The organism is Burkholderia anthina, assembly GCF_902498995.1.
GTDB lineage: Bacteria > Pseudomonadota > Gammaproteobacteria > Burkholderiales > Burkholderiaceae > Burkholderia > Burkholderia anthina.
Genome location: NZ_CABVLY010000026.1, coordinates 1 through 56,233 on the forward strand (window position 1 = coordinate 1; position 56,233 = coordinate 56,233).

Genomic DNA, 56,233 nt, shown 5'->3' on the forward strand with positions numbered 1-56,233 from the left:
CCATCACCTGCGCGATCACGTCGTAGCGCGTCGCGCGCGACGCGCGCAGCCGCAGCTCCGGCGGCGCGGCGCCCGCGGCGGCGGCCCGAAAGCGCGCGGGCAGCGCGTCGAGCGCGACGGGCGTGTCGTCCCAGAACAGCTTGCCGGCGTCGTCGATCGACAGCGTGACCGATTGCGGCGTGTCGCGCGCGACGCTGGCCGCGACCTTCGGCAGATCGAGCCGGATCGCGTGCGTCATCAGCGGCGCGGTGATGATGAAGATGACGAGCAGCACGAGCATCACGTCGATCAGCGGCGTCATGTTGATCTCCGCCATCGGCGCGGACGTCTTGTGGTGCTCCAGTCCGCCGAATGCCATGGTCGTTCCTCCGGGCCGCGCGTCAGGCGCCCTGCGCGCAGACGAACACGTGCAGGTCGCGCGCGAAGCCGTCGAGTTCCTCGGCGAGCTGCCGCACGAGCCGCCCGAGGATGTTGTACGCGAGCACCGCGGGAATCGCGACCACGAGCCCGAACGCGGTCATGATCAGCGCTTCGCCGACCGGCCCCGCGACGTTCTCGATCTGCGCCTGCCCGCTCGCGGCGATGCTGCCGAGCGCGTGATAGATGCCCCACACGGTGCCGAGCAGCCCGACGAACGGCGCGGTGCTGCCGATCGACGCGAGCAGCACCTGGCCGAACTCGAGCCGGCGCTGCGAGCGCAGCATCGCGTGACGCAGCGCGCGCAGCACGCGTTCGCTGCGCTCCACGCGCGCGGCCAGCGCGGCCGGATCGTGTTCGTCGGCCGCGTCGCGCGCGGCTTCGGCAAGCGGCACGAACACGCGTTCGCGATCGGCGCCGACGAGCGCGGCGATGCCCGCGTCGAGCGACGGCGCGCGCCAGAACGCGGCGAGCGCGCGCGGCCCCTGCCGCTTCGCGCGGACCAGGAGCCAGGCTTTCATGAGGAGGAAGCACCAGCTGGCGACGGACATCGCCAGCAGCACGTAGGCGACGGCGTGCGTGATCGCATCGCCGCTTTCGAGGTAGTGGACAACGCCGGTGGGAATGGCCATCGGAGTTTCCCCGTGAGGGTCAGCGCAGGCCGAGCACGTCCTGCATGTCGAACAGGCCGGCGCCACGCGCCGACAGGAAGCGGACCGCACGCAGCGCGCCCTGCGCGTACGACACGCGGCTCGACGACTTGTGCGTGATCTCGATCCGTTCGCCGATCCCGGCGAACAGCACGGTGTGGTCGCCGACGATGTCGCCGCCGCGCACCGCCGCAAAGCCGATCGTCGACGGATCGCGTTCGCCCGTCACGCCCTGGCGGCCGTACACCGCACATTCGTCGAGCGAGCGCCCGAGCGCGCCGGCGACGGCCTCGCCCATCATCAGCGCGGTGCCCGACGGCGCATCGACCTTGTGACGGTGATGCGCCTCGATGATCTCGATGTCGTAGCCGTGCGAGAAATGCTTCGCCGCGAATTCGAGCAGCTTCAACGTGACGTTCACGCCGACGCTCATGTTCGCCGCGAACACGATGCCGATCCTGCCTGCCGCGGCCTGCAGCTCCGCCTTCTGCTCGGCGGTGAAGCCGGTCGTGCCGATCACGAGCTTCACGTCGTGGCGCAGCGCGGCTTCGACGTGCGCGATCGTGCCTTCCGGACGCGTGAAGTCGATCAGGTAGTCGGCCTGCGCGAACACGGCGTCGAGGTCGTCGGTCAGCTTGATCCCGGTTTCCTTGCCGAGGAACGCGCCCGCGTCCTGGCCGAGGAACGGCGAATCGGCGCGGTCGAGCGCGCCGACGAGCTGCGCGTCGGAATCGTTGAGAACGGCTTCGATCAGCATCCGGCCCATACGGCCCGATGCACCGGCAATCGCAATCTTCATGGCTTTCTACACGACAGGTCTAAAGGCGGGCGGCGCACGCCGCCCCGTTTCCGCACGCCGGCCGCTTACTGCGCCGGCGCGGTGAGCGGCTGGTTCTGCAGCGTGTCCGAGCCCTGCGGGCCGACGGGCTGCGCCGTGTCGTTCGACACGTTCGGCTGCGGCGGACGATGGAACTGGAACTGCGGCTGGATCGCCGGCGCCACGCCCGGCGGCTGGCCGCCCGGCACCGGTGCGCCGCTCGAGACCTGCGCGGACGGCGTGAAGCGGCGCGCGGCCGCCCCCTGCCCCGATACCTGGTTGGTCGCGCGGTTCGCCGCGCGTGCGGCCTGCGCGTTCGCGTCCTGGTCGACCGCCGCGCCGGATGCCGGCTCGGCAACCGGGCTCGCGGCAGCAGCAGCGGTGGCCTGCGCCGCGCTCGCGGCAGCGGCTTCGGACGCCCGCTTCGCCGCGGCCGCGGCCTTCGCCTTCTTGCCGCCGCGATCGCCGTCGATATCGGCCAGCAGGTCGAGTTCGGAAGGCAGGTTCTCGGCACCCGACCAGCTCGCGAGCCGGTCGCCCGAGAACGTCAGCACGAGGTCGCGCTGCTGGACGACTGCCGTCGAGCCGCGCTTGAAGTAAAAGAGGTAATCCCAGCGGTCGGCATGGAACATGTCGGTCAGCAGCGGCGTGCCGAGCAGCGCGCGGACCTGCTCGCGCGACATCCCGGCCTGCAGCTGCGCGGCCTTTTCCTGCGACACGAAGTTGCCCTGCACGACAGTGATCCGATAGGGCGTGATGCTCTGCGCGATGCGCTGCGTCACGCTGTCGTACGACGAACAACCAGCCAGCGCGGCAACGGCGGCGGCAGCGATGATGGCACTCCGCATGCGACTCCTCTGAAAGTGCGAAAGAGATTCTGGGATCATTTCCGTCACCGTGCTGGCCCGCGTCGCGAGCCGCGCGTGTTTCTGGAACGGCGAAAAGCCGGTAACATTGAAGCCCTGCATTGTACTCTAGGGATGCCTAGCCATGACCAATCCGACGGATCTCAAGAATATCGGGCTAAAGGCCACCCTACCGCGCCTCAAGATTCTCGAGATCTTCCAGCAGAGCCCCGTGCGTCACCTGACGGCCGAAGACGTCTACCGGAACCTGCTCAACGAACAGCTCGACATCGGGCTCGCCACGGTTTACCGCGTGCTGACGCAGTTCGAGCAGGCGGGCCTGCTCACGCGCAGCAACTTCGAATCCGGCAAGGCCGTGTTCGAACTGAACGAAGGTTCGCACCACGATCACCTCGTGTGTCTCGATTGCGGCCGCGTCGAAGAGTTCTTCGACGCCGAAATCGAAAGCCGCCAGCAAGCGATCGCGAAGGAACGCGGCTTCCGCCTCCAGGAACACTCGCTCGCGATGTACGGTTCCTGCACGACCGAGAACTGCCCGCACCGCAAGCACTGATCCGCACCATTCGCGCATGCGCAACGGCCCGGCCGGCATCTCGCCGCCCGGGCCGTGTCGTTTTCGGGACAGGATCAATGTGACGCGGCCCGCGTGACAAACGGGCCCGGATGGAAACGTTCTCGAGCATGCGGCCGCGCACCGGCCACGGCGTGGCGCCCGATGCCGGCCGCGCCGCGCGTCAGGCCGCGCTCGCGCAGGCCGGTTCGAACTCCAGCGCCCACGCGTCGTCGAGCGGGATCTCGTCGCAGTTCGGCTGCGGCCCGCCGCGATCGACGATCACGAAATCGCTGACCGCGTCGAGCGCGAGCAGCGGGTGGTGCCACACGCCCTTCGCGTAATTCACGCCCTGCCAGCCTTCGGCGAGGAACGCACGCATCGCGTCGGGCCGGAATTCGCCGGCCGGCGCGACGACGATCGCGTAGCGCGACACGGCCGCCAGCGGGATGAACGCCTGGCTGCCGTGCGGATGACGCTCCATCAGCGTGATCGCGACCGGCAGCGCGCGCGGCTGCGCACGAAACATGCTGACGAGCGGCCGGCCGCCGTCCGCGCAGACGTCGATCGCCGCAAGATCGTGGAACCGCTCGGTCGTGCCGCCGTTGATCGGGAAATGCCGCGCGCCTTCGAGCGCGATCACGTCGCCGAACGGCGAGAACGCTTCGCGGGTCAGGCGCTCGACGCGCAGGATATGGGGTCCGCTCATGCCTTCGCCCTCCGTCAAGCCGGCTCGCCCCACAGACGCAGGCGCGACACGCCGCCGTCCGGGAAGATGTTGAAGCGCACGTGCGTGACGGGGCCGAGCGCCGCGAGCAGGTCGAACGTGTGCACGTGATCCATCTGCAGCTTCTGCTCGCCGAGCAGTTCGGCCCAGAACATCGCCTGCGTGACGAGCGAATCGTCGGTGCCGCCCGTGACCTGCGCGGCCTGCAGCGAACAGCGGTCGGGAAAGTTGCCCTTGAAGAACGCCGTATCGACCTCGACGCGCCGGATGATACCCGGGCGCGCCAGCGCGACGATCGCCCAGTCGTTGCCGGGCTCGCGGCGGCGCCGCGTTTCCCAGCCGTCGCCCATGTTCGCGCCCCGCCCCGGCATCAGCATCTGCGAGGCCGGCCCGAAGTGCTGGTTGTTCGCCGCCACCAGGTAGCCGCCGTTCTCGATCGCCGCGAGATCGACGAGCTCGCCGGCCGGCACATGGCGCCAGTCGCGCTGCGGCTGGCCGTACACGCGCAGCCGCGCGAGCCCGCCGTCCGGATACAGGTTCACGCGCAGATGCGTGACCGGCTGCGCGTCGTCGACGCTCACGTAGTGGTGCGAATTGCCCTGCAGCGTCGTCGCGGGGACGATCGTGCGCCATGCGGCGTCGTCAGGCGGCGTGTCGCCGTCCACCGCGCAGGCCTCGATCGACGCGGCCGGCGGGAAGTTGCCGGTGAAGTGGCTCGTGTCGAGATCGACGCCGTAGATCACGCCGGGCCGCGCGAGCCGGACCACGCAGAAGTCGTGGCCGGTGGTGCGCTTGCGGCGCGTCTCCCAGCCGTCCATCCACTTGCCGTGGTCGTCGTACTTGCCGGGAATGAACACGGCCGGCTCGGGATCGAGCATGCGCTCCTTCGGCGCGAAGAATTCGTCGCTGGCGAAGAGCGCCTGCGCGCCCAGGCGCGGATCGGCGAGGTTCATGTAGCGCCGCGTGAAGGCCGGCGCGTTCGGATCGAGGATGGGGGCTGCCATGTCGTCTCCAGAGATTTTGGAAAGCGCCGGCGCATGGTCGCGCCGGTCGCATGTCATTCACATCGCGCGGGACGGCCGGGGAAGCCGCGCCGCGCGCACTCGCGCTCAGAGCGCGTGGGCCTGGTCGCCCGCGACCGTTGCGGCGCGGCCCTGTTCGTCGGCCGGCACGTAGCGCAGTTCGCGGTTCAGCACGCGCTTCGCACGGGCCCGGTCGATGTCGTGCTCCCACACCGCGACGACGACCGTCGCGACGCAGTTGCCGATCAGGTTGGTCAGCGCGCGGGCGATGCCGACGAACCAGTCGACCGGCAGGATCAGCACGAGGCCGAGCACCGGGATCGCGGGGATCGCCGACAGCGTCGCCGCGAGGATCACGATCGCCGAACCCGGAATCCCGTGCGCGCCCTTGGACGTGACGAGCGACACGAGCAGCACGACGATCAGGTCATGCGTCGACAGCGGCGTGTTGGTGGCCTGCGCGATGAACAGCACGGCGAGCGTCAGGTAGATCGAGAAGCCGTCGAGGTTGAACGAGTAGCCGGTCGGAATCACGAGGCCGACCGTCGAATCCTTGATGCCCATGTATTCGAGCTTGCTCATCACCTGCGGCAGCACCGCGTCGGACGATGCCGTGCCCAGCACGATCGACAGTTCCTCGCGCAGATAGCGGATCAGCTTGAACACCGAGAAGCCCGCGAGCCGCATCACGATGCCGAGCACGACCGTGACGAACACGAAGCAGCTCAGGTAGAACACCGCGACGAGATAGCCGAGCTGCTTGAGCGACGCCACGCCGTACTTGCCGGTCGTGAACGCGATCGCGCCGAGCACGCCGAGCGGTGCGAGCTTGATGATGAAGCCGATGATGCGGAAGAACACGTGCGACAGTTCCTCGATCAGGCTGTTCACGCGTTGCGCCTTGTCGCCGAGCAGCGACAGCGCGGAGCCGAACAGCACCGCGAACACGAGGATCTGCAGGATGTCGCCCTTCGCGAACGCGTCGATCGCGGTCTCGGGGATGATCTTCATCAGGTAGCCGGCCGTGTCCTTCAGGCTTTCGGCGTTCTTCGCATACGACGCGAGCGACGCCGCATCGAGCGAGCGCAGGTCGATGTTCATCCCGACGCCCGGGCGCGTGAGCCACGCGAGCGCAAGCCCGATGCCGAGCGCGATCGTCGTCATCACCTCGAAGTAGACGACCGCCTTCAGGCCGACCCGGCCGACCTTCTTCAGGTCGCCCGCATTGGCCATCCCGCTGACCACGACGCAGAACACGATCGGGCCGATGACCATCTTGATGAGTTTCAGGAAGCCGTCGCCGAGCGGTCGCAACGACTCGGCGAAATGCGGGAAGAACGCGCCGAGCGCGACCCCCAGTATCAGTGCGACGACTACCCGGCCAAACAGCGAATTGAGGAATTTCGACACGGCGCTCTCCCGATCCAACGGTTGCAGTTTCGTCTGTTCATACTGGTAAGACCAGTGATGTTATGGTGGATAGTAGGAAGCCGATATAGTCGCGTCAAGGACGGATCAAATAGGGATTTCCCGCCCCTCGGCATGGGGCCGGCATGCACCGGATCGGGGCGGATCGTGGCTTTCCCGTAGGTCGCTCATGCACCGCCTGCGTGCGGATTACAATGCTGGTCAGACCGGCCATCGCTCACATCATGAAGAACGTTCCACACACCGTGACCGACGCCGCCATCTCGACGATCCGCGACCGGATCGAGGCAGGCGTGTATCCGGTCGGCAGCCTGCTGCCGGCCCAGCGGCAGCTCTCCGAGGAGCTGGAGATCAGCCGCGCGTCGCTGCGCGAGGCGCTGTCGACGCTCGAGGCGCTCGGGATGCTGCGCATCCGCGCGGGCAAGGGCGTCTATGTCGAAAGCGCGCAGGCGACGGCCGCCCACGCGTGGCGGTTCGCCGAGCAGTCGTCGCCGCCCGACACGTACCAGATGCGCTACGCGCTCGAAGGGTTTGCCGCGCGCATGGCGGCGCACGTCGTCACCGACGACGACATCGCATGGTTCGAGAACAATCTCGCCGACCTGCACGTCGCGCTGACCGAGAGCGCGCTCGACGAGGCGTCGCGACTCGACTTCGACTTCCACATGCGGATCATCCATCTCGCGGGCAACGCGGCGATCGAATCGGTACTGCGCAGCAGCGCGGACATCATGAAGGAAAGCCAGCGCATGCCGTTCTACCGGCGCGAGCTGCTGCTGTCGACGTGGCACGAACACCGCGCGATCGTCGATGCGCTGATTGCCCGCGATGCGGCCGCCGCGGGCACCGCGATCGAGACGCACATCGCCAACGCCGCGCAGCGCGCGGGCATCTTCTTCCCGACGCCGCGCGCCTGAGCGCTTGAACGCCTGAGCGCCTGAGCACCGCCCGCGCGGCCGGCGCCGCAACCGGTCGCCGGCCATCCCGGTCATCCTCCCGACGGATCGCGATACGCGAGCGCGCGCTCGATGAATGCGCGCGCCGCGACGCTGCGGTACGCGCCCTTGCGCGTGAGCAGTGCGGCCGTGCGCGCCGGCAGCGGCGGATCGATCTCCAGCGCGCACAGATCGCCGCTCTCGCGCGCGACCGCATCGGGCAGCACCGTCGCGAGCCGCCCGCAGCGCACGAGTTCCAGCACCGCGCTGACCGTGTTCGTCTCGATCGCGATCTTCGGCTGCGCCCCCTGCTCGATGAAATACCGGTCGATGCTTTCGCGCGTCGCGAACGCGCGGCTCAGCAGCACCAGCGGTTCGCCGACGAGTTCGGCCGGGCTCAGCGCGCGGCGACGGCGGGCCAGGCGATGCGTGCGGCCCGTCACGAGCGCGAGCGGCTCGTCCCACAACGGCAGCGCGTCGATGTCCGGCGCGCGCGGCGGCATGAACGCGAAGCCCGCGTCGAGCCGGTCGTCGGCCAGCAGCGCCTCGATGCGCTCCTGCGGCATCGCGTCGATCGTCAGCGCGACGTTCGGAAAATCCGCATGGAACGCGTCGATCAGCGAGCCGCTCAGGTAGGCCGCGAAGGTCGGCATCATCGCGAGCCGCAGCGAACCGCTGCCGAGATCGGCGACGTCGTGCAGCGCGCGCTGGCCGGTATCGAGCTCGTGCAGCGCCGCGCGCGCGTGGCGCGCATAGACTTCGCCGAACTCGGTGAGCCGCACCGTGCGGCCCGAGCGGTCGAACAGCTGCACGCCGAGCATGTCCTCGAGCTGGCGCACCTGCTGCGACAGCGTCGGCTGCGACACGTGCAGCGCGTCGGCCGCGCGCGTGAAGCTGCGCTGTTCGGCGACGGCCAGGAAATAGCGGATGTGGCGAAGGAGCATGCGCGACTCAGGTATTGGCTGCACCAATGAATACCATAACGATCCAGTCTTGGACGCTATGCTTCGATTCCCGCATCATACGCACTTCCGCTCCCGCGTATGGCGCCCGCCGCCGCACCGGAGCGGCACGCCCGGGCCCGCCCTGCCCCGCGCCGCACGACGATCCGCCGCCGCCCCACCCGGGCGCCGGCCACGCTCCGCCCGGCGCGCATCGGCTCATCGCCGATCCGTTGCGCCGGCCCCGATTTCCGCAATCCCCGCGCAGCCGACCGCGCCGCCGGTCGCCGCCGTTTTTTCGCAACCATGGAACCGCATCACGACAACCATCCCCCACTGACCCGCGCCATGACGCTGCTGTTCGCGTGCGCGTGCGGCATCGTCATCGGCAACATCTATTACGCGCAGCCGCTGCTCGCCGCGATCGCGCGCAGTTTCGGCCGCCCGCCCGCCGAGCTCGGCTACCTCGTCACGCTGACGCAGCTCGGCTACGCGGCAAGCCTGCTGCTGATCGTGCCGCTCGGCGACGCGGTCAACCGCCACACGCTGATCGTGCGGCTGCTCGTGCTCAACGTGATCGCGCTGGTGGCCGTCGCGTCCAGCACGAACTTCACGATGTTCGTCGTCGCGAACATCGCGCTCGGCTTCGTCACCTGCTCGACGCAGTTGCTCGTGCCGTTCGCCGCGTCGCTCGCCGACGCGCGCACGCGCGGCCGCGCGGTCGGCACCGTGATGAGCGGGCTGCTGCTCGGGATCCTGCTCGCGCGCGTCGCGGCCGGCGCGATCGCCGACGGGTTCGGCTGGCGCGCGGTGTACGCAATCGCCGCGGTGATGATCCTCGCGCTGACCGCCGTGCTCGCGGTGAAGCTGCCGAAGGATCGCCGCCACGCGCGGCTCGACTACGCGGCGCTGATGAAGTCGCTCGTCGCGCTGGTGCGCGCGCAGCCGTTGATCGCGCTGCGCTCGACGTACGGCGCGCTCGTGTTCGCGTGCTTCAGCCTGCTGTGGACAGGCCTCACGTTCCTGCTGAGCCAGCCGCCGTACGGCTACTCCGAAGGGCAGATCGGGCTGTTCGGCATCGTCGGTGCGGTGGGCGCGCTCGCGGCGACGTCGGCCGGCCGGCTCGTCGATCGCGGCCACGGCAACGCGGCGACCGGGTTGTTCGCGGCGGCCGTGCTCGCCTCGTTCGCGCTGATCGCGACCGGCGCGCACTCGCTCGTCGCATTGATCGCGGGCATCCTGCTGCTCGATGTCGGCGTGCAGGGCATGCACATCTCGAACCAGAGCGTGATCTATGCGCTCGCCGGCAACGCGCGCAGCCGCGTGACGACGATCTACCTGACGAGCTACTTCATCGGCGGCGCGTTCGGGTCGTTCGCGGCGAGCGTCGCGTACGGCGTCGACGGCTGGCGCGGCGTGTGCATCGCCGGCGCCGCGCTGTCCGGCGTGCTGATCGCCTTGTGGCTCGCATCGCAACGCGTCGGCGTGCGGCAAGTCACGCAGTAACCGGCTTTCGCACCGGCCAATAAAAAGGCACGCTCCGCGCATCGCGGGCGTGCCTTTTTTGCATGCGCGCCGTCGCGCGCCGTCAGCGAACGGTCACGCAGTCGCGTCCGCGAAATCGATCAGCACCTTCATCGCGCGTTGCCGGTCGCCGGCCAGCTCGAACGCATCGTTCGCTTCGCGCATCGGAAACACGCGCGTCACGGCCGGCGCGAGATCGACGCGCCCCGCATTGATCAACTGCACCGCAAGCGCGAACTCCGCGTGGAAGCGGAACGACCCGCAGATCGACAGCTCCTTCGCGACCACCACGTTCTGCGGCAGGCTGACGTCGCCGCCAAGCCCGAGCTGCACGACGACGCCGCGCGGCCGCATCACGTCGAGGCCGTCGCGCAGTGCGCGCGCATTGCCGGAACACTCGATCATCACGTCGAACGTCCCCTTGTCGGCACCGTAGCGCGCAACCCAGCCGCTATCGGTCGCCGCGTTGATCGTCTGGTCGGCGCCGAGCGCGCGCGCCACGTCGAGCGGCGCATCGACCACGTCGGTCGCGACGATCTCCGCCGCGCCGTGCACGCGCGCCGCCGCGACCGCCAGCACGCCGATCGGCCCGCATCCCGACACCAGCACGCGCCGGCCGATCAGCGGCCCCGCGCGCGACACCGCGTGCAGCCCGACCGCGAACGGCTCGGCAAGCGCCGCGAGCGACAGCGGCACGTGATCGGCCACTTTCACGCACTGCGCCGCGTCGCACACGAGCGCGTTGCGAAACGCGCCCTGCACGTGCGGCATGCGCATCGCGCTGCCGTAGAAGCGCATGTCGAGGCACTGGTTCGGCAACCCTTCGAGACAGTAGCGGCACGCGCCGCATGGGCGGCTCGGATTGACCGCGACGCGATCGCCGACCTTCACCGCCGTCACGTCCGGCGCGACCGCCGCCACCGTGCCGGCCACTTCATGGCCGAGCACCATCGGCTGCTGCAGCCGGATCGCGCCGAAGCCGCCGTGCCGGAAGTAATGCAGGTCGGAGCCGCAGATGCCGCCCATCGCGACATCGACGCGCACCTGGCCCGGGCCGATCTCGCCGGCGTCCTGCTCTTCGAGCCGCAGGTCGTTCGGCCCGTGGATCACGACACACATGCAACGCATACGCATGACCACCCTCCTCAGACGACCGGCGTGAGCAGCGGCGCGCCGGCGAAGTGCGCGGCGAGGTTGTCGCGCACGAGCCAGCCCATCGCCTGACGCGTCTCGACGGTGCCGCTCGCATGATGCGGCTGCAGCAGCACGTTCTGCAACGCGAGGAAACGCGGGTCGATGTTCGGTTCGTTCCAGAACACGTCGAGCGCCGCGCCGGCGATCGCGCCGCGCTCGAGCGCGTCGAGCAGCGCGGGTTCGTCGACGGTCGTGCCGCGCGACACGTTCACCAGATAGCCGTGCGGGCCGAGCGCATCGAGCACGGTCGCGTCGACGAGATGGCGCGTCGACGCGCCGCCCGCGAGCGTGACGATCAGCACGTCGCACCAGCCGGCCAGCTCGGTCAGTTGGCCGAAGAAAAGATGCGGGCTGTCCGCGCGCGGCGCGACGTCGAAATAGCCGAGCTCGACGTCGAAGCCGGACAACCGGCGCGCGAGCGTCGTGCCGATCCGGCCGAAGCCGACAATGCCGACGCGCTTGCCATACAGGCGCGTGACGAGCGGCATGTCGCCGTCGCGCCATGCGCCGGAGCGCACGTACGCGTCACCGGCACCGATCCGGCGCAGCAGCGCAAGCGTGAGCCCGACGCCGAGATCGGCGACGTCGCCGGTCAGCACGTCGGGCGTATTGGTCACGCGGATGCCGCGCTCGCGTGCCGCGGCGAGATCGATCGCGTCAGTGCCGACGCCGTAGCACGAGATGATCTCGAGCCGCGGCAGTGCGGCGATCAGCGCGGCATCGGCGCCGAGGTCGCCGCGCGTCGCGATCGCGCGCACGCCGGCACCGTGTTCGGCGAGAAACGCCGTGCGGTCGGCGGCCTCCCACAGCCGGTGGACGTGATAGCCGGTCGACAGCCATGCGTCGTCCCACGGCTGGTAGGGGCCCGTCATCAGCAGCTCGGGCCGCCGGGTCGAATCGTGCGCCATCTGCGCTTGCTCCTGTCGAAATAAGTTGAAATCGGCGTGCGTGCCGGGCCGCGTCAGCCGCCCGGCAGCGCGCTCATGCGTGCCGCGCGAGCGGTTCGGCATCCGGGGCCGGCTGCGCCTGCGCCGCGTCGAGCGGATCGTCGAGATCGCGGTTCAGCGTCTCCGGCATCCGCGCGGTGGTGAACAGCGTGATCAGCGTAAGCAGCACCAGGTATGCGGCGATCGGCACCCAGGCATGCACGCCGGCCGCGTGATCGCCGCCGTGCAGCGCGATCACGGTCGCGATCAGCATCGCGCCGATCAGCGGCGCGATTCCGCCGGCGAGCACGGCCGACACTTCACGCGCAAACGACACGCCCATGTAGCGATGCCGCGCGCCGAACAGTTCCGGCAGCAGCGCGGCCTGCGCGCCGAGCATCCCCCAGTTCGCGAAGCCTTGCGCGACCGAGATCGCGATCACGCTGGCCACCACGTTCCCCTGGCTGAAGATCCACCACACCGGGAACGCGAGCGCGAGCTGCAGCCACGCGAACGTGCGGTACACGCGCACCCGGCCGAAGCGGTCGCTCAGTCGCCCCGCGAGCGGCACCGTGCACGCGCCGACGGTGGCCGCGCACACCAGCGCGAGCGCGCCGATCGGCCCCTTCATCCCGATCACCCCGGCGAGATAGCTGATTGCGAGCGCCTGGTAGATCGACGAGCCGCCGTTCTCCGCCATCCGCAGCCCGATGCCGATCAGCAACGTGCGCTTGGAGTGCTGCACGGCGCTCTTCAGCGGATTCGCCAATACCTGCGCGCGCTTCTCGAGCCGCACGAAGGTCGGCGACTCGTGCAGCCGCGCCCGCATGTAGACCCCGACCGCGACGATCACCGCGCTGAACAGGAACGGCACGCGCCAGCCCCAGCCGTCCGTGACGTGGTCGAGGTTCGCGAGCAGCAGGAAATAGACGGCCGCCGCGAGCACCGTGCCGAGCTGGATCCCGAGAAACGGCAGCGACGCGTAGAAGCCGCGCTTGCCCGGCGGTGCGTATTCGGTCATCAGCACGGCCGCGCCGGCCTGCTCCGCGCCGGCGCCGAGGCCCTGCAGGATGCGCAGCAGCACAAGAAGCGCGGGCGCCCAGTAGCCGGCGCTCGCATAGGTCGGCAGTACGCCGATCAGCGTGCTGGCGATGCCCATCAGCAGCACCGTCGCGGTCAGCACGAACTTGCGGCCGATCCGGTCGCCGAGCACGCCGAAGATGACGCCGCCGAGCGGGCGCACCGCAAAGCCGACGAAATACGTGCCGAAGCTCGCGATCAGCCGCGTCTCGACGGTTTGCGACGGAAAGAACAGCGGCCCGAAGACCAGCGCCGACGCGAGCGTGTACAGCGCGAAATCGTAGTATTCGAGCGCGCTGCCGAGCGAGCAGGTCCATGCCGCGCGGTTGAGCTGCTTCTGGTCGACGCCGTGCCGCTCGGCGGTGTCGGCCGACGTGGCGGGCATTGCATCGCGCCGCGGGGTATTGCGATCCATCGTTGTCTCCTGTCTCCTGCCTTCCATTCCGGAACCCGGCGCCGGATGCGCCGGACATCGGCCCGCTCGTGCGGCGGGCTCTTCTGGGAATTCGGATGCCGGCCCGAACCGGCTCGACGGTGCTGCGCACGCGGCGCCAAGCACCACCGCTCAGACGGCGCTGGTCAGCCCGCCGTCGACGAACAGCGTCTGGCCGTTCACGAAATCGGACGCCGCCGACGCGAGGAAAATTGCCGCGCCGCACAGCTCGTCGACCTGTCCCCATCGGCCGGCCGGCGTGCGCTTGCACAGCCAGTCCGAAAACGCCGCGTCGTCGACCAGCGCGCGATTCAGTTCGGTTTCGAAATAGCCGGGCGCGAGGCCGTTCGCCTGGATGCCGTGGCGCGCCCAGTCGGCGCACATCCCTTTCGTCAGCATCCGCACCGCGCCCTTCGTCGCCGCATACGGCGCGATCGTCGGCCGCGCGAGCTCGCTCTGCACCGAACAGATGTTGATGATCTTGCCGCGGCCGCGCGCGATCATGTGGCGCGCCACCGCCTGCGCGGTGTTGAACACGCCGTCGAGATTCACACGCATCAGCGCGTGCCAGTCGTCCGGCTCGAATGCGTCGAGCGGCGCGCGGCGCTGGATGCCCGCGTTGTTCACGAGGATGTCGATCGCGCCGACGCGCGCCTCGAAATCGTCGATCGCCGCGCGCACCTGCGCGTGCTCGGCGACGTCGAACACCGCGTAATCGGCGACGAACCCTTCCTCGCGGAAGTGGCGCACGAGCGTCGCGGCCTTTTGCTCATTGCGATCGTTGATCACGATCGCCGCGCCGGCTTCGGCGAGCCCGCGGGCAAGCGTCAGTCCGATCCCGCGTCCGGAACCGGTGATCAGTGCGCGGCGGCCGTCGAGGCGGAACCGGTCAAGCGCGTGGGTCATGCATGTCTCCTCAAACCAGGCGAGCCGACCGCCCGTCGCGGCCGGTCTCGCGTTGAGGCTATCTTCGGCGCTCGGCCGGGCATCGCGCCAATGGTCTTTTTTGATCCGGTTATCATGAAATCCGATTACCGTCCCTTGCCGGCCGCCGACCATGGAACTCAAGCAATTGCGCGCCTTCGTCACGCTCGCGGAAGAGCTGCATTTCGGGCGCGCCGCGCAGCGCCTGTTCATCGTGCAGTCCGCGCTGAGCATGCAGATCAAGGCGCTCGAGGACGAACTGGGCGCGCGCCTGTTCGAGCGCGACCGCCACAAGGTCGAACTCAGCGACACCGGGCGCGTCTTCCTGCCCGAAGCGCGGGCGACGCTGCAGCAGGCCGCGCGCGCGGAGCAGATGGCGCGGCTGTCGAGCCGCGGCGAGATCGGCACGCTGCGCATCGCGTTCGTGTCGTCGGTGCTGCCCGCGCTGCTGCCGGCCGTGCTGCGCACGATGCGCGAGCGCTATCCGCTGATCACGCTCGAACTGAAGGACATGCCGACGCCCGACCAGATCGCGGCGCTGCGCGACCGCCGCATCGATTTCGGAATGATCCGGCTGCCGGCCGCGTATGCGGGCATCGACACGCGCGTGGTGCTGGAGGAAGGCTTCGTCGTCGCGCTGCCGCTCGACCATCCGCTCGCCGCGCACGAAGCGATCGCGCCGGACGCCTTGCGCGGCCAGCCTGCATTCGTGCTCGCGCGCCGTTACGCGCCAGGCTTTTACGACGACATGCTGCTCGCGCTGAGCCGCGCGGGCACGACGCTCGAGATCGCGCAGGAGTTCGGCGAATTCACCACGATGCTCGCGCTCGTCGCAGCCGGGATGGGGATCGGGCTGATTCCGGCGGAAGCCGCAAGCGCGCTGCCGCCGAACGTGCTCGCGCGGCCGCTCGACCTCGCGGGCCACCGCACCGGCATCGGCCTCGCGTGGACCGACCTCGACAGCGCGATCAAACGCGCGTTCGTCGACGCGCTCGAGCACGTGACGGCCAACGCCGGGCCATGACGCGGGGCGAAAAAAAGCCCGGCCGGAAAACCCGGCCGGGCTCGTTCGCTGCCCATGCCGCCTTGCGGCGGCCGCGCAACGTGCGGGATTACTTCGCGTTCGCGAATGCGACTGCCGTATCCAGCATGCGGTTCGAGAAGCCCCACTCGTTGTCGTACCAGCTCGACACCTTGACGAGGCGGCCCGACACCTTGGTCAGCGTTGCGTCGAACGTCGACGAAGCCGGGTTGTGGTTGAAGTCGATCGACACCAGCGGTGCGTCGTTGTAGCCGAGGATGCCCTTCAGCGCGCCTTCCGATGCTTCCTTCATGATCGCGTTGACTTCTTCGACCGTCGTGTCGCGCTTCGCGATGAACGACAGGTCGACGACCGACACGTTGATCGTCGGGACGCGGATCGCGTAGCCGTCGAGCTTGCCGTTCAGTTCCGGCAGCACGAGGCCGACGGCCGACGCAGCGCCCGTCTTCGTCGGGATCTGGCTGTGGGTCGCCGAACGCGCGCGGCGCAGGTCTTCGTGATAGACGTCGGTCAGCACCTGGTCGTTCGTGTACGCATGGATCGTCGTCATCAGGCCGGTTTCGAGGCCGATCTGGTCGTTCAGCGGCTTGACGAGCGGCGCGAGGCAGTTCGTCGTGCACGATGCGTTCGAGATGACCGTGTGCTCGGCCTTCAGCACGTTGTGGTTCACGCCGTAGACGATCGTCGCGTCGACGTCCTTGCCGCCCGGCGCCGAGATGATCACCTTCTTCGCGCCGCCCTTCAGGTGCGCGCTGGCCTTTTCCTTCGTCGTGAAGAAGCCCGTGCATTCCATCACGACGTCGACGCCCAGCTCGCCCCACGGCAGTTCTGCCGGGTTGCGGTTCGCCAGCACGCGGATCTTGTCGCCGTTCACGACGAGGTAGTCGCCGTCGACCGACACTTCACCCGGGAACTTGCCGTGCGCGGTGTCGTACTGGGTCAGGTGCGCGTTGGTCTTCGCATCGCCCAGATCGTTGATGGCGACGATCTCGAGATCGTGCTTCTTGCCGTTTTCATAGAACGCGCGCAGCGTGTTGCGGCCGATGCGGCCGTAGCCGTTGATTGCGACGCGGATCGTCATGGTCTATCTCCTGATGGCTGAAAAAAATTCGTTGCGTGCAGCTTCACGGTGCGACGCGCGCGAGGGGAGCGCGCGTCGCGAATGCTTTCAGGCCAGCACGGCCTTCGCGGTCTCGACGACGTGCTCGACGGTGAAACCGAAGTACTTGAACAGCACGCCGGCCGGCGCCGATTCGCCGAACGTGTCGATCCCGACGACGCCGCCTTCGAGGCCGACGTACTTGTGCCAGAACGCGGTCACGCCCGCTTCGATCGCGACGCGGCGCACGCCGTGCGGCAGCACGCGTTCGCGGTATTCGGCGTCCTGGCGGTCGAACACGTTGGTCGACGGCATCGACACGACGCGGGCCGCGATGCCCTGTTGCGCGAGCGGCTCGATCGCCTTCATCGCGAGTTCGACTTCCGAGCCCGTCGCGATCAGGATGATCTTGCGTGCGACGATCTCTTCGTCCCAGTCCTTCAGCACGTAGCCGCCCTTCTCGATGTTCGCGATCTGCGAATCGGTACGCGGGTTGAACGCGAGGTTCTGGCGGCTGAAGATCAGGCTCGACGGACGGTCGGCGGCGATCGCGTGGGTCCAGGCGACGGCCGTCTCGACCGTGTCGGCCGGACGCCACACGTCGTGGTTCGGGATCAGGCGCAGGCTCGACACGTGCTCGATCGACTGGTGCGTCGGGCCGTCTTCGCCGAGGCCGATCGAATCGTGCGTGAACACGAAGATCGACGGAACCTTCATCAGCGCGGCGACGCGCAGTGCGTTGCGGCTGTAGTCGGAGAACGTCAGGAACGTGCCGCCGAACGGCTTGTGGCCGCCGTGCAGCGCGAGGCCGTTGATCGCGGCGCTCATGCCGAATTCGCGCACGCCGTAGTTGATGTGGTTGCCGAGCAGCACGCCCGCGCCTTCCGGATTCGCGCGCACCGCCTTCGATGCCTTCCAGTTCGTCAGGTTCGAACCGGTCAGGTCGGCCGAGCCGCCGAGCAGTTCGGGCAGCGCGGCGGCAAGCCCTTCGATCGCCTGCTGCGACGCCTTGCGGGTCGCCACCGTCTCGCCGCGCTCGTTCGCGCCGGCGATGATCGCCGCTGCCTTCTCGGCCCAGTCGGCCGGCAGCTTGTTGGCCATCCGGCGCTCGAATTCGGCGGCTTCCGCCGGGAATTTCGCGCGATAGGCGGCGAACGTCGCGTCCCATTCGGTTTCGGCGCGCTTGCCGGCTTCCTTCGCATCCCATGCCGCATAGACTTCCTGCGGAATCACGAACGGCTCCCAGGTCCAGCCGAGTGCCGCGCGCGTCTTCGCGATTTCTTCCGCGCCGAGCGCCGCGCCGTGCACGTCGTGGCCGCCGGCCTTGGTCGCCGCGCCCTTGCCGATCACCGTCTTGCAGCAGATCAGCGTCGGCTTGTCCGACAGCTTCGCCTTCGCGATCGCCGCGTCGACCGCGTCGACGTCGTGGCCGTTCACGTTCGGGATCACGTTCCAGCCGTATGCCTCGAAGCGCTTCGGCGTGTCGTCGTGGAACCAGTTCACGACGTCGCCGTCGATCGAGATGCCGTTGTCGTCGTACAGCGCGATCAGCTTGTTCAGCTTCAGCGTGCCCGCGAACGAGCAGGCTTCGTGCGAGATGCCTTCCATCAGGCAGCCGTCGCCGAGGAACACGTACGTGTGGTGATCGACGATCTTCGCGCCGTCACGGTTGAATTCGTCCGCCATCAGCGCTTCGCCGAGCGCCATGCCGACCGCGTTCGCGAGACCCTGGCCGAGCGGGCCGGTGGTCGTCTCGACGCCCGGCGTGATGCCGTATTCCGGGTGGCCCGGGGTCTTCGAGTGCAGCTGGCGGAAGTTCTTCAGCTCTTCCATCGGCAGGTCGTAGCCGGTCAGGTGCAGCAGCGAGTACAGCAGCATCGAGCCATGGCCGTTCGACAGCACGAAGCGGTCGCGATCTGCCCAGTGCGGGTTCGTCGGGTTGTGCTTCAGGTGGCGCGACCAGAGCGCAACGCCGATTTCGGCCATGCCCATCGGCATGCCGGGGTGGCCGGAGTTCGCTTGCTGGACGGCGTCCATCGCGAGCGCACGGATCGCGTTGGCCATCAGGGTGGTGGAGGCGGGAGACGAAGTCGTCATGTCGAGTCCGGAGAACGAGTCGAGGAAACGGGGGCACGGCGGCATCCGGAAGCTCGAGCGTCGATCGTTCCGGGCGCGCGATGCGGCGCCTGACGGACGCGAAGCGGACGGAGCCTACGGACGGGGCTGCAAAGCGCGTCATTTTAACAGATGGACCGACATTTCCCTTGTCGGCGCGCGGTGTTCCGGCACGCTTTTCCGTCGAACCGCGCGCCTCCTATAATTCAGACGTCGGAACTGCCTGCCCTGAGCGGCCCCGCCCGTGAGCACGACCCTCCTTTTTCACCCGACGCCCGACGCCACCTACGGCTTCCCGAACGCCCGGCGGCTCGCGCATGTCGCGTCGCCGCACCAGCACATCGAGGTGTGGGAAACGCCGCAGCTCGGCCGCCTGTTCACGCTGGACGGCCGGCCGATGACGTCGGTCGGCGACGAATACGTCTATCACGAGTGCATGACGCACCCGGCCGCGCTCGCGCATCCGTGCCCGAGGAAGGCGCTCGTGCTCGGCGGCGGCGACGGCGGCGCGGCGCGCCAGTTGCTCAAGCATGCGTGCATCGAGCGGATCGTCGTCGCCGAGCTCGACGACGAAGTGGTCGGCATGGCCCGCCGCTATCTCGACGATGTACACCAGGGCGCGCTGGACGACCCGCGCGTGGAGGTCGTGATCGGCGACGCCGCGCATTTCGTCGCGTCGACCGTCGAGCATTTCGACCTCGTCGTGTTCGATCTCACGCCGCCCGATTCGCCGGCCGCCGGCCTCTATACGCGCGCGTTCTATGCGCGGCTCAAGCGGATCCTGACGCCGTGCGGCGCGATCTCGATGCACCTCGGCTCGCCCGTGTTCCACGCGTCGCGGATCGCCGCGCTGCTCGACGACCTGCGCGCGTGCTTCGCGGTGGTCGATCCGCTGTCGGCGCACGTGCCGCTGTACGGCTCGCAATGGCTGATGGCGATCGCGAGCGACACGCTCGACGCGGCCGCGCTGTTCGCGCACGACGTCGACGAACGTCTCGCCGCGCGCCGCGTGCACGGCTTGCGCTACTACGATGCGCGCCTGCATGCGTCCCTCTTTGCCCTGCCACGCGCGCTGCGCGATACACTGGGCGTTCGCCGCTGAGCTTCCGGGCGGCCGCATCGTTCCGCTGTTCCATTGCGCGTGCGCCCGCGCCCGTGCCGGAGCGCGAGCAGGCAGCCCCGGAACGCTGCCGGACGCCCGCCGAAGCACCCGCACGCCCCCGCTGTTCGTTCGACAGGAGATTTTCATGACCGATCCACGTCCGGCCGACGTGCCTTGGTTGACGCCTTACCTGGCTGTCCGCAATGCGCAGGCGGCCATCGAGTTCTTCAAGGCCGCATTCGGCTTCGCGCTGCGCGACGTGCTCGACGAGGATGGCGCGATCATGCACGTCGAGATGACCTACCGTGACCAGCTGATCGTGATGTTCGCGCCCGAAGGCGCATTCGGCTCGACCGCGCTCACGCCGAAGCATGCGGGCGCAACCGCGCCGCAGTCGTTCTATCTGTATGTCGACGACGTCGACGCCACCTGGCAGCGCGCGCTCGATGCGGGCGCCAAGTCCCTGACCGCGCCGCAGGACCAGTTCTGGGGCGATCGCTTCGCCCAGATCGAGGATCTCGACGGCTACCGCTGGGCGCTCGCGCGCCGCCTGCGCACATGAGCGGAGCCGCACCACGCATGAGTGAAGCCACCACCACCGCGGCCGTGCCGCGCTTTTTCGTCGAGACCGCGCTGCGCGCCGATGCGACGCTTGCGCTGCCGGCCGACGTCGCGCGTCACGCGCAGGTGCTGCGCCTGCAGCCGGGCGACGCGCTCGCGCTGTTCGACGGCAGCGGCGGCCAGTACCGCGCGCGGCTCGTCGAGATCGACAAGCGCAGCGCGCTCGCGCAGATCGAGACATTCGATTCGGCCGAAGCCGAGCCGCCCTATCGCGTGACGCTCGCGCAAGGCATCGCCGGCGGCGACAAGATGGACTGGGTGATCGAGAAAGCCGTCGAGCTCGGCGTCGCGGCGGTCGTACCGCTGTCGACCGCGCGCGGCGTCGTGAAATTGTCCGGCGAGCGCGCGGACAAGCGCGTCGCGCACTGGCGCGGCGTCGTGCGCGCATCGTGCGAACAATGCGGGCGCAACCGCGTGCCCGACGTCGCCGACGTGCGCGGCTTCGGCGCGTGGCTCGATACGCTGCCGGCCGCACCGGCCGACGGCGAACTGCGGCTGCTGTTGTCGCCGCGTGCGAGCATCCCGTTCGCATCGCTGCCCGACGCGCCGCCTGCCGCGACCGTCACGCTGCTGATCGGGCCGGAAGGCGGGCTGTCGCCCGACGAGGAGCAGGCGGCCCGCGCGCGCGGCTTCACCGCGCTGTCGCTCGGCCCGCGCGTGCTGCGCACCGAGACCGCCGGCGCGGCCGTGCTCGCGGCGCTGGCCGCGCGGTGGGGCGGATGGTGATGCATCCCGGCGCCGCTCACGCGGCGTGCGCGGCCTGATCCCGGCGGGCCGCGCACGCAAAAAAGCCCGCGCGACGCGGGCTTTTTATCGAATCGGCCGCGGGCGAGCGGCCAGTGGTTTCGCGCTTACGCGAACGAATAGAACACGCGAAACGCGACCTTGCGCTCGGCCCAGAATTCGGCGGCTTCGCGGAACACGTCGAGCAGCGTCTCGCGCCCTTCCTTGTCGAATTTCTGCGCGATCGGCAGCCCTTCGAGGACGATCACGAAACCGGGCTGGGCGCCTGCCTTCGCGACGAGGTCGGTCAGGCAGTCGTACAGCGCGTCGTAGTTCTTTCCGAAATGCTTCGGAAACAGGAACGACGTCGCGATCGTCTCCATCACCTCCTGCTTGGACTGCGCGGCGCCGCAATACGCATACAGGAAATGCTGGCCGAGCCGACCGGCTTCGTCGGCGAGATCCTGCACGCGGAACGCGCGGATCGACTGCACGAGATTGGGTCGCACGGTCGTGAAAAGGCTCATAGGCTCCTCGTTCGATGAAAGCCCGGGCTCGGCTTCCTGTTGCGCCGGCGCGCCGCCAGCCTGTGCCGCCGCGTGTAATTGCATCACGCGCTGAAACAGATTGCCGTCGCCGGCCGCGAACAGTTCCGCCGCCGCCGTATCGTGCGCGTAGATGGAGTCGCTCATTCCGTTCATCCCGAAGTCATTCAACAATACGTTTAAAACTGTTGTAGTGGTCGTCCGTGTAGTAACAGTTGTCGACCCGGCGCAACGGCCCGCCACAGACGATCCGGCGCGCACCGCGATTGCGCGCGCGCGGCGTCGGCACCGTGTACTCGTGATAGAAGCCGCGCTTCGCTTTCGGCAGGATCCGCTCGCGGTTGCCGAATACGACGCCGTCTTTCTCGTACGGATAGGGGCCGCCGGCGCCGATCAGGCCAAGCGTGGTCACGGCCTCGCGCGGCAGACGGGCGGTCGGGACCGTATCGAGCCCGCCGACGGCCATGTCGGCCGAAACGGCCTGCCGCGCATAAGCGGCGGAAACCAGACCGCCCGTCGGGGTGCCGACGATACCCATCGCGAACATCGCGAAGACGGACGCGAGCGCGCCGTTGCGGAGCCACTTGCGTGCCATGAACCAGGGTTCCCGCTGTTAAATCAAGTAGTTGACGACCAACAAAGGCGTTAGCGTAGCGCTATTGTCCGCACGAATCAATGTTCGTTTGGGTATCGAAAGCCGCAGGCCGCACCGAACCGGACATTTTTTATCTAAACAAGACTACATTTATCTTACATAGGATAAAATGCGAACGGCATCTCTCGCATGGCGAGACCCTGCCTCCTTGCCACGCTCGTTACCCAGAGTGGAGAGATGCTGCTGTTGCTTGCGGGAAGCGTGTTCGCGCCGTGCCCGACGGCGTGCCCATTGCGGGCACGCCTCTTTTTGCTTTTGTTTACAATTTTTCCCGACGCGCCGCACCGGTTCGACCGGCACGGCGCATGCGTTCGGGGTCAGCGCGAGGCGTTCACGTCGGCGACCAGCAGCGCCGCCATGTTGACGATGCGGCGAACGGTCGCCGATTCGGTCAGCACGTGAACCGGCTGGGCGGCGCCCAGCAGGATCGGCCCGATCGCGATGTTGTTGCCGGCAGCCGTCTTCAGCAGGTTGTACGCGATGTTCGCCGCGTCGATGTTCGGCAGGATCAACAGGTTCGCTTCGCCTTCCAGCGTCGATTCCGGCAGGATTTCCTTGCGCAGCGCCGCGTCGAGCGCGACGTCGCCGTGCATTTCGCCGTCGACCTTCAGCTCCGGCGCGCGTTCCTGCAGGATCGCGAGCGTATCGCGCATCTTCTGCGCCGACGGTGCGTTGCTCGTGCCGAAATTCGAGTGCGACAGCAGCGCGACCTTCGGCTCGATGCCGAAACGGCGCACTTCTTCCGCCGCCATGATCGTGATCTCGGCAAGCTGCTCCGGGGTCGGATCGACGTTTACGTGCGTGTCGACGAGGAAGATCTGACGGCCCGGCAGCACCAGGCCGTTCATCGCCGCGTACACGCTGCAGCCCGCGCGCTTGCCGATCACCTGGTCGATGAAGTGCAGGTGGCGGTGCGTGGTGCTGATCGTGCCGCAGATCATCCCGTCCGCTTCGCCCTTCTTCACGAGCATCGAGCCGATCAGCGTCGTGCGGCGGCGCATCTCGACGCGTGCGAGCTGCTCGCTGATGCCCTTGCGCGACATCAGCTTGTAGTACGTCTGCCAGAAGTCGCGGTAGCGTTCGTCGTGCTCGGTGTTGACCACCGTGAAGTCGGTGCCGGGCGTGAGACGCAGGCCGTAGCGCTGGATACGGTGCTCGATCACCGCCGGGCGGCCGATCAGGATCGGTTTCGCGAGTTTCTCGTCGACGATGATCTGAACGGCGCGCAACACGCGCTCTTCTTCGCCTTCCGCGAACACGACGCGCTTCTTCTCTTCCGACGCGGCGCGCGCGATCTGGAAGATCGGCTTCATCGTCGTGCCGCTGTGATACACGAATTGCTGCAGGTGCTGCCTGTACGCGTCCATGTCCTCGATCGGGCGCGTCGCGACGCCGCCGTCCATCGCGGCCTGCGCGACGGCCGGCGCGATCGTCACGATCAGGCGCGGATCGAACGGCTTCGGAATCAGGTAATCGGGCCCGAACGACAGATCCTGGATGCCGTACGCGGTCGCGACGACGTCGCTCTGCTCGTGCTGCGCGAGTTCGGCGATCGCATTGACGGCCGCGATCTCCATTTCACGCGTGATCGTCGTCGCGCCGACGTCGAGTGCGCCGCGGAAGATGAACGGGAAGCACAGGACATTGTTGACCTGGTTCGGATAGTCGGTACGGCCGGTCGCGAGCACCGCGTCCGGGCGCACTTCGAGTGCGAGTTCCGGCAGGATTTCCGGGGTCGGGTTCGCGAGCGCGAGGATCAGCGGGCGCTCGGCCATGCCCTTCACCATCTCCTGCTTCAGCACGCCGGCAGCCGACAGGCCGAGGAAGATGTCCGCGCCGTCGATCACTTCCGCCAGCGTGCGCGCGTCGGTTTCGCGGGCGAAACGCTCCTTGTCCGGGTCCATCAGCTCGGTGCGGCCCTTGTAGACCACGCCGGCCAGGTCGGTCACCGTGATGTTCTCGAGCGGCAGGCCGATGTCGACCAGCAGGTCCAGACACGCGAGCGCGGCAGCCCCCGCGCCCGACGCGACCAGCTTGACCTTCTTGATGTCCTTGCCGACGACCTTCAGGCCGTTCGTGACGGCCGCGGCCACGACGATCGCGGTGCCGTGCTGGTCGTCGTGGAAGACCGGAATCTTCATCCGCTTGCGCGCTTCGCGCTCGACGATGAAGCAGTCCGGCGCCTTGATGTCTTCCAGGTTGATCCCGCCGAAGGTCGGCTCCAGCGCGGCGATCACGTCCACCAGCTTGTGCGGGTCCGACTCGTTCAGCTCGATGTCGAACACGTCGATGCCGGCGAACTTCTTGAACAGGACCGCCTTGCCTTCCATCACCGGCTTCGACGCGAGCGGGCCGATGTTGCCGAGGCCGAGCACCGCCGTGCCGTTCGTGACGACACCGACCAGGTTGCTGCGCGCCGTGAAACGCGCGGCGTTCAGCGGGTTCTCGACGATTTCCTCACACGCATACGCGACGCCCGGCGAATACGCGAGCGCGAGATCGCGCTGGTTGATCATCTGCTTGGTGGGGGCGATCGCGATCTTCCCCGGGGTCGGGAATTCGTGATAGTCGAGAGCGGCTTCGCGGAGCTTGGCTTTGGAGGAGGCTTGGGTCGACATGTGTCTTGTGACGGGCGGATTAGAATGACTGCTCGACGGCATTGTAGCGCCAATCGAAGCCCGTCAGACCGGCGATTCGGGTGCAACAGCCGCGACAAAAATGGGCTGAACGGTGCAGGAACGCCGCCGTTCGCCTCGTACAATGCCGTTCCCCCAATTACTTCGGATTCCCCGCCGTGCCAGCCGCCCTTTCCGAGTTTTCGCTGATCGACCGCTTCTTCGCACGCCGTGCAGCCCGGGGGCCGCGCGCGTCGACGCTCGGCATCGGCGACGATTGCGCGCTGATCGCACCGCGATCCGGAAAATTGCTGGCGATTTCGACGGACATGCTGGTCGAAGGCCGCCACTTCTTCCCCACCGTCGCGCCCGACGCGCTCGGCCACAAGACGCTTGCGGTGAACCTGTCGGATCTCGCGGCGATGGGCGCCGAACCGCGCGCGTTCACGCTCGCGTGCGCGCTGCCGCGCGCCGACGCGGCGTGGCTCGAGGCATTCAGCGACGGCCTGTTCGCGCTCGCCGAGCGGTTCGGCTGCGAGCTGATCGGCGGCGACACGACGAGCGGGCCGCTGAACCTGTGCGTGACCGTGTTCGGCGAAGTCGCGCCGGATGCCGCGCTGCGTCGCGATGCCGCACGCGACGGCGACGACATCTGGGTGTCCGGCACGCTCGGCGACGCGCGCGCCGGGCTCGGGCTCGCGCGCGGCGAATGGACCGCCGGCGCGGCCGAAGCCGCGGCGTTCCGGCAGGCGCTCGAGCGCCCCGAGCCGCGCATCGCGCTCGGCCTCGCGCTGGCGGGCGTCGCGCACGCGGCGCTCGACATCTCGGACGGCCTTGCCGGCGACCTGCGGCACATCCTGACCCGCTCGAACGTGCGCGCCGACATCGACGCCGACGCGGTGCCGCGCTCGGCCGCGCTCGCGACCCTGCCGCCCGCCGTGCAGCGCCAATGCACGCTGGCAGGCGGAGACGACTACGAACTGTGCTTCACCGCGCCCGTCGCGGCCCGCGCGGCGGTCGACGCAGCCGGCGCCGGCGCCGGGGTTCGGGTCACGCGAGTCGGTACAATACGCGCGTTGTCGTCGCCGTCGGAGCAGCCCGCGATCGCGTGGCGCGACGCCGCCGGCACGCCCCTGACGCTCACGTTGCACGGTTTCGATCACTTCCATGCAGACTGACCCGACGACCGCGCACACCGCGGCCGCGCCCGGCGCCGCGCGGAACGTGCCGCAGCGCGCCACCGCGCGCTTCATGCTGTCGCACCCGGCGCACATCGTGTCGCTCGGCTTCGGCAGCGGCCTTGCGCCGTTCATGCCCGGCACGTTCGGCTCGCTGTTCGGCTGGCTGACGTTCGTCGTGCTGAACCGCTATCTGACGGTGCCCGAATGGTGGGCGCTGATCGCGCTCGGGTTCGTCGGCGGCACGTGGATCACCGGCTTCACAGCACGCAGGCTGGGCGCGACCGATCCGGGCCCCGTCGTCTGGGACGAAATCGTCGCGGTCTGGCTCGTGATGCTGTTCGTCACGCCCGCGACCTTCGTCGGCCAGCTGTGGGCCTTCGTCGCGTTCCGCCTGTTCGACATGCTCAAGCCGCCGCCGGTCCGCTATTTCGACCGCCGCATGACCGGCGGCTTCGGCATCATGATCGACGACCTGATCGCCGCCTTCATGACGCTGCTCGTGATTGCCGTGTGGCGCTCCGTCATCGGCTGACCGATTTCCCGACTTTCGTTTCCCGACGCGCATGCCAACCGATTCCGTCGTCCACCAGCTTGCGATCCGCGCAGGCAACAAGCTGCGTGACGAGCACCTGTCGCTCGCCACCGCCGAATCCTGCACGGGCGGCATGATCGCCGCCGCGATCACCGACATCTCCGGCAGCAGCCAGTGGTTCGAGCGCGGCTTCGTCACGTACTCGAACCAGGCCAAGAGCGAGATGATCGGCGTGCCGCCCGACCTGATCGAAAAACACGGCGCCGTCAGCGAGCCCGTCGCCCGCGCGATGGCCGAAGGCGCGCTGCGCAACAGCCGCGCGCAGGTCGCGCTGTCCGTCACCGGCATCGCCGGCCCGGCGGGCGGCAGCGAGAAGAAGCCGGTCGGCACCGTGTCGTTCGGGTGGAGCAACCGGCTGCATACCGACGTCGAGACGCTCGTGTTCAAGGGCGACCGCGAGCAGATCCGCACGCAGGCGGCCGCGCATGCGCTGCGCGGGCTGCTGAAGCTGCTGGACGAACGCGAAGGCTGATTCGTCCGGAACACGGCGGGGCGGCAAGCGCCCCCTGCCCGCTTACTGGATCGCGTCGGGCTTCACGACGATCCAGTTCTTGTCCGCCGTGACCGGCAGGCCGAGCGCCTTCTGCCGCGCGGCCGATTCGTCCGACCACGCGCGGATCTGCGCCATCTGCTTGTCCTTCTTGTTCACCCACACGCGCACGCCGCCGCGCGCAATGTCCGTCGCATTCAGCAGCATGTAGCCGTCGGACGTCGGCGTGTCGCCCGCGACCAGCACCGGCTTCTTCCACTGGTCGATCCAGCCGACGATCGAGCCGAGCTTGCCCTCGTACCACGTCATCGGGTTCATCAGGAACGGCGTGATCACGAGATTGCGGTTCGCGGCCTCGTCGTACTTGCCGGCCTTGATCTGCAGCCGCGACGTCGTCAGCGCGCCCGTCGCCGGGTTGCGCAGCAGCGTCGTCACGCCGATCACGTTCTGCGGCTTCACGTTGTAGCCGTACTTCGGATCGGACAGCACCAGCCGCGCGAGCTCCTCGTGCGCGGCCGTCATCACGTACACCTCGATCCCGTTCTCGCGCAGCGCGTTGTACAGCTCCTGCATCCCGCGGAAGAAGCGCGGCGGGTTCGCCGCGCCGTCGACCACCTTGTCGCCCTGCCAGTAGCGGATCGGCACCGGCTTGCCGTCGGCGAGCATCGCGTCGATGTGGCGCTTCAGGTCGGCGAGCGACAGCCCCGCGAACGCCTGCGCGATCCACGGGTAGCAGACCAGGTCGTCGATCTCGCAGAGCCGGTAGTAGTAACTCGTCAGCGACTCCTTGTAGTCGGCGGAATCCTTGAACGGGATCAGTTTCAGCGACGGGTCGAGCGAGTCGCGCGTGAGCACGCCGCGGTTCTCGAGATACGGCAGCAGCGATTCCTCGAGGTCGTAGCGGTAGGTCGTGTTGTCGGCGTCGAACACCGCGTAGTCGCCGCGGTTCGCGTGCTCGGCGAGCATCGCGTTCAGCGCCTTCGCGCTGTCCGCCGGCCAGTGCGACAGGTCCGCCGCGTGGGCGAACGTCATGCACAACGACGCGGCAAGCGCGCTCAGGAGATGGCGGGACAGCTTGGGCATGGCGTCGCTCCCTTTCTTGACATTTTGGTTACGGATCGATGACAAACGGCAGCATCGCGCGACTAAATTGCCGACATGCGGTGCGGAAGCGACGGGAAGTTGTTCGCGTGCGCCAATGCGGCGGGAGGGAACAAGCGACGGGCGGGAGACGAAAGCGGAGGGGAACGGCGGAGAACGCGGCACAGGCCCGCGGGCGCGGGCCTGCCGGAGCGGGTCGCCCGTGCGGGCGACCCTTGGCGTCCGCAATCAGCGATGCGCGTTGATCGTGTCGCGGGTCTTCTGCGCGGCGAGCGCCGCCGCTTCGGCGAAGTCCTCGCCGTTGCTCGCGTACAGGATCGCGCGCGACGAGTTGATCATCATCCCGGTGCCGTCGGCGGTGCGGCCCGCGTTGACGGTCGCCTGCACGTCGCCGCCCTGCGCGCCGATGCCGGGGATCAGCAGCGGCATGTCGCCGACGATCCCGCGCACGATCTCGATTTCCTTCGGGAACGTCGCGCCGACCACGAGGCCGAGCTGGCCGTTCTTCGCGTTCCACTTGTTCGCCGCGAGATCGGCCACGACCTGGTACAGCGGCCGGCCCGGATGGCCGGCCGCGTTCGTTTCGAGGAACTGCAGGTCCGAGCCGCCCGGGTTCGACGTGCGGCACAGCACGATCACGCCCTTGCCGTCGTGCTCGAAGTACGGCTCGACCGAGTCGTAGCCCATGTACGGGTTCACGGTGACCGCGTCCGCGCGATAGCGCTCGAACGCTTCGCGCGCGTACTGCTCGGCCGTGCTGCCGATGTCGCCGCGCTTCGCGTCGAGGATCACGGGCAGGCCCGGGTGCTGGAGGTGGATGTGCGCAATCAGGCGCTCGAGCTGATCTTCCGCGCGGTGCGCGGCGAAGTACGCGATCTGCGGCTTGAACGCGCTCGCATACTGCGCGGTCGCGTCGACGATCTGCCGGCCGAATTCGAAGATCGCATCGGGCTGGCCGTCGAATTGCACGGGAAAGCGCGACGGCTCGGGATCGAGGCCGACGCACAGCAGCGAATTCGTGCGCTGCCACGCGGCGCGCAGCGATTCGATGAAAGTAAGCGGGGAAGACATGGCGGATACTCGCGGCAAACCGTTGGTAGACCGCGTATTTTACCCGCGTCGCCGGCGTCCCTCGCGCGCGGCCGCATCGACGCGCGCATCGGCCCGCTCGACGGTGAACGAAAAACGCCGCGTGAGCCGTTCGCCCGGCGCGAGCAGCGTCATCCCGTGCGCGGCCCCGCCGCCCGGCAGGTTCACCGCATTGATCGGGTGATCGACCGGCTCGAAGCAGAAGAAATCCTTGCCCGGCGGCGTGAAGAGCACGTACGCGTCGGCGTCGGCGGCAACCGTCATCGACAGCCCGCGGCGTGGCCAGCCCACCGTCGCGTGCCCGCCCCAGCCGGTGAACGCATGATTGACGAGCGCCGCCGGCAGCGGATATGCAACGCCGAACTGCCAGGCCGGCGGCACGCTCACGTGCCGCACCGGCAGGAAATCGGCATCCGACAGCCACAGCCCGCCGGCCGCCGCGGCCAGCTCGGTCGCATCGTCGCGCACCAGGAACGGATGCACGCCGAGCCCGAACGGCAGCCGTGCGCGCCCCGCGTTCTCGATCGTCAGCGCGATCGACAGCGTCGTATCGTCGAGCGCGAACGACTGGATCGCGCGAAACGCATACGGCGCGCCGCTCGCGCGATCGAGCGACAGCTGCAGCGTCGTGTCGGTCGCGTCGTCCACCTGCCACGGTGCGAGCCAGCCGTCGCCGTGAATCGGCAGCGACTCGTCGCGGCGGTTGCGCGGCACCGCCACGCTGCGCCCGTCGCATTCGAAATGGCCGTTGCCGATCCGGTTCGAGTACGGCAGCAGCGGATAGCACGCGAGCTCGTTCGGGTCCGTCGCGGCTTCCGGGTGCTCGCAGCGGCGGAACACCGGCACCAGCGCGCCGTTGTCGCCGCGCCAGTCGAAGCGCGCGATGCCGCCGCCCAGATGCGGCAGCACGTCGAGCCGCAGCGATGCGTTCGACAGCGTGACGGCCGCCGCGTGCGCGGCGCCGACGCCCTGCGCGAACGCGGCGGTCTGCGGGCCGGCGCTGACCGGCTGCGAGGCGGCAGCCAGGCGCGCGCGGCGCGACTGGCTCGTGGACGACGATGCGCGCGAGGACGTGGCGGTCATGATGAACTCCTTTCCTTCGTCGAAGAAACGATACGGTTCGTTGCGCGATCCCGCGCGAACGCTCAGGCCCAGCCGCCGTCGACCACCACGTCCTGCGCGGTGATCATCCGGCTGTCGTCGGCCGCGAGGAACAGCGCCATCCGCGCGAGATCGTCCGGCAGCAGCTCGGCGTCGATGCACTGGCCGGCCTTGATCGCCGCGCGGCCCGCGTCGTCGAGCCACAGCCGGCGCTGCTTGTCGGTCATCACCCAGCCCGGCACCAGCGAATTCACGCGGATGCCGAACGGGCCGAGATCGCGGGCAAGCCCGCGCGTGAGCCCCTGCACGGCCGCCTTCGCCATCACGTAGACGGGGTAGCCGCCGTTCTTCAGCATCCAGCTGATCGAGCCGAGATTGATGATCGCGCCGCCGCCGTGCCGCTTCATGTCGTCGATCACGGCCTGCGCCGCGAAGAACTGGTGACGCAGGTTCACCGCGATGCCCGCGTCGAACGAGGCGGGCGTCACGTCGCCGATCGCGTGACGCACGTCGTTCGCCGCGTTGTTCACGAGCACCGCGATCGCGCCGATGCGTGCGCGGATCGCGTCGATCGCATCGCGCAGCGCGTCGATGTCGGTCAGGTCGCACGGCAGGAACAGCGGCGCGTGGCGGACGTCCGGCTCTTGCGCGAGGCTTTCCGCGAGCGCCCGGCCCGCCTGCGCGTCGAGATCGACGAACGCGACGCGCGCGCCCTGCCGCGCGAAGTGCTCGACGAATGCCGCGCCGATGCCGGTCGCGCCGCCCGTGATCAGCACCGCCCGATCCTCGAGGCTCGGGTAGCGCGCATAGCGTGCGTGGTTCGCGGCGTGCGGATCGTGCGCGGAAGTTTCGATGGTCATGCGGATCGTCTCCGTGGAATCGGTCAGTCGCGTACGCCGCGGTTCTTCAACTGGTCGAGCAGCACCGCCGCGAGCAGGATCGCACCGCGCACCAGGTACTGGTAGAACGCGTCGATGTTCAGCAGGTTCATCACGTTCTCGACGGTGCCCATGATCAGCACGCCGATCACGACGCCCGAGATCGTCGCGCGGCCGCCCATCAGCGACACGCCGCCGAGCACGCACGCGGAGATCACGTTCAGCTCGAAGCCCTGCGCGGCGTTCGGCTGGCCCGACGTGATGCGCGACGCGAGAATCACGCCGGCGAGCGCCGTCACCGCGCCCTGGATCAGGAAAATGTACACGCGCGTGCGTTCGACGTTGATCCCCGCGAGCCGCGACGCCTCGGGGTTGCCGCCGATCGCGAGCGTGTTGCGCCCATAGACGGTCTGGTTCAGCAGCACGCCGAACGCGATGAAGCACAGCAGCGTGACCCAGATCGGCAGCGATACACCGAACAGCGTGAGCCCGCCGAGCGCGATGAACGTATCCGACGACACGCCGACCGCCTGCCCCTTCGACACGATGAAGCCGAGCCCGCGCACGATCTCCATCGTCGCGAGCGTCGTGATCAGCGCGTTGATGCGCAGATACGCGATCACCGCGCCGTTCACGAAGCCGATCGCCGCGCCGGCCGCGACCGCCGCGACGATCGCGACGAACGTGTTGTCGGTCGCGTTCAGCACCATCGCGCACAGCACGCCGGAGAACGCGACGGTCGAGCCGATCGACAGGTCGAAGTCGCGCGAGGCCAGACAGAACATCATCGTGCACGCGACCATCCCGATCTGCGAGATCGACAGCGCGAGGCCGAGCATGTTGTCGATCGAGAAGAAGTGATCGACCGTCAGCGACATCGTCAGGAACATCACCGCGAAGATCGCGATCAGGCTGTATTCGGTGAGGTGCTGCCACCACTTCTGGCGGTCGCTCTGCTGGGGCGCCAGCGTGTCGGCCGACGGCTTCACGGCCGCGCTGGCGAGGTTTTCCCTGACTTGCATGATGGTGTCTCCTGCTCCTGCTTCGCGCGGCCCGCGCCGCGCGTGATCGATTCGAATGTCGTACGCCGCGCGGGGCCGGCCCAGGCCACCCCGCGCGGCCTCAGGCCGCCTCGACGGCGCTCGTCTGCGGCAGCGCGAGGCTCAGCACCGAGTGCTCGTTCGCCTGTTCGCGCGGCAGCTCGCCCGCGATGCGGCCTTCGCGCATCACGACGATGCGGTCGGACACGCCGAGCACTTCCGGCAGTTCCGACGACACCATCACGATCGCGCAGCCGCGTTCCGCGAGCCGGTAGATCACGTCGTAGATTTCGTGCTTCGCGCCGACGTCGATGCCGCGCGTGGGCTCGTCGAGGATCACGACCTTCAGGTCGGGCTCCGCGAGCCAGCGCGACAGGATCGCCTTCTGCTGGTTGCCGCCCGACAGGAAGCGGATCTTCTGCCGCCGGTTCGGCGTCTTGATCTTCAGCCGCTGGATGAAGCGGTCGGCCGTTTCGCTTTCCGCCTTGCGGTTGATGAAGAGCCCCGCGCGCAGCGAATGGCGGCGGCAACTGATGTTGATGTTCTCCGCGACCGACGCGATCGCGATGATCCCTTCTTCCTTGCGGTCCTCCGGGCACAGCACGATGCCGTGGCGAATCGCGTCGCCGGTGCGCTTCACGTCGATGCGCGCGCCGTCGAGCGTCAGCACGCCCGCGCGCCGGCGGTCCGCGCCGTACACGAGCCGCATCAGTTCGCTGCGCCCCGCGCCGACCAGCCCGAAGAAGCCGACGATCTCGCCCGCGCGCACCGAGAAGCTCGCGGGTTCGCGCAGCGCCGGGCCGTCGACGCCTTCGGCGGAAAACCGCACGTCGCCGAGCGCGCGCGGCGCGTAATGGTAGATGTCCGAAATCTCGCGCCCGACCATCTCGGCGACGAGCCGCTCGCGCGGTACGTCGTCGAGCGATGCATGCGACGCGATCTTGTGCCCGTCGCGAAAGATCGTGCACGCATCGCACAACCGGTAGATCTCGTCCATCCGGTGCGAAATGTAGATCAGCGCACGGCCTTGCGCGCGCAGGTCGTCGACGAGCTTGAACAGCACTTCGGTCTCGCGATGCGACAGCGAGCTCGTCGGCTCGTCGAGCGCGATCACGCGCGCGTTGCGCATCAGCGCCTTGCAGATCTCGACCATCTGCCGCTGCGCGATCGACAGCCGCCCGAGCTTCGCATCGGGATCGAGATCGACGCCCATCGCCGCGAGCCGCTCGCGCACGTGGCGCTTCGCCTCGCCCTTTTTCACCCAGCCGAGCGCGTTCGGCAGGCGGCCGAGCAGCAGGTTCTCCGCGACCGTCAGGTCGGGCACGTATTGCAGCTCCTGGTGAATCACTGCAATGCCGGCCGCGATCGACGCAGCCGCGCTCGAGAAATGCACGGGCTGGCCGTCGACCAGCACGCTGCCCGCATCGGGCTGATATTCGCCGCCGAGAATCTTCAGCAGCGTCGACTTGCCCGCGCCGTTCTCGCCCATCAGGCCATGCACCTCGCCCGCATGCACGTCGAACGAGATGCCGTCGAGTGCGCGCACGCCGGGAAAGACCTTGCCGATATTGTCAAAACGCAGTGCCGCTGACACGTCGTCTCCCCACTTCCGGATCGATCGACCGCCGGCCGCCGCATCGCCGCGGCAGCCGGCGGGCCGCTTACTTCGACGCGAGCCCCATCTCCTCGCGCACCTTCGACACGTTGTCGCGCGTCGCGAGCATGCCGGTCGTCAGCGTCAGCGGCGGCGGCGCCTTGCCCTGCGTGATCCACGTGTACATCAGCTCGGAGGTTTCCTCGCCGTGGCGCTTCGGGCTGATGATCACGGTGCCGTAGAAGCCCGTCGGCTGCGGCTTCTTGAATTCGTTCAGCGCCGAGTCGGACCCGCCGATGCCGATCCCGATCATGTTGTCGGCCTTGAAGCCGCGCCCTTCGGCCGCGCGCACCGCGCCGAGCACGGCCTCGTCGTTCAGGCCGTAGGCGACCCAGTGCTTGAACTGCGGGTTCTTCGTGAGCGCGATGTTCGCCGCGTTGAACGCGTTCTCGGTGTCGGTCTTCGCCTGCGGCGCCGCGATCACGTTCGCCTTCGGGAAGCCCGCGGCCACCAGCGCGTCGGTCGCGCCGCTCGTGCGGTCGTGCGCGGTCGGCAGCTGCTCGTACGTGATGTCGATCGCGCCGACGTCCTTCATGTCCCAGCCGCGCTTCTTGATCTCGGCCGCGATGCCGTCGCCGACCTGCTTGCCGATGTTGTAGGCGGAAATGCCCATGTGCGGGACCGATTCGATCGGCTTGCCCGCGCCGTCGACGAGGCGGTCGTCGACCGTCATCATCTTCAGGTTGTGCGACTTCGCCTTCGCGACGATGCCCGGCCCGAGCTTCACGTCAGGCGTGCAGATGATGAAGCCCTGCGCCTTCTGCGCGGCGAGGTTGTCGATCGCGCTCATGACCTTCTCGCCCGACGGCGCGCCGATCTTCACGAGCGTGAAGCCCTTGTCCTTCGCGGCGATCTCGGCGAACTTCCATTCGTCCTGGAACCACGGCTCCTCCGGCTGCTTGACCAGGAAGCCGATCTTGACCGGGTCGGACGCGTGCGCAACCGGGCTGCCCATCACCACCGCGGCCGCAGCGGCCAGCGTTACGAACGTTCTGCGTTTCATCTCCAGTGTCTCCTTGTCTTCATCGAACAGGATGCAGCCGCTTGTTGGTTTCGACGCAGCGTGCGCGCGGCCGTCGCACGTGCGGTCTTTCGAATCGTTGCGTCAGTCGTGGTACAGCGCCGCGCGCCCGCCGTCGACGGTAATGCACGCGGCATTGATGAACGGCGCCTCGTCGGATGCGAGGAACACGGCCGTCATCGCGACCTCCTCCGGCTTGCCGATCCGCTTCATCGGCTGCAGCGCGAGCGTCTCGGCGCGCGCGGCGGCCGGGTCGGCCTGCGCATCCCACCAGTCGCGCGTGAGCTGCGTCTCGATGTAGCCCGGCGCGATCGCGTTCACGCGCACGTTGCGCGCCGCGTATTCGATGCCGAGCGCGCGCGTGAGGCCCAGCACGCCGTGTTTCGCGACCGGATACGGAAAGCAGCCCGGGATGATCCGGAACGCATGCGTCGACGCGATGTTCACGATGCTGCCGCGGCCGCGTTCGACCATGCCCGGCAGCGCCGCGCGGCAGCCGTGCCACACGCCGTCGAGATCGACCGCGAAGCAGCGGCGCCAGTCGTCGTCCGTCATCGTCAGCGGATCGGCGAACACGTTGATGCCGGCGTTGTTCACGAGCACGTCGAGCGGGCCGAACGCGGCTTCGGTCTGCGCGAGCGCGTCGCGCACCGACGCCTGCTGCGCGACGTCGGCATGCAGCGCGAGCACGAGCGCGCCGTCGATGTCGCGCGCGATCGCGGCGGCCGTGTGCTGCGCCTGCGCGAAATCGAGATCGACGAGCGCGACGGCCGCGCCTTCGCGAGCGAACGCGTGCGCGATCGCGGCGCCGATCCCGCGGCCCGCGCCCGTCACCATCGCGACCTTGCCCGCGAGGCGTTCCATCATGCGGCTCCGCCGCGCGCGACGCGCAGGCCGGCCTGGAACGCGCGCGCGTTCGCCGCGGTCGCGTCCGCCGGCTGACCGGGCCGGTACAGCGCCGAACCGAGCCCGAAGCCGTTGGCGCCGGCCGCGAGAAACGGCTGCATGTTGTCCGGCGAAATGCCGCCGACCGGAATCAGCGGCACCGCACGGTCGATCACCGCGCGCCACGCCTTCACGACGGGCACGCCGAGCTGCTCGGCCGGGAACATCTTCAGTACGTCGGCGCCGTTCGCGAGCGCGGCAAACGCTTCGGTCGGCGTCGCGACGCCCGGTGCGCTCGCGAGCCCGCGCTCGCGCGCGCGGCGAATCACGGCCGCGTCGCTGTGCGGCATCACGATCAGCGTGCCGCCGGCATCCTGCACACGGTCGACAAATTCGGCGCGCAGCACGGTGCCCGCGCCGACGATCATGTCGTCCGGCAACGCGCGGCGCAGCGCCGCGATGCTGTCGAACGGATCGGGCGAATTGAGCGGCACTTCGACGATCCGGAAGCCGGCTTCGTACAGCGCATGGCCGTGGTCGGCCGCTTCCGCGGGCGTGATGCCGCGCATGATCGCAATCAGCGGGCACGCGTCGAACGCGCGCATCAGTGCGGCGTGCGGCGTGTACGGCGCGGGCAGTGTAAGGTCGGACGACATCGGCAATTCCTCTTCAGTCAGTTCATTGGTCCGCGCAGACGGGCTCGCCGTCCGCACGCACGAGCCCGGCGCGCGATGCAATGCGCCACAGTCCGCGCTCGGTCGCCTGCGCGACGACGCGCGCATGCATGCAGCCGAACACGCGCAGCGCATCCACGTAGCGCGCACATAAGCCGTCGTCGCCGATCAGCAGCAGCGGCTGGTTCGCGAGCGCGACACCGCGCTCCGCGAGCATCGCGTCGAGCGCGTTCAGTTCATGGCCGATCAGCAGGCCGGACAGATAGTCGCCCTGCGCATCGGGAGCGAGCCGGTCGGTCAGGCCGAGCGTGCGCGTACTGAAGATCGTCGCGAGCAGCCCGGTGCGCTGCGCGCCGCGCGCCACCGTCACGCCGCGCGCGAACGCCGCGCGATCGCCTGATGCGCTCGCGCGCATCGTGCGGCCGAGGATCGTGTGGTCGCGCAACGCGGCGAACAGTTCGCCCGTCATGAAGGTCTGGAAGCGCTCGATGAGTCCGCCCTTCACCCAGGCCCATTTCGCGTGCGTGCCCGGCAAGCCGATCAGTACCCCTGAACGATCGGCATCAAGCATGGGATCGTTCGCGAGTGCGCCGAATATCTGCGTTTCTTCGCCGCGCATCACGTCGGGCAGATCGCCCGTCGCGATCACGCCCGGCACGATCGACACCGTGGTGCCGCGCGACGTCGTCACCGTGACGAGGCCCGCGACGAGCGCGTCGGCGCCGGCCGGCACCTCGACGTACGGCGCCTCGCGCCAGCCCTGCGCGCTGCCGACCATCCCGGCGGCCAGCACCGGCACGCCCGGCGCACGGTCGAGCCAGTCGCCGCACGCCTCCTCGAACACGACGTCGAACGCGCGCGCGCCGCCGGCCGGCACGTGCATCACGCCCGCCGCGCGGCTGCGCGTGTCGATGAGCGCGCCGTGCGCGTCGAATAGATACGCGCGCAGCGACGTCGTGCCCCAGTCGAGCGCGATCAGCGACGGTGCGGCGGAACGGGCGTCCGGAACGGTCCGGGTCGAATGGGTCATCGTTTGATCCTGCGGGTACCCTGCGGCGGGCTCCAGCCCAGTTCCGCGGAAATCGCTCGCGCTTCGCGCTGCACGAGCGGAATCAGTTCGTCCATCCGGTCGTGCGGCATGTACGGAATCGTGCTCGCGACCGACACGGCCGCGACGATCGCGCCCGATGCGTCGCGAATCGGCGCGGCCACGCAGCGGATCGACGCCTCGTTTTCCTCGAGGTCGAACGTATAGCCGCCGGCCGCGTAGTGCGCCATGCGCTGCAGGAACCCGCTCGTTTCGGGCCGGTTGTCCGGCTTGAAATTGACGCCGGCCAGCGCGCGCCGTGCGGCCTCGAACAGCGAGCGCCACAGATCCGGATCGAGGTCGAGCATCATCGCCTTGCCGATGCCGGTCGATGCGAGCGGCATCCGGTGGCCGACGCGCGAGCGCATCTCGAGGCCGCGCGTGCCGGGAATCTTGTCGATGTACAGCACGTCGTCGCCGTCGCGCACGCCGAGGTGAATCGTGTCGAGCGTCGCTTCCGCGAGCGCCTCGAGGTGCGGGCGCGCCACCGCCGTGAGCGGCATCTGTTCGAGCGCGATCGTGCCGAGCTCGATCAGCTTCGGGCCGAGCAGGTAGCCGCCCTGCACCTGGCGCAGGTAGCGCGCCTGCACGAGGCTGCTGACGAGCCGGTGCGTCGTGCTGCGCGTCGTGCCGAGCGCGGCGCCGATCGCGCGCATGTCGCGCGCGCCGTTGGCGATCGCCTCGAGGATCGCGAGACCGCGCAGCAGTGTCTGCGTGCCGGCCTGCTGCGCGGCGAGGTCGAGCGGCGTGCTGGTCGCGCCGATGCTGTCCGTGAGCGGCGCATCGTCCGGCGTCGCGCGCCGGGCGTCGAGAGCGAGGGAGTCGGGCATCTTGGTCATGGAACAGGCTTCTTCAACGGAATCGGTGAAGCCGTTGTCGCAATGCCGGAACGACGTCCGGCGACGCGGCAAGGCGGCGGTCGATGCACCGAGGAAAGCGCCCGGCGAACTTCATGGAAGGTGTCTCCGTATGCGTCGGGCGCCGCGCGATGCGTGGGTCCGAAGCTGTCGATGTGCTTCGGATTGTAGGAGCGCACGCATTCGCCTCCAATATTTGAATGCGTTGTCCAGATAATGAGATAAACGGCGAAAAGCATGCCGACCGTCGCGAAACGGCCATGTCATGCGCGCGGGGGCGGAACCCGCCGCGTCGCAGGTTCCGCCCCCGTTTGTTCATGCGCGGCGCGCTTACTGCTGGTTCGCGCTGCGCGCCTGCACGTAGCGCTGCACGTCGGAGAACGACACGCGGCCGCTGCCGCTCGCGTCGATCTGCCGGAAGTGGTTCGCGACATAGCCGAGGCCGGCCGCGCGCGCCTGCGCCTGCGTGATCGAACCGGTGTTCTGCGTGTCGGCCGCGCCGAACTGCCGCGCGAGCTTGCGCACCACCTGCGCGTGCAGTGCGGCGCCGGTCGTCTGCGTGCCGGCGGTCGGCTTGCGCGCGGCCGGCGGCACGTACGGATCGCCGAGCTGCGCCTGGCGCGCACGCGCCGGCGCAACGGCGTCGCTCGCCTGCGCGAACGCGGACAGGGACACGGATGCAACGCCGCCGCATGCAAGCGCCGCGGCAACGACGATGAAACGTTTCTTCATGTCAGGCTCCAGTCTGGAATGAGGTCGTCGACGGCCGGCGAACGGCGCCGCCCCGGGCGCGCGTCGCCAGGCCCGCACATCGCATCAGTGCGCGGCCGCGTTGTAGAAGGTCACGAGGTCGGCTTTCTCCTGCGGGCGCGACGTATCGTCGAGATAGACCATGTGTCCACCCTGATAGTCCTTGATCGTCAGGTTCGGTTGCGTTCCGAGCCGCGCGAGGTCGAGCTCGGTCTGGTAGAACGGCGTCGCGATGTCGTGATAGCCGTTCAGCGACAGCACCTTCAGCGACGGATTGAGCGTGAGCGCCGCGGCGAGATCGGGGATCGTGTCGGGCATCGCAAGGCCGTCGTGCGTCCAGTCCCACGTGTTGATCGCATTGCTGCTCAGCGAATACGCGGACTGCGCGCTGTACTTCAGCACGTTCGGCAGATAGGCGCCGATCGTGTCCGTGAACGGCTTCGTGATGTACGTGCTCGACGGGTCGCCTTCCGACGCGAGCGGGCTCGACGACGGCACGTTCACGCGCGCGTCGTAGCGGCCGATCAGCGTGCCCGGGATCAGCGACACCTGGAAGCTGTTGTCGAAGAAGGTCGGGACCACGTTGAAGTCGGCGTTCCACAGCGCCTGCTTCACGCCGGTCGAATTCACCATCGTCGTGACGAGCGTCGGCGACGGCGGCGTGTGGCTCGCGAGATACGCGTTCACCGCCGGCGCGTAGCTGCCAGCCGTCAGCAGGCGCATCTGGTCCGCGTACTGCGGCAGGTTCGACGGGTTCGGATTGTCGAGCTGGTAGTACGCGCCGACGGTGCCGTAGGACGGCACGAAGCCCGCGCAGCTGACCGGACTCGACCCGTTGTTCGAGTTGCCGACATAGTCGCTCGCCATGTCGCAGTTGGCGTTGTAGTTCAGGATCGACGATTGCAGCACGATCCCGGCCAGGTTCACGCCGGCCGTCTCGAGCAGGTTCGCGAGCACGTCGGTGCGCGGCGTGCCGTACGACTCGCCGAACAGGTACTTCGGCGAATCGTTGCGCCGGTTCACCGCGAGATAGCGCGTGACGAAGTCGCGGAACGCGCCGCCGTCCTGGTCGACACCCCAGAACGTCTGGTTCGTGTTCGGCGCGACGGCTTCGGAGTACCCGGTGCCGATCGCGTCGACGAACACGAGATCGGTCGTGTCGAGCAGGCTTTCCGCGTTGTCGACGAACGGGAACGTCGACGTGTTCGCGTTCGGGTCGCCCGTCTGGATCCGTTTCGGGCCGAACGAGCCGAGATGCAGCCACACCGATGCCGAGCCGGGGCCGCCGTTGTACAGGAACGTGACGGGCCGCTTCGCCGCGGGCTGGTTGTCGGCCGTGTACGCGACGTAGAAGAACGATGCTTCGGGCGCGCCCGTCTGCGGATTGCGCGCGACGAGGTGGCCGGCCGTGGCCGTGTAGCGGATCGTCTGGCCGTTCAGCGTGATCGTGTGATGCGTGACGGCGGCCTTTTCGACCGCGGCGGACGCGTCGAGCGACGCGGTCGCACTCGACGAATAACTGTTCGGATCGTTGTACGGCTTGTCCACCTGGGCGGCGGGATCGGCTGAACTGTCGGCGCCTGTCGCAGCGGACGACGTCACGTCGTCGTTGCAGGCCGTCAGAATCAGCGAAGAGAACACAACCCCCAACAACAGCTTCGCTTTGCTCGCTGGCATCGTTGCTTTCCTTCTCTCGAATGTTTTTTGTGTCGAGCAGCCGGGTAAGCCGCCCCCCGCCTCGATTGCGGCCGATAAGCCGAGGCGCCGGCCAATATACGCGAGCAGGTGGGCTTTGAAAAATTTGGAAATATTTGGCCCGAAGCCAGTGCAGCGCACACCTTTCAACAATGCTTCGATTGGCGAACCATTTAATTTCATCCGCCTTTCAACGCATGCCGTGTTTATCGGGAAGCACTAAAAACTCACGGATTTCGTGCCATATCGGCAAACAAAATCACGCGGGTGCCGGCATCGTTCAGTCAAGCGAAATAGACGGATTCGTCTAATGGATATGGCCCGAAATGCGGGCGACATGAATGCGCTGCAGCGCACCAATGCTGCGCCGGCGGCGAAACGGACGATGCGGCGGCGCGAGCGCGCCGCTCACCGCATCACTGCGATTGCGGGAGTTCGGCCGCGCCCATCCGGCGGGCAATGACGGCCGCGCGCTGCGCCTGGTAGGCCGAGCCGCGATGCGTGTCGAACCAGCGCGGCTTCGGCAGCATCACCGCGAGGCGGGCCGACTGCCATGCGCCGAGCCGGCTTGCGGGAATCTTGTAGTAATAGCGTGCGGCGGCCTCGGCGCCGTACACGCCGCGCCCCCACTCGACCGAGTTCAGATAGATCTCGAAGATCCGCTCCTTGTCGAGCACCGTCTCGAGCATCCACGTGATGATGAGCTCCTGCCCCTTGCGGATGTAGCTCTTCTCGCGCGACAGGAACAGGTTGCGCGCGAGCTGCTGCGTGATCGTCGAACCGCCCGCGACGATCCGGCCGCGCGCCTTGTTCTTCTCCCACGCCTGCAGGATCGCGTCGACGTCGTAGCCGTTGTTGGTCGCGAACGTCGAATCCTCGGAGGCGATCAGCGCGCGCTTCAGGTTGCGCGAGATCTGGTCGTACGGCACCCACTGGTGCCGGATCTGCGCGGGCGGATTCTCGCGCGATAGCCACCATGCGTCGGTACGCATGAATGCGGTCGAACCGGGGTTGATGAACGACCACAACGCGATCTGCGCGAGATAGAACAGCTGCGTCGCGAGCCAGGCGCCCGCGAACACCGAACCCGCATAGACGATCCAGCGGGCCGGGCTCACCGTCCGCGTGCGCCGCGCGTCGCTCACCGCCACCACGTGCCGCTCGCCGCTCAGTTCGCGGCGAGCGCCTGGCGCAGCGCCGCGAGCACCGGCGCGCCGTCCGGCCGCACGCCGCGCCAGATGAAGAACGATTCGGCGGCCTGCTCGACCAGCATCCCGAGGCCATCGGCCGTGCGTGCGCCGAGCGACGCCGCATGCTGCATGAACACGGTCGGCTGCGCGCCGTACATCATGTCGTACGCGAGCGTGCCCGCGCCGTACGCGGCCGGGTCGCACTCCGGCAGCGCGGCATCGAGGCTGCCGGCCGTCGCGTTGACGATCACGTCGTACCGCTCCGCACGCACCGCCTCCGGGCCGCCGCCCGACAGCACGCAGCCCGCATCGTGCGCGGCCTGCGTGAACTGGCCGACGAGCGTCTCGGCCTTGCTCGCCGTGCGGTTCACGATCGTGATCGACAGCGGCGCGCGGTCGAGCATCGGCAGCACGACGCCGCGCGCCGCACCGCCCGCGCCGAGCAGCAGGATGCGTGCGCCCGCCAGCGATACGCCGAGATTCAGTTCGATGTCGCGCACGAGGCCGACGCCATCGGTGTTGTCGCCGTGGATGCTGCCGTCGGCGTCGATGCGCAGCGTGTTCACCGCGCCCGCTGCCGCCGCGCGCGGCGACAGCGTGTCGGCGAGCGCATGCGCGTCGAGCTTGAACGGCACCGTCACGTTCGCGCCGCGGCCGCCTTCGGCGATGAACGCGCGCACGGCGGGCTCGAAGCCGTCGACCGGCGCAAGCCGGTGTTCGTAGACGATCGCCTCGCCGGTCTGCGCGGCGAACTGCGTGTGGATGAACGGCGACTTGCTGTGCGCCACCGGATTGCCGAACACGACATAACGGTCGGCGCCCCCCGTCGATACGGCCGCGCTCATGATGCTCGCCCCTCTTCGCTGCCGTTACCGTTGCCGCTCGCGGCATCGCCGCCTTCGGCCGTCGCGCCGTCCGCCTCGGCCAGCGCTTCGGCTTCGGTTTCGGCCGACGCGTCCGCCGCGTCGACCAGCGTGTCGTCGCCGCCGTCGGCCTCTTCGTCGTCGTCGGCCGCGTCACCGCTCGTCACGGTCGGCGCGTCGAGCACGTTCAGCAGTCGCACCGATGCCTCGATCGTCAGCTCGTCGAGCGACATCACGTCGAGCAGCACGCGGGTGCCGCGCGCATGCACGCCGAGCCCCGGCACGTGCAGCAGCAGCGGGATTTCCTCGAGACGCACGAGATCGCCCTTCACGACGCTCGCGACGACCTGCTTCTTCTGCTCCTGCGCGAGCCAGCGCAGGCACCAGAAGTACTCCATCCGGCGCTGGTAATCGGCATACGCGGTATAGGTGTCGTCGAAGCCCTGCACGACCGCGTACAGGTCGGCGTCCTTCGGCTTGAACGGCGCGGCGAGCTTCGCGGTGACGCCGTGCTGCACGCACGCGAGCAGCTGCCACTGGTTCACGAGGTCGACATAGCGGCGCAGCGGCGACGTGCTCCACGCATACTGCGCGACGCCGAGGCCTTCGTGCGGCGCGGCCGTCGTCTGCATCCGCGTGCGCTTCGGGCCCGGCGCGCCGAAACCGCGCTGCGAGCGGTAGATGCCCGGCACCGTGTGATCGTGCAGGAACGCGCCCCACGTCGAGTTCGCGAGGATCGCGAGCTCCGACACGATCAGGTCGAGCGGCGAGCCGCGGCGACGCGGCGTGATCGACACGTGCTCGCCTTCGACGTAGAAGTTGTAGTCGGTGTTGCGCTGCACTTCGCGCTTCAGGCCGTAGCCCGCGCGCGCAACCTGGCGCTTCTCGAACAGCGCCTGCGCGAGCGGCCACAGCACGGCGATGTCGTCCTTGTGCGGGTAGTCGCCGGTGCCGGCCGCGAGCGTCTCTTCGTTGACGAGTTCGTCGAGCGTGTTGTGACGCAGGTTGTTCTTCACGTACACGAGTTCGGCACGCGTCTCGTTCGCGACGATGTCCTGCGTGTCGCGATTGACGATGATGTACAGCGACAGCGCCGGGCGGTAGTCGCCCTCTTTCAGCGTGAACACGTCGACGACGTCGTCCGGCAGCATCGTGATCTTGTCGCCCGGCATGTAGACGGTCGACAGGCGCGCACGCGCGATCGCATCGACCGCGTCGCCGCGCACGATGCCGAGCGCCGGCGCCGCGATGTGCACGCCGATCCGCACGCGACCGTCGGACAGGTGCTCGACCGAGAACGCATCGTCGATTTCGGTCGTCGTGATGTCGTCGATCGAGAATGCCTGGACGTCCGCTCGCGGCAGGTCGTCCGGCAGCGCCCCGACCGTGACGGCCGGGAAGCCCGTGCCGTGCGGGAAAAATTCCGCGAGGAAACGCGCTTCATGCAGCGCGCGCGGCGACTCGATGCCGCCGCAGTCGAGCATCAGACGCGCCGGCGATACGCCGCGCGCACCGGCCGCGGCCTCGAGCGCCTTGTATTCGATCGCGTTCTTGTCCGGCCGCGTCAGCAGCCCGAGCACCTTGCCCGCGAACGCTTCCGGCAGCTTGCCGGCCTTCAGTTCCTCTTCATACTGCGCCTGGACGAGCGCCTGCTGGCGCTTGCGCTCGAGCGATGCGAGCGCCATCTTGAGCTGCTCTTCCGGCGCGCGCTGGTACTGCCCGCGCCCCTTGCGGCGGAAATAGACGGGCGAGCCGTGCAGGCGCAACACGAGCGCCGCGCGCTCGACCGGGCCGTAGGCCGCACCGAAGTACTCCGCGGCCAGCGCCGTATAGGCGAACTCCTCGGCCGGCGCGCATTCCCACAGGAAATCCAGGTCGATCTGCTGCGCGGCCGTATCGGCTTCCTGCATCAGTTCGCCCGCGGCCGGCTTCTCGAATTCGATCAGCACGTCCTTTGCGCGTACCTTCGCCCGCCGCCCGCCGGGCAACTCGACCTGAAATGCGTCGCCCTGGCGCGACAGCACGCTGCCCGCCTTGAAACTGCCCGATTCCTCGAAGAAAACGTTCACTCAGTACTCTCGTTCAGACTGCCGGGCGCCGCATCGGCGGCGCCGCATGATGATGGGAATTCGATCGGCATGACGCCGGGTTCATGACGTTCTGTCGTCGCAAAAAGCGAGAACGTCGTCGACATAGTCGGCAAATTCGCTGATTCCGTGATCGCTGCCTTCGATCACGCGCGTCTTCGCGCCCGGGTAATGGGCGAGCATCTCGCGGTAGTCGAGCACTTCGTCGCCGGTCGCCGCGAACAGATAGTAGCGTTCGGGCCGCGAAATCGCCGGCACGCGCAGCGCATCGAGCTCGTCCAGGTGCCGGCGCTCGACGACGATCGACCCGCCGCCGTGCCACAGCGGCTGTTCGCCCAGATAGTGTTCGAGATCGCGCTGCGGCACGATCGCCGGATTCAGCAGCACCGCCTTCCAGCCGTGCTTTTCCGCCAGCCAGGTCGCGTAGTAGCCGCCGAGCGAGCTGCCGATCACCGTCACGTCGCGCGCACCGGCCACCTCGGCCTCCGCGACGGCGATCGCGTCGAGCGGCGACACCGACAGCGACGGGCAGCGCCACTCGCTCGTGCGGCCGAGTTCGGCCATGTGCGCGGCGAGCAGCCGCGACTTCTGCGACTCCGGTGACGAGCGGAACCCGTGCAGATACAGGATCACGCACGGCTCCCGAGCGCGTCGAGCAGCTTCTGGTGCACGCCGCCGAAACCGCCGTTGCTCATCACGAGCACGTGGTCGCCCGGACGCGCGGCCTCGACGACCGACTTCACCAGCAGATGCAGATCGTCGAACGCGCGCGCCTTGTCGCCGAGCGGCGCGAGCGCATCGCCGAGGTTCCAGCCGAGCGCATCGCGCCCGGTCGGCGCGCCGTAGCCGAACACCAGATCGGCGTCGGCGAGGCTCGCCGGCAGTTGCGCCTTCATCACGCCGAGCTTCATCGTGTTCGAGCGCGGCTCGAGCACGGCGAGGATGCGGGAATTCTGGCGGCCGATTCGTGCGCGAAGGCCGGCGATCGTGGTTTCGATCGCGGTCGGATGGTGCGCGAAGTCGTCGTAGACGGTCACGCCGTCGACGCTGCCGCGCACTTCCATGCGCCGCTTCACGTTGCGGAACGACGCGAGGGATTCGGCCGCCTGCGCGGGCGGCACGCCGACGTGGCGCGCGGCCGCGAGCGCCGCGAGCGCGTTCATCCGGTTGTGATCGCCTTGCACCTGCCACGCGACTTCGCCGACGCGCTCGGCGTGGCGATACACCGCGAAGCGCTCATCGACCGGCACGCCGTCCTCGGCCGGCAACGCCTGCCAGCCGCCGTCGACGCCGAAGCGCTCGACTTCGCTCCAGCAGCCGCGCGCGAGCACGCGCTCGAGCGCATCCGAGCGGCCGTTCATGACGATGCGGCCGACGCCCGGCACGGTGCGCACGAGATGATGGAATTGCGTTTCGATCGCGGCGAGATCCGGGAAGATGTCGGCGTGATCGAATTCGAGATTGTTGAGCACCGCGGTGCGCGGCCGGTAATGGACGAACTTCGAGCGCTTGTCGAAGAACGCCGTGTCGTATTCGTCGGCCTCGATCACGAAGAAGCTCGAATCGGTCAGCCGCGCCGACACGCCGAAATTCAGCGGCACGCCGCCGATCAGGAAACCCGGGTTCAGGCCCGCATCCTCCAGCAGCCATGCGAGCATCGACGACGTGGTCGTCTTGCCGTGCGTGCCCGCGACCGCCAGCACCCACTTGCCCGCCAGCACGTGCTCGCCAAGCCATTGCGGGCCGGATACGTACGGCAGGCCGCGATCGAGGATCGCCTCCATCAGCGGATTGCCGCGCGTGACGACGTTGCCGATCACGAACAGGTCGGGCTTCAGGTCGATCTGCTCGGCGCCGTAGCCCTCGATCAGCTTGATGCCCTGCGCCTCGAGCTGCGTGCTCATCGGCGGATAGACGCCCGCGTCGCAACCCGTCACCGTGTGGCCCGCCTCGCGCGCGAGCACGGCAAGACCGCCCATGAAGGTGCCGCAGATGCCAAGAATGTGGATGTGCATAGATGAATGCTTTCGCGCCGCCGGGCGCCGTCGATTCGGAAAGGAAGGTCAGCGGCGCACCGGACAGGCCGTGCGGCCGACGTCCGGTCAACGACTTTCGCCGCGACACAAAGACCGTCATTGTAACTGACGGCCTGCCGTGCCCGGCGGCCCGAACGATGGATGCGGGTGCCGGCCGGCGCGGCGGGCGGCGCGCGGCCGCAGCGCGTTCGGGCATGGCAGCGATCGAGTATGATTGCCGGATCATGTCTCGCAAACCCCTTGTCGACCCGCGGCGCGCCCGCGAGGAAATCGCCCAGTCCGCCGCCCGCCTGATCGCGGAAGACGGCCTCGATTACGCCAGCGCAAAACGCAAGGCCGCGCGCCAGCTATTCGGCGACACGCGCGTTGCCGGCGAATGGCTGCCGGATAACGATCTGATCGAGGAAGAACTGCGCGAGTACCTCGCCCTGTTCCAGAGCGACACGCAACCGGACGAGCTGCGCCGGCTGCGCGAAATCGCGCTGGACTGGATGCGCCGGCTCGCCGAGTTCAATCCGTATGTAACGGGCGCGGTGCTGAACGGCACCGCGAACGCGCATTCGGACATCCATTTGCAGATATTCACCGACAACCCGAAGGACGTCGCGATCTACCTGCTGAACCAGAACGTTCAGTACGACGTGTCCGAGACGCGGCATTTCGCCGGTCGCGCCGACGTCGAGACGCTCAGCTTCCTGTGGCGCCCGCGGCGCGACGTGGACGCGATCGGCATTCACGTCGCGCTCTACGCGAGCGACGACCTGCGCGGCGCGGTCAAGGCCGACGCACGTGGCCGGGTCGCCCGCGCGGACGCTGCCGCATTGCGCGCGCTCGTCGAGGCAGGCAACGCCCCTTCCGAACCGGAATGATTCAACGATGATGATGAAACGCATGTTGGCGCTCGCGATCGTCGCGGCCGCCGCCGTCGCCGGCGGGATCGCCGCCGGCCATTGGTTCCACGGCGACAGCGCCGACGACGGCGTCGCCGTCGCCGCGCCCGCGCAGGGCAGCCCGGTCGATCAGCTCTGGGCCGCGTCGCTCACGGGCGTCGACGGCAAGCCCGCGTCGCTCGCGTCGTTCAAGGGCCAGAAAGTGGTCGTCAACTTCTGGGCGTCGTGGTGCGGCCCGTGCGTCGAGGAGATGCCGGAGCTCGTCGCGCTGTCGCATCAATACAAGCAGAAAGGCATCCGCTTCATCGGGATCGGCGTCGATTCCGACCAGAACGTGAAGAACTTCCTGCAGAAGGTGAAGGTCGACTACCCGGTTTTCGTCAGTGGTTACGCGGGCGCCGATCTGGCCCGTAATTTCGGAAATACCGCCGGCGCGCTGCCGTTTACGGTCGTCATCGACGAAACCGGCAAGATTCGCGAGACAAAATTGGGACAAATCCAGCCGGCCGAGCTGAAAAAGACCCTCGACGCGTTGTGATCGGCCGGAACGGCCGTCCGCACGTTGGCGGCGATTTGTGCGTCGATCGCCGCAATTTCACGTCAATTCGCCGATACTTTGCATCCGCACCGGTAATTCTTGCAGGCCCGGCGCGCCCGGCCGTTCGGCAAAACTAGACAAAATTCTCTAAATAGCGCTAAAGTTCGCGCAATTCCGCAGAAATAGAAGCGACCATGACACGATTGCTGGTGCTGCACGGCCCCAACCTGAACCTTCTCGGCACCCGGGAACCGGAGGTGTACGGCCACGTCACGCTGGCGCAGATCGATCAGGCGCTTGCCGCGCGCGCCCAGGAAGCGGGTGCCGAGCTGTCGTCGTTCCAGAGCAACCATGAAGGCGCGCTCGTCGACCGCATCCAGGCCGCACGGCAGGAACAAACCGACTTCATCCTGATCAATCCGGCCGCGTATACGCACACGAGCGTCGCGATCCGGGACGCGATCGCCGGCGTTGGCATCCCGTTCGTCGAGATTCACCTGTCGAACGTGCACCGCCGCGAAGCGTTCAGGCATCACTCCTACTTTTCCGACCAGGCCGAAGGCGTGATCTGCGGGCTGGGCTGGAAAGGTTATCTGTACGCGCTCGAGTACGCGCTGGACAAGCTGCAAGGCGCGTCGCGCGGCTGATTTCGCGATCTAGATTCAGCGCCGGTCCCGCCCGGCGCTTTCACGTATTGAAAGGGGAATTCCCGATGGATCTTCGTAAGCTGAAAACTCTGATCGACCTCGTTTCCGAATCCGGCATCTCGGAACTGGAAGTGACGGAGGGCGAAGGCAAGGTGCGTATCGTCAAGCACGAACCGCCGGTCTACGTACAGCCGGCGGGCGGATTCATTCCGCAGGTCAGCATGCCCGTGCCCTCCGCCGGTCAACCGATCGAAGGCTCGGCTACCGCAGCGGCCACCGGCACCGGTGCCGCAACTGCCGCGCCCGCCGTGCCGCAAGGCCACATCGTGACGTCGCCGATGGTCGGCACGTTCTACCGCGCACCGTCGCCGGGCGCGGATCCGTTCACCCAGGTCGGTGACACGGTCAAGGAAGGCCAGACCATCTGCATCATCGAAGCGATGAAGCTGCTCAACGAGATCGAGTCGGACAAGGCCGGCGTGATCAAGGAAATCCTCGTCGAGAACGGCCAGGCCGTCGAATACGGCCAGCCGCTTTTCGTGATCGGCTAAGCCCGCCGCGCGGCCTGCCGGCCGCGCGCCGCCGATGCTCGCCAGGCGCCGTTCGCGCGTCCCTCGAAGAGACGAATACTCGCTATGTTTGAAAAAATCCTCATTGCCAACCGCGGTGAAATCGCGCTGCGCATCCAGCGCGCGTGCCGCGAGCTCGGCGTCAAGACGGTGGTCGTCTACTCGGAAGCCGACAAGGAAGCCAAGTACGTGCGCCTCGCGGACGAAGCCGTCTGTATCGGCCCGGCTCCGTCGAACCTGAGCTACCTGAACATGCCGGCGCTGATCAGCGCCGCGGAAGTCACCGATGCCGAGGCGATCCACCCCGGCTACGGCTTCCTGTCGGAGAACGCCGACTTCGCGGAACGCGTCGAGCAGTCGGGCTTCACGTTCATCGGCCCGCGCCCGGAAACGATCCGCATGATGGGTGACAAGGTCACCGCGAAGCAGACCATGATCAAGACCGGCGTGCCGTGCGTGCCGGGCTCGGAAGGCGCGTTGCCGGACGATCCGAAGGAGATCGTGAAGATTGCGCGCACGATCGGCTATCCGGTGATCATCAAGGCAGCCGGCGGCGGCGGCGGCCGCGGGATGCGTGTCGTGCACACCGAGGCTGCGCTCGTGAACGCAGTCAACATGACCCGCGAGGAAGCCGGCCGTGCGTTCGGCAACCCGCAGGTGTACATGGAGAAGTTTCTCGAGAACCCGCGCCACATCGAAATCCAGGTGCTGTCCGACGCGCACAAGAACGCGATCTGGCTCGGCGAGCGCGACTGCTCGATGCAGCGCCGCCACCAGAAGGTGATCGAGGAAGCGCCGGCACCCGGCATTCCGCGCCGCCTGATCGACCGCATCGGCGACCGCTGCGCGGACGCATGCAAGAAGATGGGCTATCTCGGCGCGGGCACGTTCGAATTCCTGTACGAGAACAACGAGTTCTACTTCATCGAGATGAACACGCGCGTGCAGGTCGAGCACCCGGTGTCGGAGATGATCACGGGCGTCGACATCGTGCAGGAACAGATCCGCATCGCGGCCGGCGAGAAGCTCGCGCTGCGCCAGCGCGACATCCAGTTCCGCGGCCATGCGATCGAATGCCGGATCAACGCCGAAGATCCGTTCAAGTTCACGCCGTCGCCGGGCCGGATCACGTCGTGGCATACGCCGGGCGGCCCCGGCGTGCGCGTCGACTCGCATGCCTACAATGGCTATTTCGTGCCGCCGAACTATGATTCGATGATCGGCAAGCTGATCACCTACGGCGCAACGCGCGACCAGGCGATCCGCCGGATGCGCATCGCGCTGTCGGAAATGGTCGTCGAAGGCATCCAGACCAACATCCCGCTGCACCGCGAGCTGATGATCGACTCGAAGTTCGTCGAAGGCGGCACCAGCATCCACTACCTCGAACACCGGCTCGCCCAGAAGCAGCAGGCCGCACCGGAAGAAGCGTAAAGCATGAGCTATCGCGAACTCGTCGTCGAACTGGCCCGTGAGCATGCGGAGGCGCTGTCCGACGCGCTGCTCGAACTGGGCGCGCTGTCGGTTTCCGTCGAGGACGCCGACGCCGACACGCCCGACGAACAGCCGCTCTTCGGCGAGCCGGGCCTCGTGCCGGATCGTACCGCGTGGCAGCACTCGCGCGTGATCGCGCTGCTGTCGCCCGATCAAGAGCCGGCCGTGCTGCTCGCGGCGGCCGCGAACGAAATCGGCGTCGCCGAGACGCCGAAGTTCGACGTTCGTGAAGTCGAGGAGCAGGACTGGGTGCGGCTCACGCAGTCGCAATTCGAGCCGATCCCGATCGGCGAGCGGATCTGGGTCGTACCGTCCTGGCACGACGCGCCCGATCCCGACGCGCTGATTCTCGAACTCGACCCCGGTCTTGCGTTCGGCACCGGCAGCCACCCGACCACGCGCCTGTGCATGGAATGGCTCGAGCAATCGGTGAAGCCCGGCCAGTCGGTGCTCGACTACGGCTGCGGCTCGGGCATTCTCGCGATCCTCGCGCAGAAATGCGGGGCGAACCCCGTCGTCGGCATCGATATCGATCCGCAGGCCGTCGAATCGGCCCGGCAGAACAGCGAACGCAACCGTGCGGAAGTCACGTACGGGCTGCCCGACGCATGCCCGGCCGGCGAGTTCGACATCGTCGTCGCGAACATCCTGTCGAACCCGCTGAAGCTGATGGCGTCGATGCTCGCGTCGAAGGTGAAACCGGGCGGCCGCATCGCGCTGTCGGGCGTGCTTGCCCGCCAGGCGGACGAAGTCGCGGCCGTCTATGCGCGCTACGTCGACATCTCGGTCTGGCGCGAACACGAAGGTTGGGTATGCCTCGCCGGAACCCGGCGGGAAAGCCATTAGAATAGCGCTGTCCCTCACTCTGGCCAGCAGGCCGCCCGGCTCGACATGCTTCTTGCGACGCGCTGCCCTCATTGCGAAACCGTCTTCCGGCTGCAGCAGGAACAGCTCTCGCTGCATGACGGGCTCGTGCGCTGCGGGCACTGCCAGCAGGTCTTCAACGCGTCGCAATCGCTCGTTCCCGAACTGGCGCAGCAGCCCGAGCCGGCGCTGACCGAAGCGGCACCGGCCGAGCCGGCTGCCGCCGGCACGCAACACGACACCGCGCCGGCGCGCCTCTTCACCGCCGATGCGCCCGCCAAACCGGCGCCCGCCGATGCCGACTACAAGCCGGAAGGCTGGGACATGTGGGCGCCGTGGCTCGACGCCGGCGTCGCCCCGTCTTTGCAGCACAACGTGCAGACCGTGCGCACCGAACCGCTGGTGCCGCTGGCGCTGCCGGCCACGGAGGCCGGCGTCGTTCACCTGACCGGCACGCCCGCGCCGATCTCGCCCGCCCCTGCCGAACCGCACGCTTTCACGTCCACCGCTCAACCGGCCGAACCGGAGCCGACTCCGTACGAAACCGGTGAGTCGTCCGTACCGTCGGCCGGGCACGACCCGCGCGAACCGCGCTTCGTCGCCCACACTCCGTCGGATGCCGATGCACAGGTTGCCGCCGATGCGGCCGAACCCGTCGGCAACGCACACTTCGCCGCGCCCGACGACGAACGCGCGCCGCGCGAACCGCGCTTCGCATTCACGCCGGTGCGAGCGGCGCCGGAACCGAGCATCCACTCGGACGAACCCGCCGCCGCGCCGGCCGCGACCGCCGACGAACCCGCCGTACCGTTCCCCGCCACGCTGACCGACGACGACCGCCCGCACTTCGCCGTCACGCGCGAGACACCCGCACCGCGGCAACGCGGGGTGATCGGCGGCTTCTTCGGCGGCCTGGTCGCCGCCGCGCTCGCGGTGCTGCTCGTCGCACAGCTCGCATGGTGGCAGCGTGAGGCGCTGATGATCCATTGGCCCGTCACGCAGGACTGGTTCCGGCAGGCGTGCGCGCCGCTCGGCTGCACGGTCGCGCCGCCGCGCGCGATCAACGGCCTGCGGCTCGACGCGACCGACCTGCGCCAGCTCGACGGCCCGCGCGTGCTGGAACTGAAGGTGCCGCTGACGAACCGCTACCGCGTCGCGCTCGCGTACCCGTCGCTCGAGCTCACGCTGCTCGACGATACCAATCACGTGACCGTGCGCCGCGTGCTCGCGCCGCGCGACTACGTGCGCCCGGGCACGCCGATCGACGCCGGGTTGCCGGCCGGCACGACGCAGACGATGGTCGTGCGTCTCGAAACGAACGGCACGCCCGCATCGAATTTCCGCGTCCAGATCTTCTATCCGTGACGCACCGCGGCGCGCGCATGCGCGCCGTCTCAACCCGCGCGCCCGAGGGGCGCGCTAATTCGGAGCACGAACATGAGCAAAGTTACGCTGGGTGGCAACCCGATCGATCTCGCCGGCACGTTCCCGGCCGTCGGCTCGCAAGCCCCCGACTTCAAGCTGGTCGGCAAGGACCTCGCCGACGTGTCGCTCGCCAGCTTCGCCGGCAAGCGCAAGGTGCTGAACATCGTGCCGAGCCTCGACACGCCGACCTGCGCGACGTCGACCCGCAAGTTCAACGAAGCCGCATCGTCGCTCGACAACACGGTCGTGATCGTCGTGTCGGGCGACCTGCCGTTCGCCGCCACGCGCTTCTGCACGACCGAAGGCCTGTCGAACGTCGTGACGGCTTCGACGTTCCGCGCCGGCCGCGCATTCGCGAACGCCTACGGCGTCGACGTGACGAGCGGCCCGCTGAACGGCCTGACCGCACGCGCGGTCGTCGTGCTCGACGCACAGGACAAGGTGATCCACGCGCAACTCGTCAGCGAGATCAAGGACGAGCCGAACTACGACGCAGCACTCGCCGCACTGAAGTAATCCGCTGCCGCCCGGCCCTGCCGCGCGAGGCCCGACGGGCCCTTCGCACCGGCCGGGCGGCCGCCTCCCTTTGCTCTCTACAGGAACGCACGCCTTGACTACGCTGATTTGCGGCTCGCTCGCCTACGACAACATCATGACCTTCGAAGGCCGGTTTCGCGAGCACATCCTGCCCGACCAGGTTCACCTTCTCAACGTGAGCTTCCTCGTGCCGACGATGCGTCGCGAATTCGGCGGTTGCGCGGGGAACATCGCTTACGCACTGCACATGCTCGGCGGCGATGCGCGCATCATGGCGACGGTCGGCGCGAACGACGCGGACCGCTATCTCGAGCGTCTCGATGCCCTCGGGCTGTCGAAGGCGAGCGTACGCGTGGTGCCCGAAACGCACACAGCGCAGGCGATGATCACGACCGATCTCGACAACAACCAGATCACCGCATTCCACCCGGGCGCGATGATGCAGTCGCATCTGAACCGCGCGGACGAAGTGTCGGGCGTGAAGCTCGGCATCGTCGCCCCGGACGGCTTCGACGGGATGGTCCAGCACGCCGAGCAATTCGCGAAGGCCGGCGTCCCGTTCATCTTCGATCCGGGCCAGGGCCTGCCGCTGTTCGACGGTGCGACGCTGCGCCGCATCATTGAACTCGCGACCTTCGTCGCGGTCAACGACTACGAAGGCAAGCTCGTCAGCGACAAGACGGGCTGGTCCGAACAGGAAATCGCCAGCCGGGTTCAGGCGCTGATCATCACGCGCGGCGAACACGGCTCGACCATTCTTCACAAAAACGGCGAAGAACAGATTCCGGTCGTGCAAGCCGGGCGCGTCGTCGATCCGACCGGCTGCGGCGACGCCTTCCGGGGCGGCCTGCTGTACGGCATCGAGAATGGCCTCGACTGGGCAACCACGGGCCGCCTCGCGAGCCTCATGGGCTCGATCAAGATCGCCCACCAAGGGCCCCAGACTTACGCACTGACGCGCGCCGAAATCGATGCGCGCTTCGAGGCTGCCTTCGGTTACAGTCTCAAATGAATATTGTGGGAGAGCACAGATGTTGACGAAAAAAACCCTCACGCTCGCGGCCATGCTGACGGCCACGCTGACGCTGGCCGGCTGCTTCACGCCGCCGGGTTCGGCGGACGTCTATAGCGTCGGCCAGGCACAGCGCGAACAGACGGTCCGCATGGGCACGGTCGAAAGCGTCCGTGCGGTGCGCATCCAGTCCGACGGCGGCGGCAGCGCGATCGGCACGCTCGGCGGCGGTGCGCTCGGCGCAGTCGCGGGCAGCGCGATCGGCGGCGGCAAGGGGTCGATCCTGACGGCGATCGCGGGCGGTCTCGTCGGCGCGGTCGCAGGCAACGCGGTCGGCGAAAACCTCAGCACGGCGAACGGTGTCGAAATCACCGTGCGTCTCGACAATGGCGACCTGCGCTCGATCACGCAGGCGACGAGCGGCGAAATGTTCCGTGCGGGCGACCGTGTGCGGCTGCTGTCGAGCGGCGGCGTCACGCGCGTCACGCACTAACGAGCATCCTCAGCACGCGGCGCAAGCCGCGGTCGAACGCATGTGCGAAGCTGCACATGCGTTTTTTTTCGTCCGCGCTCGGCCGTGCCGGCCGGCACACGAACGCAGAATACGGACGAAAAAAATCCCGCCATCCAAACGAGATGGCGGGACCGATTGAGTAGCGCTACTCAACCCGCGGACACCACGTGAGTGTCCGGGTGGTACTGGTCAGTCGCGATTACGGGCGGCTGCCGGTCGGGAACGGCCATGCCGCTGCCGGGTTGAGCGCGGTCTTCGCACCCGATGCCGGCGCGACCGATGCGGTCGACGCGGTGGTTGCCGGTGCAGCCTTCTTCACGACGGCCTTCTTCGGAGCAGCAGCCTTCTTCGCCGGTGCGGCAGCCTTGGGTGCGGCAGCCTTCGGTGCAGCAGCAGCCTTCTTCGCAGGGGCAGCCTTCTTGGCGGGCGCGGCCTTCTTCGCAGCAGCCTTCTTCGCAGGCGCGGCCTTCTTGGCAGCGGCCTTCTTCGCCGGTGCGGCCTTCTTGGCTGCAGCCTTCTTC

Annotated in this window: 56 protein-coding genes (1 of these 56 cut by a window edge); 20 read left to right on the forward strand and 36 right to left on the reverse strand. The window is 68.2% G+C overall.

Going from position 1 to position 56,233, the window contains the following annotated elements; genetic code table 11:
* The 4 genes from BME24068_RS27525 to BME24068_RS27540 form a co-directional block, all read right to left on the reverse strand.
* Window positions 1-358: ExbD/TolR family protein (locus BME24068_RS27525; RefSeq protein WP_174927957.1), on the reverse strand; the 358-nt coding region annotated here is incomplete at its 3' end.
* A 22-nt stretch (window positions 359-380) separates the two neighbouring features.
* Window positions 381-1,049 carry a MotA/TolQ/ExbB proton channel family protein gene (locus tag BME24068_RS27530; RefSeq protein ID WP_124827152.1) on the reverse strand — a complete coding sequence of 223 codons (669 nt, stop codon included), beginning with the start codon at window positions 1,047-1,049 and terminating at the stop codon, window positions 381-383.
* Window positions 1,050-1,068: 19 nt separating this feature from the next.
* A complete protein-coding gene (dapB, locus tag BME24068_RS27535) occupies window positions 1,069-1,866 on the reverse strand; it encodes a 4-hydroxy-tetrahydrodipicolinate reductase (RefSeq protein WP_096506320.1) in 798 nt (265 codons plus the stop codon).
* Window positions 1,867-1,931: 65 nt separating this feature from the next.
* Entirely contained in the window at window positions 1,932-2,732 is an 801-nt protein-coding gene (locus tag BME24068_RS27540) for an outer membrane protein assembly factor BamE (protein ID WP_096506318.1), read from the reverse strand.
* A gap of 142 nt (window positions 2,733-2,874) precedes the next feature.
* On the opposite strand from BME24068_RS27540, the gene fur reads away from it, so the two are divergent.
* Window positions 2,875-3,303 (forward strand): ferric iron uptake transcriptional regulator, encoded by a 429-nt coding sequence (gene fur, locus BME24068_RS27545; RefSeq protein WP_006753314.1) that lies wholly within the window; start codon window positions 2,875-2,877, stop codon window positions 3,301-3,303.
* Between the two features lie 181 nt (window positions 3,304-3,484).
* Here fur and BME24068_RS27550 read toward each other — a convergent pair whose 3' ends face one another.
* From BME24068_RS27550 to BME24068_RS27560, 3 genes are all read right to left on the reverse strand, one after another.
* Window positions 3,485-4,009 carry an ureidoglycolate lyase gene (locus BME24068_RS27550; RefSeq protein ID WP_174927958.1) on the reverse strand — a complete coding sequence of 175 codons (525 nt, stop codon included), beginning with the start codon at window positions 4,007-4,009 and terminating at the stop codon, window positions 3,485-3,487.
* Window positions 4,010-4,023: 14 nt separating this feature from the next.
* Window positions 4,024-5,031, reverse strand: coding sequence for an allantoicase (gene alc / locus BME24068_RS27555; protein WP_174927959.1), 1,008 nt, complete (start codon window positions 5,029-5,031; stop codon window positions 4,024-4,026).
* A 105-nt stretch (window positions 5,032-5,136) separates the two neighbouring features.
* Window positions 5,137-6,459: a C4-dicarboxylate transporter DctA gene (locus BME24068_RS27560; RefSeq protein ID WP_096506398.1), complete on the reverse strand. Its 1,323-nt coding sequence runs from the start codon at window positions 6,457-6,459 to the stop codon at window positions 5,137-5,139.
* 212 nt (window positions 6,460-6,671) lie between these two features.
* Here BME24068_RS27560 and BME24068_RS27565 point away from each other — a divergent pair, with 212 nt between their 5' ends.
* On the forward strand, window positions 6,672-7,394 hold the full coding sequence (locus tag BME24068_RS27565) for a FadR/GntR family transcriptional regulator (RefSeq protein ID WP_096506312.1): 723 nt from the start codon (window positions 6,672-6,674) through the stop codon (window positions 7,392-7,394).
* 71 nt (window positions 7,395-7,465) lie between these two features.
* On the opposite strand, the gene cynR is transcribed toward BME24068_RS27565, so the two are convergent.
* Entirely contained in the window at window positions 7,466-8,356 is an 891-nt protein-coding gene (cynR, locus tag BME24068_RS27570) for a transcriptional regulator CynR (protein ID WP_096506308.1), read from the reverse strand.
* Window positions 8,357-8,659: 303 nt separating this feature from the next.
* On the opposite strand from cynR, the gene BME24068_RS27575 reads away from it, so the two are divergent.
* Window positions 8,660-9,859: an MFS transporter gene (locus BME24068_RS27575; protein ID WP_174927960.1), complete on the forward strand. Its 1,200-nt coding sequence runs from the start codon at window positions 8,660-8,662 to the stop codon at window positions 9,857-9,859.
* A 93-nt stretch (window positions 9,860-9,952) separates the two neighbouring features.
* On the opposite strand, the gene BME24068_RS27580 is transcribed toward BME24068_RS27575, so the two are convergent.
* The 4 genes from BME24068_RS27580 to BME24068_RS27595 all read right to left on the reverse strand — a co-directional run bounded on the left by BME24068_RS27580 (window position 9,953) and on the right by BME24068_RS27595 (window position 14,416).
* On the reverse strand, window positions 9,953-11,011 hold the full coding sequence (locus tag BME24068_RS27580; protein WP_174927961.1) for an L-idonate 5-dehydrogenase: 1,059 nt from the start codon (window positions 11,009-11,011) through the stop codon (window positions 9,953-9,955).
* Window positions 11,012-11,022: 11 nt separating this feature from the next.
* Entirely contained in the window at window positions 11,023-11,979 is a 957-nt protein-coding gene (locus BME24068_RS27585; RefSeq protein WP_096506397.1) for a 2-hydroxyacid dehydrogenase, read from the reverse strand.
* A 73-nt stretch (window positions 11,980-12,052) separates the two neighbouring features.
* Window positions 12,053-13,492, reverse strand: a complete 1,440-nt coding sequence (locus BME24068_RS27590) for an MFS transporter (RefSeq protein ID WP_096506304.1) — start codon at window positions 13,490-13,492, stop codon at window positions 12,053-12,055.
* Window positions 13,493-13,642: 150 nt separating this feature from the next.
* Complete coding sequence (locus tag BME24068_RS27595) at window positions 13,643-14,416, reverse strand: SDR family NAD(P)-dependent oxidoreductase (RefSeq protein ID WP_174927962.1); 774 nt, start codon at window positions 14,414-14,416, stop codon at window positions 13,643-13,645.
* Window positions 14,417-14,567: 151 nt separating this feature from the next.
* Between BME24068_RS27595 and BME24068_RS27600 the strand changes: the two genes are divergently transcribed.
* Window positions 14,568-15,458, forward strand: coding sequence for a LysR family transcriptional regulator (locus BME24068_RS27600; protein WP_096506300.1), 891 nt, complete (start codon window positions 14,568-14,570; stop codon window positions 15,456-15,458).
* An 88-nt stretch (window positions 15,459-15,546) separates the two neighbouring features.
* Here BME24068_RS27600 and gap read toward each other — a convergent pair whose 3' ends face one another.
* A complete protein-coding gene (gene gap, locus BME24068_RS27605; protein ID WP_096506298.1) occupies window positions 15,547-16,557 on the reverse strand; it encodes a type I glyceraldehyde-3-phosphate dehydrogenase in 1,011 nt (336 codons plus the stop codon).
* Window positions 16,558-16,644: 87 nt separating this feature from the next.
* Entirely contained in the window at window positions 16,645-18,717 is a 2,073-nt protein-coding gene (gene tkt, locus BME24068_RS27610) for a transketolase (protein ID WP_096506296.1), read from the reverse strand.
* Between the two features lie 217 nt (window positions 18,718-18,934).
* Here tkt and speE point away from each other — a divergent pair, with 217 nt between their 5' ends.
* From speE to BME24068_RS27625, 3 genes are all read left to right on the forward strand, one after another.
* The gene (gene speE, locus BME24068_RS27615) at window positions 18,935-19,792 is read left to right on the forward strand and encodes a polyamine aminopropyltransferase (RefSeq protein ID WP_096506294.1); all 858 of its coding nucleotides are present in this window, start codon (window positions 18,935-18,937) and stop codon (window positions 19,790-19,792) included.
* 145 nt (window positions 19,793-19,937) lie between these two features.
* The gene (locus BME24068_RS27620; RefSeq protein ID WP_096506292.1) at window positions 19,938-20,354 is read left to right on the forward strand and encodes a VOC family protein; all 417 of its coding nucleotides are present in this window, start codon (window positions 19,938-19,940) and stop codon (window positions 20,352-20,354) included.
* Window positions 20,355-20,371: 17 nt separating this feature from the next.
* Complete coding sequence (locus BME24068_RS27625) at window positions 20,372-21,139, forward strand: 16S rRNA (uracil(1498)-N(3))-methyltransferase (protein WP_096506290.1); 768 nt, start codon at window positions 20,372-20,374, stop codon at window positions 21,137-21,139.
* A gap of 125 nt (window positions 21,140-21,264) precedes the next feature.
* Here the strand turns inward: BME24068_RS27625 and BME24068_RS27630 are convergent, their stop codons facing one another.
* The 3 genes from BME24068_RS27630 to BME24068_RS27640 all read right to left on the reverse strand — a co-directional run bounded on the left by BME24068_RS27630 (window position 21,265) and on the right by BME24068_RS27640 (window position 24,996).
* Window positions 21,265-21,828 (reverse strand): barstar family protein, encoded by a 564-nt coding sequence (locus tag BME24068_RS27630; RefSeq protein WP_096506396.1) that lies wholly within the window; start codon window positions 21,826-21,828, stop codon window positions 21,265-21,267.
* Window positions 21,829-21,844: 16 nt separating this feature from the next.
* Window positions 21,845-22,276 carry a ribonuclease gene (locus BME24068_RS27635; protein ID WP_174927963.1) on the reverse strand — a complete coding sequence of 144 codons (432 nt, stop codon included), beginning with the start codon at window positions 22,274-22,276 and terminating at the stop codon, window positions 21,845-21,847.
* Window positions 22,277-22,653: 377 nt separating this feature from the next.
* Window positions 22,654-24,996, reverse strand: a complete 2,343-nt coding sequence (locus BME24068_RS27640) for an NADP-dependent malic enzyme (protein ID WP_275404963.1) — start codon at window positions 24,994-24,996, stop codon at window positions 22,654-22,656.
* A 134-nt stretch (window positions 24,997-25,130) separates the two neighbouring features.
* Between BME24068_RS27640 and thiL the strand changes: the two genes are divergently transcribed.
* Genes thiL through BME24068_RS27655 form a run of 3 tightly spaced genes read left to right on the forward strand, consistent with a single transcriptional unit; the run spans window position 25,131 to window position 27,196 of the window.
* A complete protein-coding gene (thiL, locus tag BME24068_RS27645; protein WP_096506282.1) occupies window positions 25,131-26,129 on the forward strand; it encodes a thiamine-phosphate kinase in 999 nt (332 codons plus the stop codon).
* Window positions 26,119-26,664, forward strand: coding sequence for a phosphatidylglycerophosphatase A family protein (locus BME24068_RS27650; protein ID WP_174927964.1), 546 nt, complete (start codon window positions 26,119-26,121; stop codon window positions 26,662-26,664). Before thiL ends, BME24068_RS27650 begins: the two co-directional genes overlap by 11 nt.
* 31 nt (window positions 26,665-26,695) lie before the next feature.
* Window positions 26,696-27,196, forward strand: coding sequence for a CinA family protein (locus tag BME24068_RS27655; protein ID WP_098549795.1), 501 nt, complete (start codon window positions 26,696-26,698; stop codon window positions 27,194-27,196).
* A 42-nt stretch (window positions 27,197-27,238) separates the two neighbouring features.
* Here BME24068_RS27655 and BME24068_RS27660 read toward each other — a convergent pair whose 3' ends face one another.
* From BME24068_RS27660 to mpl, 18 genes are all read right to left on the reverse strand, one after another.
* On the reverse strand, window positions 27,239-28,297 hold the full coding sequence (locus BME24068_RS27660) for an HAD family hydrolase (protein WP_096506276.1): 1,059 nt from the start codon (window positions 28,295-28,297) through the stop codon (window positions 27,239-27,241).
* A 246-nt stretch (window positions 28,298-28,543) separates the two neighbouring features.
* Window positions 28,544-29,386, reverse strand: a complete 843-nt coding sequence (gene pyrF / locus BME24068_RS27665; RefSeq protein WP_174927965.1) for an orotidine-5'-phosphate decarboxylase — start codon at window positions 29,384-29,386, stop codon at window positions 28,544-28,546.
* Window positions 29,387-29,425: 39 nt separating this feature from the next.
* On the reverse strand, window positions 29,426-30,487 hold the full coding sequence (locus BME24068_RS27670; protein ID WP_096506272.1) for an aldose 1-epimerase: 1,062 nt from the start codon (window positions 30,485-30,487) through the stop codon (window positions 29,426-29,428).
* 62 nt (window positions 30,488-30,549) lie between these two features.
* Complete coding sequence (locus BME24068_RS27675) at window positions 30,550-31,365, reverse strand: SDR family NAD(P)-dependent oxidoreductase (RefSeq protein ID WP_174927966.1); 816 nt, start codon at window positions 31,363-31,365, stop codon at window positions 30,550-30,552.
* A 23-nt stretch (window positions 31,366-31,388) separates the two neighbouring features.
* Window positions 31,389-32,405: an L-arabinose ABC transporter permease AraH gene (gene araH / locus BME24068_RS27680; protein ID WP_096506268.1), complete on the reverse strand. Its 1,017-nt coding sequence runs from the start codon at window positions 32,403-32,405 to the stop codon at window positions 31,389-31,391.
* A gap of 100 nt (window positions 32,406-32,505) precedes the next feature.
* Window positions 32,506-34,017, reverse strand: coding sequence for an L-arabinose ABC transporter ATP-binding protein AraG (gene araG / locus BME24068_RS27685; protein WP_174927967.1), 1,512 nt, complete (start codon window positions 34,015-34,017; stop codon window positions 32,506-32,508).
* 67 nt (window positions 34,018-34,084) lie between these two features.
* Window positions 34,085-35,080: an arabinose ABC transporter substrate-binding protein gene (locus tag BME24068_RS27690; protein WP_096506264.1), complete on the reverse strand. Its 996-nt coding sequence runs from the start codon at window positions 35,078-35,080 to the stop codon at window positions 34,085-34,087.
* A 102-nt stretch (window positions 35,081-35,182) separates the two neighbouring features.
* Window positions 35,183-35,962, reverse strand: a complete 780-nt coding sequence (locus BME24068_RS27695; protein ID WP_174927992.1) for an SDR family oxidoreductase — start codon at window positions 35,960-35,962, stop codon at window positions 35,183-35,185.
* Window positions 35,962-36,639, reverse strand: a complete 678-nt coding sequence (locus BME24068_RS27700) for a 2-dehydro-3-deoxy-6-phosphogalactonate aldolase (RefSeq protein ID WP_174927968.1) — start codon at window positions 36,637-36,639, stop codon at window positions 35,962-35,964. The genes BME24068_RS27695 and BME24068_RS27700 overlap by 1 nt, the downstream gene beginning before the upstream one ends.
* Before the next feature lie 22 nt (window positions 36,640-36,661).
* Window positions 36,662-37,687 carry a 2-dehydro-3-deoxygalactonokinase gene (locus BME24068_RS27705; RefSeq protein ID WP_096506258.1) on the reverse strand — a complete coding sequence of 342 codons (1,026 nt, stop codon included), beginning with the start codon at window positions 37,685-37,687 and terminating at the stop codon, window positions 36,662-36,664.
* Complete coding sequence (locus BME24068_RS27710; protein WP_096506256.1) at window positions 37,684-38,583, reverse strand: IclR family transcriptional regulator; 900 nt, start codon at window positions 38,581-38,583, stop codon at window positions 37,684-37,686. The genes BME24068_RS27705 and BME24068_RS27710 overlap by 4 nt, the downstream gene beginning before the upstream one ends.
* A gap of 348 nt (window positions 38,584-38,931) precedes the next feature.
* Window positions 38,932-39,333, reverse strand: coding sequence for a hypothetical protein (locus tag BME24068_RS27715; protein ID WP_096506254.1), 402 nt, complete (start codon window positions 39,331-39,333; stop codon window positions 38,932-38,934).
* Window positions 39,334-39,417: 84 nt separating this feature from the next.
* Entirely contained in the window at window positions 39,418-41,028 is a 1,611-nt protein-coding gene (locus BME24068_RS27720) for a S10 family peptidase (RefSeq protein WP_174927969.1), read from the reverse strand.
* A gap of 434 nt (window positions 41,029-41,462) precedes the next feature.
* Entirely contained in the window at window positions 41,463-42,200 is a 738-nt protein-coding gene (gene mtgA, locus BME24068_RS27725; protein ID WP_174927970.1) for a monofunctional biosynthetic peptidoglycan transglycosylase, read from the reverse strand.
* Window positions 42,201-42,214: 14 nt separating this feature from the next.
* Window positions 42,215-43,081: a shikimate dehydrogenase gene (aroE, locus tag BME24068_RS27730; RefSeq protein ID WP_174927971.1), complete on the reverse strand. Its 867-nt coding sequence runs from the start codon at window positions 43,079-43,081 to the stop codon at window positions 42,215-42,217.
* Window positions 43,078-45,168, reverse strand: a complete 2,091-nt coding sequence (locus BME24068_RS27735; RefSeq protein ID WP_174927972.1) for an RNB domain-containing ribonuclease — start codon at window positions 45,166-45,168, stop codon at window positions 43,078-43,080. Before BME24068_RS27735 ends, aroE begins: the two co-directional genes overlap by 4 nt.
* 81 nt (window positions 45,169-45,249) lie before the next feature.
* Entirely contained in the window at window positions 45,250-45,819 is a 570-nt protein-coding gene (locus BME24068_RS27740) for a YqiA/YcfP family alpha/beta fold hydrolase (protein ID WP_096506244.1), read from the reverse strand.
* A complete protein-coding gene (gene mpl, locus BME24068_RS27745) occupies window positions 45,816-47,201 on the reverse strand; it encodes a UDP-N-acetylmuramate:L-alanyl-gamma-D-glutamyl-meso-diaminopimelate ligase (RefSeq protein ID WP_174927973.1) in 1,386 nt (461 codons plus the stop codon). The genes BME24068_RS27740 and mpl overlap by 4 nt, the downstream gene beginning before the upstream one ends.
* Window positions 47,202-47,446: 245 nt before the next feature.
* Between mpl and BME24068_RS27750 the strand changes: the two genes are divergently transcribed.
* The 10 genes from BME24068_RS27750 (at window position 47,447) to BME24068_RS27795 (ending at window position 55,691) form a co-directional block, all read left to right on the forward strand.
* A complete protein-coding gene (locus tag BME24068_RS27750; RefSeq protein ID WP_096506395.1) occupies window positions 47,447-48,091 on the forward strand; it encodes a UDP-N-acetylmuramate--alanine ligase in 645 nt (214 codons plus the stop codon).
* A 7-nt stretch (window positions 48,092-48,098) separates the two neighbouring features.
* A complete protein-coding gene (locus BME24068_RS27755; protein WP_174927974.1) occupies window positions 48,099-48,650 on the forward strand; it encodes a TlpA family protein disulfide reductase in 552 nt (183 codons plus the stop codon).
* A gap of 194 nt (window positions 48,651-48,844) precedes the next feature.
* The gene (gene aroQ / locus BME24068_RS27760; RefSeq protein WP_096506238.1) at window positions 48,845-49,297 is read left to right on the forward strand and encodes a type II 3-dehydroquinate dehydratase; all 453 of its coding nucleotides are present in this window, start codon (window positions 48,845-48,847) and stop codon (window positions 49,295-49,297) included.
* A gap of 65 nt (window positions 49,298-49,362) precedes the next feature.
* Window positions 49,363-49,848, forward strand: coding sequence for an acetyl-CoA carboxylase biotin carboxyl carrier protein (accB, locus tag BME24068_RS27765; protein WP_174927975.1), 486 nt, complete (start codon window positions 49,363-49,365; stop codon window positions 49,846-49,848).
* A gap of 84 nt (window positions 49,849-49,932) precedes the next feature.
* Window positions 49,933-51,300 carry an acetyl-CoA carboxylase biotin carboxylase subunit gene (gene accC / locus BME24068_RS27770; protein WP_096506234.1) on the forward strand — a complete coding sequence of 456 codons (1,368 nt, stop codon included), beginning with the start codon at window positions 49,933-49,935 and terminating at the stop codon, window positions 51,298-51,300.
* Window positions 51,301-51,303: 3 nt separating this feature from the next.
* Window positions 51,304-52,206 carry a 50S ribosomal protein L11 methyltransferase gene (prmA, locus tag BME24068_RS27775; RefSeq protein WP_096506232.1) on the forward strand — a complete coding sequence of 301 codons (903 nt, stop codon included), beginning with the start codon at window positions 51,304-51,306 and terminating at the stop codon, window positions 52,204-52,206.
* Between the two features lie 45 nt (window positions 52,207-52,251).
* Window positions 52,252-53,589: a DUF3426 domain-containing protein gene (locus BME24068_RS27780; RefSeq protein WP_174927976.1), complete on the forward strand. Its 1,338-nt coding sequence runs from the start codon at window positions 52,252-52,254 to the stop codon at window positions 53,587-53,589.
* Window positions 53,590-53,661: 72 nt separating this feature from the next.
* Window positions 53,662-54,165 (forward strand): thiol peroxidase, encoded by a 504-nt coding sequence (tpx, locus tag BME24068_RS27785; protein WP_096506228.1) that lies wholly within the window; start codon window positions 53,662-53,664, stop codon window positions 54,163-54,165.
* A gap of 94 nt (window positions 54,166-54,259) precedes the next feature.
* On the forward strand, window positions 54,260-55,198 hold the full coding sequence (locus BME24068_RS27790; protein ID WP_096506226.1) for a carbohydrate kinase family protein: 939 nt from the start codon (window positions 54,260-54,262) through the stop codon (window positions 55,196-55,198).
* A gap of 19 nt (window positions 55,199-55,217) precedes the next feature.
* Complete coding sequence (locus tag BME24068_RS27795; RefSeq protein ID WP_096506224.1) at window positions 55,218-55,691, forward strand: outer membrane lipoprotein; 474 nt, start codon at window positions 55,218-55,220, stop codon at window positions 55,689-55,691.
* A gap of 220 nt (window positions 55,692-55,911) precedes the next feature.
* Here the strand turns inward: BME24068_RS27795 and BME24068_RS27800 are convergent, their stop codons facing one another.
* Window positions 55,912-56,233, reverse strand: partial view of a histone H1-like DNA-binding protein gene (locus BME24068_RS27800; RefSeq protein WP_174927977.1) — the final stretch only. 365 nt of this gene lie beyond the right edge of the window; only the last 322 of its 687 coding nucleotides appear in the window; its start codon lies beyond the right edge, outside the window; the stop codon is at window positions 55,912-55,914.

Coding starts and splice junctions, on each gene's coding strand:
- BME24068_RS27675 (WP_174927966.1), bottom strand. CDS start 31,365: ATGACCATCGAAACTTCCGCGCACGATCCGCACGCCGCGAACCACGCA.
- aroQ (WP_096506238.1), top strand. CDS start 48,845: ATGACACGATTGCTGGTGCTGCACGGCCCCAACCTGAACCTTCTCGGC.
- BME24068_RS27750 (WP_096506395.1), top strand. CDS start 47,447: ATGTCTCGCAAACCCCTTGTCGACCCGCGGCGCGCCCGCGAGGAAATC.
- BME24068_RS27585 (WP_096506397.1), bottom strand. CDS start 11,979: ATGGCGCACGATTCGACCCGGCGGCCCGAGCTGCTGATGACGGGCCCC.
- BME24068_RS27700 (WP_174927968.1), bottom strand. CDS start 36,639: ATGTCGTCCGACCTTACACTGCCCGCGCCGTACACGCCGCACGCCGCA.
- BME24068_RS27620 (WP_096506292.1), top strand. CDS start 19,938: ATGACCGATCCACGTCCGGCCGACGTGCCTTGGTTGACGCCTTACCTG.
- tkt (WP_096506296.1), bottom strand. CDS start 18,717: ATGCCGCCGTGCCCCCGTTTCCTCGACTCGTTCTCCGGACTCGACATG.
- BME24068_RS27630 (WP_096506396.1), bottom strand. CDS start 21,828: ATGAGCGACTCCATCTACGCGCACGATACGGCGGCGGCGGAACTGTTC.
- accB (WP_174927975.1), top strand. CDS start 49,363: ATGGATCTTCGTAAGCTGAAAACTCTGATCGACCTCGTTTCCGAATCC.
- BME24068_RS27720 (WP_174927969.1), bottom strand. CDS start 41,028: ATGCCAGCGAGCAAAGCGAAGCTGTTGTTGGGGGTTGTGTTCTCTTCG.
- BME24068_RS27705 (WP_096506258.1), bottom strand. CDS start 37,687: ATGACCCATTCGACCCGGACCGTTCCGGACGCCCGTTCCGCCGCACCG.
- dapB (WP_096506320.1), bottom strand. CDS start 1,866: ATGAAGATTGCGATTGCCGGTGCATCGGGCCGTATGGGCCGGATGCTG.
- BME24068_RS27550 (WP_174927958.1), bottom strand. CDS start 4,009: ATGAGCGGACCCCATATCCTGCGCGTCGAGCGCCTGACCCGCGAAGCG.
- BME24068_RS27595 (WP_174927962.1), bottom strand. CDS start 14,416: ATGACCCACGCGCTTGACCGGTTCCGCCTCGACGGCCGCCGCGCACTG.
- prmA (WP_096506232.1), top strand. CDS start 51,304: ATGAGCTATCGCGAACTCGTCGTCGAACTGGCCCGTGAGCATGCGGAG.
- BME24068_RS27650 (WP_174927964.1), top strand. CDS start 26,119: ATGCAGACTGACCCGACGACCGCGCACACCGCGGCCGCGCCCGGCGCC.
- BME24068_RS27780 (WP_174927976.1), top strand. CDS start 52,252: ATGCTTCTTGCGACGCGCTGCCCTCATTGCGAAACCGTCTTCCGGCTG.
- fur (WP_006753314.1), top strand. CDS start 2,875: ATGACCAATCCGACGGATCTCAAGAATATCGGGCTAAAGGCCACCCTA.
- mpl (WP_174927973.1), bottom strand. CDS start 47,201: ATGCACATCCACATTCTTGGCATCTGCGGCACCTTCATGGGCGGTCTT.
- BME24068_RS27655 (WP_098549795.1), top strand. CDS start 26,696: ATGCCAACCGATTCCGTCGTCCACCAGCTTGCGATCCGCGCAGGCAAC.
- BME24068_RS27795 (WP_096506224.1), top strand. CDS start 55,218: ATGTTGACGAAAAAAACCCTCACGCTCGCGGCCATGCTGACGGCCACG.
- araH (WP_096506268.1), bottom strand. CDS start 32,405: ATGCAAGTCAGGGAAAACCTCGCCAGCGCGGCCGTGAAGCCGTCGGCC.
- BME24068_RS27590 (WP_096506304.1), bottom strand. CDS start 13,492: ATGGATCGCAATACCCCGCGGCGCGATGCAATGCCCGCCACGTCGGCC.
- BME24068_RS27580 (WP_174927961.1), bottom strand. CDS start 11,011: ATGCGTATGCGTTGCATGTGTGTCGTGATCCACGGGCCGAACGACCTG.
- aroE (WP_174927971.1), bottom strand. CDS start 43,081: ATGAGCGCGGCCGTATCGACGGGGGGCGCCGACCGTTATGTCGTGTTC.
- tpx (WP_096506228.1), top strand. CDS start 53,662: ATGAGCAAAGTTACGCTGGGTGGCAACCCGATCGATCTCGCCGGCACG.
- BME24068_RS27625 (WP_096506290.1), top strand. CDS start 20,372: ATGAGTGAAGCCACCACCACCGCGGCCGTGCCGCGCTTTTTCGTCGAG.
- accC (WP_096506234.1), top strand. CDS start 49,933: ATGTTTGAAAAAATCCTCATTGCCAACCGCGGTGAAATCGCGCTGCGC.
- alc (WP_174927959.1), bottom strand. CDS start 5,031: ATGGCAGCCCCCATCCTCGATCCGAACGCGCCGGCCTTCACGCGGCGC.
- BME24068_RS27710 (WP_096506256.1), bottom strand. CDS start 38,583: ATGACCAAGATGCCCGACTCCCTCGCTCTCGACGCCCGGCGCGCGACG.
- cynR (WP_096506308.1), bottom strand. CDS start 8,356: ATGCTCCTTCGCCACATCCGCTATTTCCTGGCCGTCGCCGAACAGCGC.
- BME24068_RS27530 (WP_124827152.1), bottom strand. CDS start 1,049: ATGGCCATTCCCACCGGCGTTGTCCACTACCTCGAAAGCGGCGATGCG.
- BME24068_RS27575 (WP_174927960.1), top strand. CDS start 8,660: ATGGAACCGCATCACGACAACCATCCCCCACTGACCCGCGCCATGACG.
- BME24068_RS27600 (WP_096506300.1), top strand. CDS start 14,568: ATGGAACTCAAGCAATTGCGCGCCTTCGTCACGCTCGCGGAAGAGCTG.
- BME24068_RS27660 (WP_096506276.1), bottom strand. CDS start 28,297: ATGCCCAAGCTGTCCCGCCATCTCCTGAGCGCGCTTGCCGCGTCGTTG.
- BME24068_RS27565 (WP_096506312.1), top strand. CDS start 6,672: ATGCTGGTCAGACCGGCCATCGCTCACATCATGAAGAACGTTCCACAC.
- BME24068_RS27540 (WP_096506318.1), bottom strand. CDS start 2,732: ATGCGGAGTGCCATCATCGCTGCCGCCGCCGTTGCCGCGCTGGCTGGT.
- BME24068_RS27755 (WP_174927974.1), top strand. CDS start 48,099: ATGATGATGAAACGCATGTTGGCGCTCGCGATCGTCGCGGCCGCCGCC.
- BME24068_RS27690 (WP_096506264.1), bottom strand. CDS start 35,080: ATGAAACGCAGAACGTTCGTAACGCTGGCCGCTGCGGCCGCGGTGGTG.
- gap (WP_096506298.1), bottom strand. CDS start 16,557: ATGACGATCCGCGTCGCAATCAACGGCTACGGCCGCATCGGCCGCAAC.
- pyrF (WP_174927965.1), bottom strand. CDS start 29,386: ATGTCTTCCCCGCTTACTTTCATCGAATCGCTGCGCGCCGCGTGGCAG.
- BME24068_RS27715 (WP_096506254.1), bottom strand. CDS start 39,333: ATGAAGAAACGTTTCATCGTCGTTGCCGCGGCGCTTGCATGCGGCGGC.
- BME24068_RS27640 (WP_275404963.1), bottom strand. CDS start 24,996: ATGCCGTCGAGCAGTCATTCTAATCCGCCCGTCACAAGACACATGTCG.
- BME24068_RS27670 (WP_096506272.1), bottom strand. CDS start 30,487: ATGACCGCCACGTCCTCGCGCGCATCGTCGTCCACGAGCCAGTCGCGC.
- BME24068_RS27635 (WP_174927963.1), bottom strand. CDS start 22,276: ATGGCACGCAAGTGGCTCCGCAACGGCGCGCTCGCGTCCGTCTTCGCG.
- BME24068_RS27695 (WP_174927992.1), bottom strand. CDS start 35,962: ATGGAACGCCTCGCGGGCAAGGTCGCGATGGTGACGGGCGCGGGCCGC.